This is a genomic window from Streptomyces sp. NPDC030021, assembly GCF_055574035.1.
Genome location: NZ_JBVIAH010000028.1, coordinates 1 through 54,522 on the forward strand (window position 1 = coordinate 1; position 54,522 = coordinate 54,522).

Here is a 54,522-nt window from a genome sequence, read left to right on the forward strand (position 1 = left end):
ACCACCTTTTCGATCATCTCGACTGGGGGCTCAAGTCATACCGGGGCCGAAGGCCGGGAGCCTCATTGCGAGGCCACGAAGACGGTAACGGGGCCCGGCCAACGAGCCCGGCGACCATGCCCTCGGCCGGTCCCGCGGCGGTCTGACGACCAAGATCCACCTGGCCGTCGACGGCCGCTGCCGCCCACTGTGCTTCGTCCTCACACCCGGGCAGGCCGACGACGCACCCGACTTCGAACACGTCATGGCCAAGGTCCGGGTGCCACGGCCCATCCCGTCGACCGGATGCTGGCTGCCCAGCAGCACGCCGCCGACCAGTTCGGCCTGCGCGCCACCGGCCGCCGGGTGTGGGGGTACCGAGGCCGCACCCTCTCCTCGGCCGCCGGCCCGCACTGGCTTCGCGTGGTCTGCGCCGAGGCCGGCACCGAGGGCGGCAAGCTGTGGAACGGCCCTTCCACCTCCCGCACCCTCCCCGCCTCGGTGCCGCGCCCCGACCTGTTCCGCATCCGGGACTGGACCACCGACGGCTACGCCTACCGGGCCGAGCTGTACGCCGTCGCACCCGACCCGATCGTCTCCCCACGCCCCGTCCTCGACGAGAACCCGGGCCTGCCCGAAACGTGGTGGGAGGAGATGCTGGCGGCCCTGGACGTACTCGCCGACGTCCCGCCGCCGACGGACCGCGAGGCCGTACGGGAGGAGTACCTGCGCCGCGTCATCCCCCGAGTACACCGGCCACCAGGTCGAGGACGTCGCCTGGAGCACCGCCCACGGAGACCTCCACTACGGCAACGTCACCCGCGGCCCCCACATCCTGGACTGGGAAGGATGGGGCCGCGCGCCGTACGGATACGACGCGGCTACCCTGACGGCATCGGCAGCACCGCCTGGCAAGGCACTGACCGCCGGGACCGGTCCGGCGTACAGCGCAGCCGGACCGACGGCTGCCGCATCCACGTCCGTCCCGACGAACGGCCTGAGCGCACCAGATGACGCGCCTCGCTGGTGGGATCCGGCGGGCAGGGCGCACGAGCCAGGGGAAGGCGCCTTCGCCCGCTCAGCGTGGCGGGGTGGTCAGCCAGGACTTGATGACTTCGGCCGGCACCGGCACCGGTACGTACGGGGTGAGGGCCTCGGTGATGGCTGCCGCAAGTTCGTCGACGGTGCGGACCTGGTACCTGGGCGGGGTGATCCAGATGCGGGGCGCGGCATCGGGGTCGTCTTGGTTCGCGAAGAGCTGGGCGTACAGGCAGTCCAGTCCTTCGTCGTAGCCCCAGGTGCTGTAGTGGTCCCAGCCCGGCATCCAGAATGCCTGCGGACCGGCCCGGAACGCGTCCGGGGTCACCGGCTGGGGCCGGGGCGGCTGGGTGTACGTCGGCCCGTAGACGATCTCCCACAGGCCGTCGGAGTGCTCGAGGACGTCCATCCGCACATGCTGCTTGAGCGTGCGCAGCTGGCGGCGGAAGTCGTCCGCGTCGAGGCCGGCCCGCTGGGCGAGCACGGGGATGTCGGCGTCCCACAGGTTCAGGCCGAGGATGTCGCCCTCCCCCTTGCTCTGCTCGGCCACGGCCAGGAACACCCGCCGGGCCGTCTCGTCGGCGATGTTCCTGCTGTGTACGTACGCGATGGCGTGCTGGCTCACGTGGACGTTCCTTTCTGTCAGCGTTCGACGATGCGGTCAGCGGGAAGAGAACCGGCGTCGGAACTGCGCCACACGGGGGTGGTGCGGGTGGCTGTCCGGTGTTGTGCAACGTGAGCCGGGTTGGGCCCCGCAGGTAGGACAGGCGATGCCCGTGACACGCGGGGACGGCGAACTTGTCTGCGATCGCCGCGAACGCCCCTCCGGCCGTTCGGCGCGTTTGTTCTCTGCGGCTCGGGAGTTCCGCTCGCTGATGATGAGCCGAAGTCGCTCGTCATGGGGGATCTGCCACGGGCCCTTGTTTCTCGCGGCATCGTCGTTGAGGCACTTCATGCCCCTGGCGGCGTCGCAGACGGGGCAGGGTTTGCTGAGCCACAGGCCGCGGCTCAGTTGCTCGTGCAGCGGCACGTTCTGCTTTGGCCGGGGTGTACGCGGAGCCGGCACCGGTGTCGCCCGAGCGCTCTGGACCGGCGGCTTGCCGGCGTCCGCCTTAGTCTTCCAGTAGTCGATCTTCCACAGCTGGGCGGCGTCAATCCGATCACCGGCCACGGCCGCCGCGTGTACGAGCTCGTTCACCAGCCTGCGCCTTGTCTGCCGCGACTGGTTGGCCTCATTCTGCTGCAGATCGGCCAGCAGTTTCCGTACCCGCTCCGCGGCTTTCTGAGCCTGAAGGCCCTCCTGCTCGGCCCTCACGGCTGCCGCGTCGGCCTGCCGCTGCTGCGCCAGGGCCGCCAGGAATACGGCCGCCGCGTCCGCAACGGCATTCTCGGCCGCGCTGCGGTCATGACCCGCCACGGCGTTTACACGCACCAGGAACTGGCCTGCCTCCTCCGGGTTCCGTGAGGCAACGGCCCCCTCCAGACGGGCGAACAACTCCCTCCTCACCGCTGTCTGACCTGCAAGCCAACGCTCAGCATCCGTGACCGCAGCCGTCAGCTGACTTCGGATCTCACCCGCAACGTCGGTCATCGCCGATATCTCACGGGCCACCTGGGTAACGAGGACCACGGACTCCACCCTGCGGGCGTCGGCCAGCTTACGAAGCAGCAGCTGCGCACGCGCCTGCCCGCCCGGGACCTTCCGGCCGCTCCTTCCCGCCGCCCATGTAGAGCTGGGGCGGGTACCGCGGGAACGAACGATCCGCTCCACCGCTGGCGTGGACAGCCCGCGCTCGGTCATCTCGCACTCGTCCAGCGCGAACCACTCGACGTCCCGCGCGAACGCCTCGGTGCCGATACGGACCCGACGGCTGGTGCCTTCGCTGTCCAGACGGATCCGGTGGACGTACCAGCGGCTGATCAGCGTGTCCTGATCCACCGGCACCGATGCCCCCAGCACCGGCTCACTGCCGTCCTCATCCCACACGGGTGCCACCGTCCCATCCAGGTGCACACGCAGCCCCCTGGACTTGAACCGGATGTCCAGAACCGAACCGATCGGCCGGGCGAAATCGAAGTCGGCCTGCACGCCACGGCCGCGCAGCCAAGCAGCGGCCGCGGACTTCACATACAGGTGGTCGGCGCTGGCCACGCCCCGGGCGCTGCGCCCGCAGTGCGGCATTCCGTCCGGACCGGGGCGGTGAGCGAAGTGGCAGACCCTGTCGGTGTAGAGCTTCGTCGTCAGCTGGACGCCGCAGCCGCCGAGCAGCAGCCCGCACCAGAACGTGTCGTTCTCGTGCCGCTGACGGAACGCGTCCAGCTCGATCGCCTCCAGCGGCAGCATCAGCGGCTCCTCCGAATCCGCACCGCCCAGCACCGCCGTCTGAATCTGCCGCCTGTCACCCCGCACGAACCCCCACCTTTCGTCCCAACTCATCGTGCCACCAGCAACGTTGGTGCCGCAGGCCATCGCATGATCAAGCCGTCGTCCGGAGCGGTGCAGTCCGAGGCACCAGGACTGCCGCTCCGGAGCGCTGGGCACGCTCGGCGGCCCCGGCGGAGGGCGGCGGCCTCGATGGTCGCGGCCTGGAGTCGCCGCTGCACGCGGGCGTCCTCGATCGGCGACGGCAAGTACGGCAAGTACGGCAAGTGTGAATGCCACGGCAGCCGACGGGGTCCTGCGGGCTGCTGCCGTAAGCACAGTGCGGCCAGGCAGGCGGAGTCGGGAGGGGTGCGGGATTCGGCTGCGGCATACCCCGGAGGACGACCAGGTACAGCTGGACGGTTGCCAGCCGGGTGAGCGTCGCGGGAGCTGGACTTGGAGCGGGTCGGCGGCGCCCCGACCCAGGAGACCGTTCGCGGTGCGCTCGCCGCGGACCTGGTCGTCGGCCCGGACGCCGACGAGATCACCCTCTGCCCCAGCTGGGGCCGGATCACCCGCCGGGCGCACAGGCTGCTGGAGCCGGACGCCGCGGTAATCGTGGACATGATTATGCGGGCAGATGCCTGTCTCACCAGCAGGTCCGTTCACCGAGAGCTCTCGGCAGAGGTTCACTCTGTCGAGCACCGCCGGGCGTCGTCCTCCCCACCCTGCGGCCCAGTTCGTCATACCCGTATGTCAGCGTCCGGCCGTTGACCATCTCGGACCGCAGGCGACCGTAGCGGTCCCGAATGCGTTCCAGTCCGGCGTCCGGGCCGGCAGCCACCACGAGTTCGTCGAAGATGTCGTACTCGAAGGTCGTGACGCCTTTGCCTTCGACTTGTTTTCGGATCACCTGACCGAGGGAGTTGTAGGCGAAGTCGATCTGCTCACCCAGGCCGTTCACCCGGGACGCCAGACGGCCCGACCGATCGTAGTCGTAGCTCAGCAAGCGGCCGTCGAAGTCCGTCTCCGCGATCAGCCGGCCTGCCGGGTCGTAGGCATAGTCCCAGGTCATGCCCTGCGGGTTGGTCACCCGCGTCAGCCACAGGTTGGGTCGCGAACCGGGGCAGGGTCGCGGGGAGCTCCGCGCGGGCTGCGTCCTGGGCGGCGACAGCCGTGGTCTCGTCGCCGAGCCGGGCGGCGAGCAGGGCAGGGCATGGCATGGACGTCGGTGAGCCGGTGCCCGGTGGAGCGCTACCGCAAGGGCACCCGGAAGACCCCCGGCCATGGCTGTGACGGGACGCGGCTTCCGGATCGCCCGGCAGCCTGTGGCCGGACGCCCGCCGCCGGACCGTCTCAGGCGAGGACGTTCACGGCCCTGGCGACGACGAGTCCGAGGATCATGAGGGAGAGGATGGACTGGAGGGTCATGACGCTCTTGGCCCAGGGGGCGAGCGGCATGACGTCGGTGGGGCTCAGCGCGGTGGAATTGGTGAACCCGAGGTAGAGGTAGTCGACGTAGTGGGGGCGCCAGTGCGAGGCGTTCAGTTCGGGGCTGAGATGTTGGGGAAAGGCGAGCGCCGGAGTGGGGGGCATGTGGTGGGCCCGGGCGGCCGGCCCGCCGCTGTCGAGTTCGAAGTAGAGCAGGGAGAAGGCGAGAACGGTGGAGGACCAGACGCTGCCGCCGGCCAGCAGGAGGGCGTTGGCGGAGTTGGTCTCGTGCCCGCCGTGGATGAGATCGTCGATTAGTTGGACGGTCGACCAGACGGCGCTGCCCACGAGCACGACGACCAGGGCGATCGCCACCGAGCGCAGGACGGTGGAGCGGCGGCTGATCCGCCCGGGGTCTCCCGAGATCAGCGCCACCAGCAGGAGGCCTTCGGCAAGGGGAAGCGCCCATCGGGGTCCGAGACGCAGGTCGTCGGGCAGAAGCAGGGTGAGCACCGCCGAAGCGATGACCGCTGCGGCCATCGGCCAGCGGCTCTCCGTGCGGACAGCAGATCTCGGCTCCGGCTCACGCGGGCTCCTACGGTCCGTGTCGGACGGGTTCGGTCCGGTCACGGCCGATTACCTCCCGGGCCCCGTGGCAGCTCAGATCGCATGTGCCGCCGAGCTCATACGGCGTGGGCGTTGCGGATGCTGCCGGTCGTCCTTGGTGTCGGATTCATGTGCCGCTCCTCGCAGGTGAAGGCGAACGGGGCGGCTGCCCCGACGGCCTCGACGATCGCGCCCGGGACGCTCGCTCGGGATGACGCGGCGCCGGACCTCGGATCCACCGTAGACCGGGGTGATCAAGGTCCGCGGGCCGACACGCTCCGCATTCACACGCCTGCCGAGCCGCAGGCCGGCAGAGCACGGCGACGAGCCGCATGATCAGTCGGCGGCTTCGCCTGCTGCAACAGACCAGAGACCTCCGCGTTCTCTTCTACGACCTTCACCCCATCCCACGCCCCACTCCTGGCAACAAGGCGGACGCTGGGGTGCGTGCTGTTGGCTGTCCTGCGCGGTCAGGAGCAGGACCAGGGCCTTGGCGCGGGTGGTCCCGAGCGCGGTGGCAACCGCTTCGGCCGGCATACCGTCGTCGCACAGGCTACAAGCGGCCTGACGGCCCACCCGGGCGGCGATCCGCTCCAGCACACCCGCGGCGCGCAGCGCGGCCAACGGCGCGTCCGCGGCCGTGGTGGTCAGCTGCTCGGCCATCTCGACCAGGAGCGCGGCCAGCCGTTCGGGCAGCGGCACGGCGGCATCGCGGATGACGGACAGGTGCGCGGTCCAGTCCGCGAGCGCTCCGGTGAGGTCGACGTCCGCTTCGTAGAGGGGCCGGTCGCCGACCGTCGCCCAGTCCACGGGGTACTGAGCCGCGCTGCGCCATCCGCACGCGCACACCGCGAAGACCTCGGCGCGCGGGCAACGAGCCCGGCCGCATGAGCACCGGACAAAATGGGAGCTCTACTTCAGCACCTCGTCGGCGCGCATCCAGTGCCCGTCGGTGCTCCACCCGAGCAGTCGGCGGGCGCGGCCGCGCTCGCCCGTGCCGTCCGCTCCGAAGGAGGCGCCCCCCGCCACCAGGCGCAGCCCGGCGAGGGCCGGGGCCAGCCGGGCCTGGACGAGCGGTGGCCGGCGCGCGATGTCCGCATCGATCCACGCCAGTACGGCCGCCCGCTCCGCCTCCTCGCACAGGGAGAGGTGGAACAGCATCTGTCGCCATGCGTAGGCGGTGTCCTTGATGGTGGACAGCATCGGGTTGCCCGCCATCCGGTTCACCAGGCGGCACACCGTGTCGAAGCAGTCCCGGGCCAGTGCCGCCCAGCCCGCCGGCGGGGCGATCCTTACCCGGGCGGCCAGGGTGGCCAGGTTGTGGGTCGTGAGGATCTGGGCCTGCTCGATCACCTTGCCGTTCACGGCCGGCCGCCAGCTCAGCCCGTTGGTCCCGGCACGCTCGGCGCACAGCTCCGCGAACGCCTCGGCGCTGCGGGCCGGCCGGCCGCGGTGCGCGGTGTCGGCGGCCTGCGCGACCGCCATCCGGCGCAGCCGCGCGTAGTCGATGTCGTAGTACCGCTCGTACAGGCTCCCTTCAAGGAGGTCGGCGGCGATCCGTGCGGCCACGAGGAACTTCGGGCTGAAGGTCCCCATGAAGATGTCGGCGGCGAGCTCCTCCACGAACGGCGTGCCCAGCTCGGCCTGTCGGCCCAGCTGTGACAGCTCCCGGACCAGCGGATTGGGCAGCACGGTCGCAGGAAAGGCGGACACGGCCAGCTCGCCGAGCCGGCGCAGTGCCTCCTCGGCCTGCTCGTGGGCGCCCGCGTCGGCGTTCCGGTGCGCTGAGACCGCCCGCAGCCACGGGAGTTCCTCGATCCGGACCTGGTGCTGGAGGTTCAGCAGCAGCAGGGAGCGTCGACTCCGGAAGGCACGATAGGTGCCCGCCATCAGGTTCCGCAGCGGCTTGTCGGCGTACTGGTCGGCGGTGACGGCGGCGACGAGCTGCGGCACGAGCTCCGCGAGTACCTCGGCGGACGGCACCACTCCGCGCGCCACCAGCTCCTCCAGCGGGGCGCTGAGCGCGGCGCGGATGGAGTTCCCGATCGCCGGTGGCACGGCCGCGCCCACCGGCAAGCCGGTCTCCAGGGCCTCCCTCTCGCTCACCGGGGCCAGCGGCGTGTCCACGTCGGCCGTTCCAGTGGCCTGGTCGAGCCTGGAGATGCGGCGCAGCACCAGCACGGCCAGCGCGTGGTGCGAGGGCAAGGCCGCCTGATCGGCCTGGATCCGGCGCAACCGGGTGTGCCCGGGAGAGCCGGGCCCGCCGCGCTTGGCGACCATCGAGGTGACGGCCACCCGCAGCAGTCCGGCGAGCCGGGGCGCCAGGATGCGGCCCGCGAGCTCCTCTTCCAGGGCCCGGCGCAGGATGGCGGCGTTCGACTTCGGGTCCAGGTGCTTGGTGCAGCGGGTGTGCGCGGCGGCGAGGGACCCGTAGCGTGCCAGCAGGGCGGCGCCATCCGCCTGCCAGCGCGGGCCGGGCGTACCCGAACCGGCCTCCAGCCGGTGGGCGAGCAGGTCGTCCTCGAAGGGCGCCCAGACGGTGAGGGCCTCCCGCTGGGTCTCCACGGCCGCGTTGGGCCGACGGCGGGCGAGCGCGGCGCCGGCCTCGCCGACGGTCCGCCGGTGCACGGCGCCCGCCCCGGGCTGCGGCCGAGCGGTGGGGCGCGGCAGGAAGCGCAACCGGTCGGCGAACGGCCGCAGTACGGTGACGAGTTCGGCGGCGGCGTCGAAGTCCCCGGCGCGCACCAGCCAGGCAACGGTGGCCAGCGCGGCCTCCTCCGGCACGCGGACCTCGTAGTGCCCGCTGTCCAGCAGGGACCACAGGCGGACCAGGCCGTCCTCGGTGAGGAAGTGGTCGAAGAGCTCCGACCGGGTCGCCGGTACGCCGGCCAGCCGGGCGGCCTCTTCTTCGTACGGCAGCAGCGGTCCGCCGGCCGTCGCGGAGCCGGTGGCGAAGCCGCCGGTGACCACCTCCGGGGTCACCCAGGCGGGCAGGGCCGCCACCGGGGTGCGCGATCCGATGGTGAGGGAACCCGAGCTGATGCCGGACAGGACCTGGCGCCACTGCTGGGCCCGGGAGCGGGCTCGCTCGCGCGTGGCGGTGTCCTCGTGGAGGACGGAGGTCCGCAGGGCCTGGGCCAGCCGGCCCGCGGCGTAGGAGGGGGACACGGACACCGGTACGGCCTCAGGCACGGGTTCGGCCGTGGCCTTCGAAGCGGACCGGTTCGGGAGCTGCTGGTCAGCGTCTGTGTTCATGGCCGACGTGGCAGGTTCTGCCCCTGCGCCCTCCGGGTAGGAAGCCCGGCGCTCTGCTACTGAGCTACACGTCGTGGTCGTGGTGTGAACCTATGCGTTGGATCGGCGCCTGTACAAAGGTTTTGCGGTGTGGCCCGCCGTGGGCTGGCGCCGCTGACCCGGCCGGAGCGGCCGATCTGGCGGCCCGACATCCGCGCCGCGGTCATTGCCAAGGCCCGGGTCAATATGCACCGCAAGATGGCCAACACCTCCAAGGCCACCGGCCAGTACCCGCTCGGCGTCCTCTCCGACTGCGTCGTCTACGCCAGCCCCGGGCCCTCCCCGCTCGACTTCCTGCCCTACACCACCTCCGGCAAGCCGCTCCCCGGCTCCTTCCGCCTCGGGACGACGCCGGGCCTCGCGAAGGTCGAAGGGGTCCAGGAAATGGCGTGGGCCGTCGACCTCATGGAGAAGGGCCTGATCCCGGCCCGCCACATCAAGGGCGGCGACGCCGTCACGGACGAAGGAGAATAGAAGCCGTGGGGGACATCGACGACGCTCTGGAGCGCGCGGGCCGCGAGACGTTCACACGGGAGCCACCCGAGACCCTGAAAGGGCGCATCAACTTCCTGATGGGCAAGCTGAAGACCACCAACGCCGTGGCCGCCGAGCTCGGCGTCAGCCAGCGCTCCATCGAGCGCTACCGCACCGGGGAACGCAAAACCCCGCCCAAGGCGATCACCGACCGCATCGACGCCGCCGTGTGCGCACGCTGGCAGCCCCAGGTCCGCGACCGCCGCCGCAAGGAAGCCGCCACCGAGCACAAGGCCCACTGCTCAACTCATTCTGAAACGATCAGTAAGCCGCCGCAGACAGCAGAAAATCGGCGAAGAGCTCGGTCAGTGGCTGGCCGGTTAGTGGTTCCAGGAACAGGAACTGGCCCTGTGGGTTCACTTCAAGCCATACCGGCTCGCCCTCCGGTGTGAGTTTCAGATCCACCACACCCATGCGAAGCCCCAGGCGGCGCAACACTTCTTCGACCTGCCTGCTCACGTACTCGGGAACGGGCCAAGCCGAAATGGGTACATTGAGGTCGGGGCGCCAGTCAAGCGCTTCTGTCGCGATGAGCGCCCCGTACATGTGGTCACCGAAACAGTTGAGCCTGACGTGTCGATTGCCCTCGATGTACTCCTGGTAGGTGGCGGGGCAGACCTCGAACGACCCTTCAGGGATCGACTCCGGTCCATCAACCCAGCTTGTGTAGAGCGAAGGTCCACGGGCGCCGACCACGGGTTTGACAATGGCTCGTCCGACTTCCTGGGTAAAGGCGATGACATCCTCACGTGACTGCGAGACCAGGGTCTGCGGCACCCGGAACCCTGCCTCCCTTGCTACCTCCAGTTGATACACCTTGTCCGAGGACCGGTCGGTTGCTTCAGGGGATGAAATCCAATCCCCGTGGAAGGCGGCGGCGAGGACGCCGGCGAGCGCGCCACGGCAGTCGTTGTTGATCAGACTGCGCTGGTGGGCACTGCTCACCCTCTCGCTGATCTCCTGATCGGCCCTGGCTCGCCGCCACCACAGACGGCTCGCCTCCTCCGGATCCACGGTCGCCCCCTCGGACGTCACCAGGGTCGCCCTTCCCGGGGCATGGCTCTTCCCGGCTCCGTGCGAATGCCACGAGAGAGCCGCTCGTCCACCGATGGTGTCGCACTCCACGATGTGAAAGTCATGACCTCGGCTGCGCACCGCATGCTGTACCGCGACCGCATGCAAGTCCTCACGGTAGGAGACGGCCAGAATCATGCCAAGTCACACATATCGCTGCGAGATGTGAGGTTGACTTCGCAGCCAGATTCGCAGACGTGGCCTGCGAGACTGTCGGCAACTATCTCAAGGCCCGTGGTCAGGCGCACTGCCTCTTCCCACGCCCGGAGTTCCTCGGGGCTCTTCAGCCGAACGTAACCGGTCGGCTGGGTCTTGAAGACCACAGGGGGTGGAATGTTGACGAATTCCGTGCTCTCATCGATTCGATCGCCCAGCCTGAATTCAGACATCGCCCGACCTCCTCGGCTTGCGGTATGTGGATACAGGTTTCCCCTGATTCCACTGAACCACCGATACCCCGTTGGTGCAGCCGGGCCGCGGCGATGGCGACGTGATGAGGGAGCCGCTGTCGTGGCTCCCCACGCCTTCCGGCTCTCAACGTCACGCCGATCCGGGCTTCACGCCGAGGGCCCGCACACGCCTCGTGCCGAGCGGTGAGAGCCGGACTCAGCGACTCGGCCGCGACCGCTGGACCATCGAACGCACCATGACCTGGCTCGCCGGCTGCCGCCTCCACCGCCGCTACGAGCGCAAAGCCGAGCATTTCCTCGCCCTCACCAGCATCGCCTGCACCCTCATCTGCTACCGCAGACTCGCCAAATGCGATGACCTCTCAGGGGCCCCACCAGAGCCCGGCCGCTCCCCTTCCGTACGCCGGGTGGGCGTTCACCAGGTGGTCTTGGCTATCGCCTCGATTGCAGGGTTGCGGATCGTGACACTGCCGTGGTCCTGGAAATGTTCGGCACGCCAGGCGGTGAATGCCGTGGCCAGCCGCTCTGCTTTCTCCTTGTCCGGGGAGTCCGGGCCACGAAGCTCACGGTCCAGCCCGGTGACGATCTGTACGTCCAATGTGGAGTCGGAGCCCTGCACGACCACATCGAAGAAGATTGTCGTGAGATCTTTGGTGGCCTCGTTCCCCAGCAGGAATGTGTGAAATTCCTTCGTGCTTTGATTGGGTTCCTTTCCCTGCAGGGCGCGGGGCGTCTCCAGGTAGGACGCCGAAGGCGTGCCGCCCGGTTCGCCTCAGGCGGCGTCGCAGCCGAGCAGAGCCGTGAAGAAGAGGACGACGACGGCCGGCGTCGCCCCCTTCCGGCGTCGGCGGCCGAGACGAGCCGGCTGTCCGCCTCCGGCCGAGGGAGTGGCGTACGGGGCGGCGGTGTTCATGGGGTTTCCTTTCGTCGACGGCTGCTATCAGGGGACCGCAGGCGCCCTCAGGGGGTTCCGAGCGAGTTCCGTCTGACGCTCGGCGCGCTCCCGCACGACCTGCCACACGCCTCAGTACCTGACGTCAACTCACACCGGCTATGCGACAGGCGATTTCGGGCCACGGGGTCACCATATTTCGAAGCGGGACCCAGAATGCGCCGCTACGATTCGATCATGGGACCCCTGAAACCGAATCTCATCGAGCTCATAGTCGGCCTCATCACCTTCTTCGCCGTCTTCGCCGTTCTAGCCAAGGTCCTCCTTCCGAGGATCGACAAGACCCTCGCCGAGCGGGAAGAGGCCACTGGAGGCACGTTCGAGCGGGCCGAGGCAGTCCAGGTGGAGGCGCAGCGCGTGCGGGCCGAGTACCAGGCGGAGTTGAGCGCCGCTCGTCACGAGGCCGCTCAGATCCGCCAGGCCGCACACGAAGAGGGCCTCGCCCTCGTCGCCGCCGTTCGCTCGGAGGGGCAAAAGGCGCGCGAGGACATGATCGCCGCGGCCACCGTGCAACTGGAGGCCGATCGCGTGATCGCCGAGGCAGAGCTCCGCGAGCACGTCCTCGGGCTGGCGACCGAGCTGGCCGGGCGAATCCTCGGTGAGCCGCTCACCGACATGGACCGTGCCCGCGCCGTCGCCGACGCGTTCTTCGCCGACGCGGAGGCCAATACCACGAGCTGACCTCACGGCGGCTGCCGTGCGGCGGCTGAGGTGGACGCGGGTGGACCCGGGTGGGTGCGGGTGGGTGCGGGTGGGTGCGCGGACGTCCGGGACGGGCGCGTACTCCGTCATACGACCGCTCTAGAGTGGGGTGTCACCGGGCCCCGAACGGAGAGGTCGGCCATGACGAACCGTCATGCGGTGGTGGTCGGAGCCGGAATCGGCGGTCTCACGACCGCCGTCGCCCTGCACCGCCGGGGCTGGCGCGTCACCGTCTGCGAGCGCGCCCCCGAACCCCCCGTCACCGGCGCCGGAATCGGCCTCGCCCCCAACGCCCTGCGCGCGCTCGATGCCGTCGGCGTCGATGTCTCCCGCGCGATCGGCGGCGCCGTACCCGCGACGATGGGCGTGCGCCGTCCCGACGGCCGGTGGCTCACCCGGGCGGGCACCGCGGACATGGCGGCCCGCTACGGCATGGCGCCCCTCGCCGTCCCGCGCCCGGCTCTGACCGCCACCCTCGCCGCCGCTCTGCCGCCATCGGCCCTGCGTTACGGCACCGAGGTGACCGGCGTCGACGATGCCGAGGGCCGCCGTCCGGCCGTCCGCACGGCGGCGGGCCCGGACCTTCCCGCCGATCTGGTCGTCGCTGCCGACGGGATCCACAGTCCGCTGCGCCGCGCGCACTTCCCCGCGCACCCCGGACTGCACTACCTCGGTGAGACGGCCTGGCGGACCATCGTGGACGCCCCGGACCTGCGGATACCGGCCATGAGCGAGACGTGGGGGCGGGGGCAGCGGTTCGGGGTGACCCCGCTCGTGGACGGCCGGTACTACCTCTACGCCACCGCGGTCGTCCCGCCGGACACCCGCTTCGCCGACCCGCGCACCGAACTGCGGCAGCGCTTCGGCGCGTGGCACGACCCCGTTCCGGCCCTGCTGGACCGCGTCGGGCGCCTCGACGCCGCCGATGTCCTGCGGAACGACCTCTACGATCTGGCCGCCCCGCTCCCGTACCTGCACCACGGCCGGATCGCCTGGCTGGGCGACGCGGCCCACGCCATGGCCCCCAACCTCGGCCAGGGCGGCTGCCAGGCCATCGAGGACGCCGTGGTCCTCGCCCATCTGCTGCCCGCCGGAGAGCGCGGCGACAGCGGGGACAGCAACGACGGCGGGGACAGCGGCGACGCCGCCGTTCCGGCCGCCCTCGCCGCGTACACCGCCGCCCGCCGCGACCGCACCGACGCCGTGCGTCTCCGGGCCCGCCGCGCCGGACGTCTGGGCGTCGTGCGCAATCCGGTCGTGGCAGCCGTCCGTGATATCGCGGTCCGTGTCACCCCGGCCCGTCTGACCCTGCGCGGCATGGACGACCTCTTCAGCGGTTTCCGCCTCCCCGCCGCATAGCGGAGAGGCCGGCCGGGACCGGGTGCTACGGAGTGGTGCGGGCCGGGAAGGAGAAGCCGTAGCCCTGCTTCTTGAGCCAGGGCAGGTACTCCTTCAGTGCGGCGACGGTCTCGCTGCGGTCGCCGCCCCCGTCGTGGAAGAGGACCGTGGGCTGCTGGGGGAGCTTGCCCTCCACGGTGGAGAGGATGGCTTCCAGGCCCGGCCTGCTCCAGTCCCTGGGATCGACGCTCCAGCCCAGCGGGCGCATGCCGCTCGCGGCGGCGATGGCGCGGCTGTCAGGGGTGAAGGCTCCGCCCGGCGCGCGGTAGTACGTGACGGGGACCCCGGGAACGGCCTTCTCGATCATGGCCTTGCCGTCGAGGATCTGCTGCCGCTGGTAGGCGACGGGCTTGTGGTCCATCGTGACGTCGTGGTCGACGGAGTGGTCGCACAGCTGGTGCCCGTCGGCGGCGACCGCACGCGCCAGCTCCGGGTACTTCTGCGCCTTGGTTCCGATCATGCAGAAAGTGGCCTTGACGTGGTTCTTCCGCAGCGTCTCCAGGACCTGGGGCGTCCAGCGGGGGTCCGGGCCGTCGTCGATGGTGATCGCGACCTGGCGGCCCGCGCCCTGCGCCAGCCGGGAGATCCCCAGCGGGACCCCGGAGGCGCTCCGGGCGGCACCCTGGGCGGCGCCTGCGGTTCCGGCCGGTGCGGAGTGGCCGCCGGGGGGCGCGTCCGGGGCGCGGCCCGCCGAGCCGTCCGTGGCGGCGTACGCGGGAGTGCCGGCTGCCGCCAGGAGGCCGAGGAGGGCGGCCGCAGCGACGTACCCCGCCCGTCGACGACGTGCGGAAGTGGTGGTGATGCGCATGGACGTGCTCTTCCTTTGCCCTCAGCCCCCGGATCTCGCTGGTCGGTCCAGGCTAGGTCATCCGTTCGGACCCCTCCCTCGACCAAATGGCCCGTTTTGTGTGGTTCAGTGCACACGGGTCCCCCGGCGAGAGGCCGACGACCTCCTAGCGCCAACGGTTGTGGCCGCTTCCGCGGTGCCGCGCCGCCTGTGAGCAGTGTCACGGCCCGCCGACGCCGCGAGGCCGCGACGCCGCGCGGCGGCCCGCAGCGTCGGCCCCCGGCCGGCCGGTCTGCCTACGGTGCCGTCGCGGCTCCGCAGTGCTTCCTGATGAGCGCGTACGAGGCGATGCGGTCGCCGAGGTCGTAGACGGGGGTGGCCAGCATCAGCTCGTCCGCCCCGGTCTCGGCGGCCAGGTGCGCGAGCCGCTGCACGACTGTCCCGGGCGATCCGACGGCCTGCTGAGCGCGGAAGCCCGCCAGCGCCTGCCGCTCCTGCTCCGTGAAGGGGTGGCCGGCCGCCTGCGCCTGGGTCGGGAACGGCGTCTGGCTCTCCCCCTTCAGGAGGCCGGCCTTGACGACGTTCATCGGCCCCGCAAGCCGGACGGCTTCCTCCTCCGTCTCCGCGCACACGGCCTCCACGCACAGCAGCACCCGGGGCCGCTCGCACCAGCGGGACGGGGAGAACGCCGACCGGTAACGCTCCAGAGCCGCAAGGGTGTTGTCCGGCCGGATGTGGTGAGCGACCGCGACCGGCAGGCCGAGTTCCGCGGCGAGCGCGGCCCCTGCGGGGCTGGAGGCCAGCAGCCACGGCTCCGGCAGCGGACCCAGTGCCACCTCGTTCACCAGGAACGACAGGATCGCGGCCACGTCGTCCCGGTACTCGGCATCCGTCGCCGGGCCTGCGCCGCGGCGCAGCGCCCGCGCGGTGGCTTCGTCGAACGTGCCGGGACCACGGCCGATGCCCAGGTCGATGCGGTCCTCGTGCAGGGCGGCCAGCGTGCCGAACTGCTCCGCCAGTGTGATGGGGGCGTGGTTGGGGGCCAGCACGCCGCCCGAACCGAGCCGGATGGCCGAGGTCGACGCGGCCGCGTGCGCCGTCAGTACGACGGGTGGGAACGCGCCGATCGCGGGAGAGTGGTGATGCTCCGCGTACCAGATGCGGTGGTAGCCGAGATTCTCCAGTCCTTGGGCGAAGGCCGTGGTGTCCCGCAGGGTGTCCGCGGCTCGGGTGCCCGTTTGCACCATCGCGACTTCCAGCGCTGAAAGAGGTATGTCGAGCAGCATGGCGTCAGCATAGGGATCGCGGGCGGCGGCGCGGACGAGCGTGATCGTTTTCGCGCCACGCCGCCACGCGGCCCCGCGGCCCCGCCGCCCCGCCGCCACGCGGCCCCGCGGCCCCGCCGCCCCGCCGCCCCGCCGCCCCGCTGCAACCGGCGTCGCGGCAACCGGAGTCGTCGCTGCGGCTCAGTGCCCCTTGAGGAGGGCGCAGACGAAGTTCTCCTGAACGGTGCGCAGTCGGGCCAGCAGCGCGGGCTTGTTGCCCTTGCTGGTCTGGGTGTTGATCGAGAAGGTCAGCGACCGGGTGCCGTCGGGTGTGGTGGCGGCGAGCTGGGTGTATCCGGGGAAGTTCCCGGTGTGGCCGTAAAGCACTCCGCAGCGGGTGGTGTACTGGAAGATCGCCAGTCCGGCGGCGTTGGTGCCGGGGCCGGCCGGCTCCGAGGAGTCGCCGGGACGGAAGGTCAGCTGCTCCTTGCGGGTCTGCGGCGACAGCAGGGCGGGACCGCCGTAGGCGCGGATGAAGGTGCCCAGTTCCCTGGGGGTGGAGACGATGCCTCCGGAGGCCCAGACACCGGAGGCGCCCACAGCCTCGCTGATGTCCTCCGGTTCGGCCGGCGGCTCGACGTCGTAGCCGTGCAGGTACGGCTGCGGGAGCCGGTAGCCCAGGGGCAGGCTGGTGCGGCGCAGCCCCAGCGGGCGGTACACGAGCTCCTTGAGGAGGTCCTCGTAGCGGCGGTCGGTGACGGCCTCGGCCATGAGCGCGACGGCGATGTTGTCCGAGTTGGAGTACTCGTACAGGGAGCCGGGGGCGAAGCGCAGCGGCTCGTCGGCCACGAAGTCGAGGAGGGTGCGCGGGTCGAACACGTGGCGCGGGTCGGCGGTGAGGATCTCCAGGAACCCGGGGTCGGCCGAGTAGTCCGGCAGGCCGCTCGTGTGCTGGAGGAGCTGGCGCAGCGTCACCGCGTGCCAGGCCTCGGGCTGGCCGGGCAGGCGCTCGCCGATGGTGTCGTCGAGGGAGAGCAGGCCCTGGTCGACGAGCCGGAGGGCCACGGCTCCGCTGAACGCCTTGGCGATGCTGGCGATGCGCATGTGGTCGTCGGGGTGCGGTGGGCGGCCGGTGGCGATGTCGCCTACGCCGGCCGTGTACACCTCCGTACGGTCGCCCCGGGTGAGCATGGCGATGACCCCGGGAGGGCCGTCCTCCTGGGCGACCAGCCCGTCGAGCTGCAGTTGGAGGCGCTTGTCGTGCTGCGGGCGGCCGTCGCCCGGGCCCGGGTCACCGGCCGCCTGCGCGGGCTGCAGCAGCCCTCCGAGCGCGGCGGCGGTCAGGACGGTGGCGGACAGCCCGGTGCGGAGGCGGCTTCGGCGGGCTCGGGCGCGGGCGCGGGCACTGGTCGGCATGTACGTGGCTCCTGGTGTGCTCGGGAACGGCCGGGACGACCGGGACGGGCGACGCCCGGCCCGGCCCAGCAGTAGCAGCCCGAGCGACCCGCCGGGTCCGCGGCGCGCGCCGCGACCCCCCGGTTGGCCGCGCAAGTCGCCGTCGGATTCAGGTCGCCGCAGAGCCGGGCGGGCATCTGCCGTCCCTACCGCACAGCCTGGTCCGAACAGGTCACCAGGAACGGCGTCGCGGTCGCGCTCCACCTGCCGCACCCCTGGTCCTGGTAGTCACGGGAGCGAGATCCCATCCTTACTGACTTCGGCTCGTCGGGGTGAATCTTGGTGAAGTGCCTGCTGGGCTTGGAGCTGTGGCTGTATCCCGTGGTGTGTGAGGTATGCGGATGGGGGCGGGCTGACCCCTGCAGGGCGTCAGCGCCGTGAATCGGTACGGATACAGGCGGTCGGGCTGTTCGAGCAGAAGGCCAAGCCGTCGGAGGTCGCCCGGCGCCTGCGGGTAAGCCTGAAGTCGGCCTACCAATGGCACCGACTGTGGCGCGACGGCGGGGCTGCGGCACTGGTCTCGTGTGGACCGAGTGGTTCGCGGTGCCGGCTGTCGCCGTACTGCCTCGAGAAGCTGACAAGGTTCCTGGAGGAAGGTCCGGCGGCGCACGGCTGGGTGGAGGACCAGGTGTGGACCGCGTCGAGGGTGGCCACGCTGATCGGCCGGAAGTTCCACGTCTCCTACAGCGTCTCGGGTGCCACCCGGTTGATGCACCGGCTCGGCTTCAGCCCGCAGGTTCCCGCGCGGCGTGTCGCCGAGCGTGACGAGCAGGCCGTCATCGCATGGAAGGAGGCGACCTGGGCGGAGGTAAAAGGGCCCGGGCGGCCTGCAGGGGCTACGTCTGCTTCGAGGACGAAGCGGGCTTCACCCGTCGGCCGCCCCGGGGACGGACCTGGGGCAGGCGAGGCCGCACCCCGGTCGTGACGGTGAGCGGGCGCCGCTCGGGACGGCTGTCGGTGGCCGGCCTGATCGCCATGCGGCCCGGCTCCCGGACCCGGCTGTGCCACCGGCTGCGGACCCACCCCGCAGGCAAGGGCAAGCGCCGCAGCATGGACGAGCGGGACTTCATCGCGCTGGTCGACGGCGTCCATCAGCTGGTCAAGGCGCCGATCGTGCTGATCTGGGACCGGCTGAACACCCATGTCTCGCGCCAGATGCGGGACCTCGGCGCCGAGCGGACGTGGCTGACAGTGTTCCTGCTGCCCGCCTACGCGCCCGACCTGAACCCAGTCGAAGGCGTCTGGGCGCACGTCAAGCGCAGCCTGGCCAACCTCGCCGTCATGGCCCTCGACCGACTCGAAACCCTCGTCCGCAACCGTCTTAAACGGCTTCAATACCGGCCCGACACCCTCGACGGCTTCATAGCAGGCACCGGCCTGACCCTCGACGCCCCGGCATCACCTTGACGAGTCGAAGTCAGTAGCACGGTGATCGGCATGTGGGGCGGGCACGTCATCCAACGGCGCTGGACGCCGCGCGCCGCCGCCGTGCTCGGGCCACCGTCTTCACGACCGGCAGAAGCAGGAACAACACGGCGCCCGCGCCGGTCGAGGCGGCTAGCAAGGTCGCCCCACCGCCCTCCACGTCGGCCGCGGCGGCGACTGTCTGCGGATCGTCCGCCCGGTACCGGACGGTGAGGTGCGCGCCCACGGGGTATTTGCTGCCACTACTGCCTGGGGGCAAGGCCGCCACGACGGTGCGGTCCTGCGCCTCGAAGGCGACCTTGCACTGTCCCAGCGCGCACGTGCCGCGGGTATGCATGGTGGCGTCGGCGCGCACACCGTCGCGGAGCGAGCGCTGATGCTGGGCCTGGGGAATCAGTACCAGGGCCGACAGTGCGCCCAGGAGTAGCGCGAGACCGAGCCACACGAAGACTTCCGTACGGTGCCCGGCGCCTGCACGTACCGTCTCGTCCACCATGTTCCCTACCCCCGTATGCCCTGCTCACGTACGGGGCAACAGTATGTGGGGCTCCGCGGCGGGGTCACCGGCTGCTGGCGGCACCCATGAGCCGGTCCGGTTGCCGGACATCGGCAGGACGGGTGGCCCGAGCGACCCCGTTGCCACGGTCGTCCATACAGCCAGCACCTCAAGCCCATCAGGCACTTCGCCAAGGTTCACCCTGACAAGCCGAAGTCAGTAACCGTCCTGTCAGTGCTCGCATGCATGCTCGTCTCGTGACGCACGCTCCGGTCGAGGCTCTGCATGACCTCGCCCACCGCCGCCTCCCGCCCGATGACGCCACACGGTGCGTCGGCCTGCTCGCCCCAAGCCTGCGCCTGGCCCACGCGGGCGACGGACCGGTGGCCGGGCGGCTCGGCGGGCTCCCGGAACTGCCGCTCGACCTGCCGTGGCCCACGTGGGAGGGGCACGGCCCGCTGTCTCACATCGCCTCGCTCGACTGCGCGGCCCTCGTGGCGGCCGGCAACTGTGGGCTCGCCCTGCCCGACTCCGGGACCCGGCTGTTTCTTCCTCCACGACGGGCGCCCTGACGGCGGCGACTCCCTCGTCCACTCCTCTCACCCCGACACCCGGCCCGGCGCCTGGCAGTGCTGCTGACCCCACCGGCAAGGAGGCGGCGTCCAGGTCGTCGAGCAGCCCTCGAAGGCAGGGTTCAGCGTGCTTCCCCCGCAGGGACCGTCGGCATGGAACTCGCGCTCCCGGCGGCCTGCTCAGGCCGTACGGGCGGCACGGCCCGGAGGTGCTGGGCGGCCTCGGTGGCGGTGTAGGCGGAGGCGAAGGTGAACGCGCGCGGGGACGGCCCGTGGGTCCGCAGGTCGGCCAGCCGCTCCAGGGCCTCGCCGACGGTCGGCAGGTGCCCGGCGGGGACCCACCAGAGCACCAGGTGCGCCTCGACGTGCCGCTCGAACCATTCGCGGCGCCGGCGCATCGCTTCCAGGTGCCCGCTGCGGTAGGCGAAGTCCCATAGGGCCTCCTGGGTCTGCCACACCGACAGGGTGACGATGACGTCCTCCCCCGCCGGGCGCAGGCCGGTGGCGTCGGCCTCCCCCTCCTCCACGAGCCGCCACACGAAGCCGGGCGCGCTGTCGGCGGCGGCGTTGACCGGATCGAGCATCTCGACGAACGGTGCCATGCGTGGGTCGTCGAAGGGGTGGAGGAGTGTGGCGACGTTGAGCTGGGCGAGGTGGGTGGCATGCGCGGATGCGGTCATGGCCTCATCCCAGCACGGCCACCCCTCTATGTCAACGATCATTGTTTTTAGAAGTCTCGATCACCACACAGCACTCCCCCGGCCGGGCATCCATACGGGCGCGAACGGGACCGTCCGCACCGAACAGCCCCTCCAGCAGCGCGAGGTTCATGCCGCAGACGAGCGGCGGGAAGTGTTCGGCGACGGTGTGGAAGGGGCAGTTGCGCATGCGGACGACCCGCTCGGCCGGCCCGGTCACCGCCACGGCACCTTCGGCGTCCTGGACACCCGCCGCACCCTCCGCGCCCGCCGCGCCCTCGCCGCCTTCCAGGTATGGTTCGTAGCCACGGCCGGCCAGCATCTCCATGGCCTCTTCCAGTCCGCCACAGGGCGCCGCCGAGCCTCGCAGCGCCTCACCCCTGCGGCCTGCGGCCGCGCACAGCGCCGCGTCCAGACCCGCCTGCTCGGCGGCCTCGGCAAGCAACTCGGCGGCGGTGAGGTAGTCGCGGGCGGGCAGTGACACCGACCGCTCGGCCCGCGCCCGCGTGTACACCTTGGCCGGACGGCCGGCCCCCGGTCCCGAGCGACCCGTCAGGCGGCGGCTACCGCTCTCCAGCAGCCCGGCCTCGGTCAGCCGGTCCAGGTGGTGCGCAGCGAGCGTGCGCGCCACCCCGGCCGCCTCGGCGGCCTCGTTGCGGCCGACCTCGCGGCCCTGTGCCGCCACGTACTCGTACAGGCGGCGGCGCACCGGATCCTGCAACATCGCGATCGCATCGATATCCTTCACACGCCCATTCTAGGAACAACGCAGGTTGGAGATAGAAAGGCGAAGGCCACCTCCGCCTGGCCGCCCCGCAGGAGATCTCGCATGCGACCCGGCGGAATCACCGGTCGTGGTCCGGCCGGCCCGTGCCGGGTCAACGGCCGACGGTCAGCCGGACCGGCGCCGTCGCCGGCGGCCGCGGCAGGCGCAGGCCCGGACCGCCGGGCGTGATCGAGCCGAGGACGCTCGCGCGCCGGGCGCCCGTACAGGAGGGGACGGTGCCCGGCAGGCCGTGCAGGGTGAGCCAGCCCAGAACGGCGAAGGCGTACGCCTCCTTCGCCCCCGCAGGCAGCCCGAGTTCGTCCGAGGAGCGCACCACGCACCCGCCCGCCGCGCCGGCCGTACCGACCCCGCCGGCCCGGCCGGCCCCGCCCAGTTCCTCCCGCAGCCAGTCCATCAGCACCGGGTTGCGCGTCCCCCCGCCCGATGCGATCACCTCGGTCGCCCCGAAGGGCCGGATCGCGTCGGCGACGGTCCGGGCCGTGAGCCGGGTCAGCGTGGCGACGACGTCCTCGGCGGGCAGCGGCCCGCACGGGCCCAGTGCCGCGCGCAGATAGGGCAGGTGGAAGAGTTCCTTGCCCGTCGTCTTCGGCGCGGGACGGGCGTAGTACGGGTCGTCCAGCAGCCTTCGCAGCAGCGGCGGGTGGACCGCGCCCCGCGCCGCGAGCGCTCCGTCCGCATCCATCGTGTACGCCTCGCCCGACGCGTCGCGCCCCGCCAGTGCGCGCACCGCCGCGTCGATCAGCGCGTTGGCGGGGCCGGTGTCGAAGGCCAGCGGTTCGCCCCCGGTCCCCTCCGCCCCGCCCGGTACGACCGTCACGTTCCCGATCCCGCCCAGGTTGAGTGCGACCGGTACCCCGGGCCGTCCCCGCAGCCACATCACGTCGACGATGCTGACCAGCGGCGCCCCCTGTCCCCCGGCCGCCACGTCGCGGGTCCGGAAGCCGGAGACGACGGGCCGGCCGGTCGCCTCGGCGATCCAGGCCGCCTCGCCGATCTGGAGCGTGCCGCGCACCCGGCCGTCCTCGGCCCAGTGGAAGACCGTCTGGCCGTGCGACGCCACCAGGTCGGCCCGGCCGTCGCACAGCTCCTCGTCCGCCCGGACCGCCGCCGCGGCGAAGGCCCGTCCGATGCGGGTGTCGAGCCGGCACACCGTGGCGAGGTCCGTCCCGGCGGGCGGCAGGGCCCCGGCCAGGTCCGCCCGCAGATCGTCGTCGTAGGACGTGCTGACCATCCCCAGGGGCGTGAGCACCAGCGTGTCGCCGTCGAGGGAGAGGTCGGCGGCGGCCGCGTCGATCGCGTCGTGCGACGTGCCGGACATCAGCCCGACCACGCGCAGGGCGCTCACCGCAGCGCCCGCTCGTGGTCGTCGCCGCGCAGTGTCAGGAGCGCGGCGACGCTCACCGCGCAGGTCGCCGCCGCGTAGTACCCGGGGACGTCGAGATTCCCGGTCCGCTCGACCACCTCGGTGATGATCAGTCCCGCACAGCCCGAGAACACGGCGTTGGACAGCGCGTACGCCAGCCCGAGCCCGGTGCAGCGCACCCTGGCCGGGAACATCTCGGCCAGCATCGCGGGCCCAGGACCCGCCATCAGGCCGACGCCGGCCCCCGCGGCGAACAGCGCCGCTCCCTTCGCGTACGCCGGCCCGCCGGGGTCCTGCACCAGGTGCAGCAGCGGGAGCGCGAGCACGGCCAGCAGCAGGGCCCCCGCCACCATCACCGTCCGCCGCCCGATCCGGTCGCTCAGCCTGCCGGCGGGCAGGATCGACGCGGCGAAGCCCAGGTTGGCCAGGACGGTGCCGAGCAGTGCCCGCTGGAAGGTGGTGCCGAGCGTGCTCTGCAGGTAGGAGGGCATGACCACCAGGAAGGTGTAGCCGGCCGCCGACCAGCCCATCATCCGGCCGACGCCCAGCACCACGGCCCGGACCGTCTCCCCGGGACGCGGCCGGGGCCCGCCTCGGGTCCCGGCGCCGCCCGGCGCGCAACCGTCCGGCGCGACGGCGGGTGGCTCGTCCGGGGGCAGCCGCAACCGCAGCCGCAGCGCGACGAGCCCCAGCGGCAGGGTCAGCAGGAACGGCACCCGCCAGCCCCACCCGTGCAGCTGCGACGCGGTCAGTACGCTCGCCAGGGCCACCGCCACGGAGGCGCCCGCGAGCAGGCCCAGCGCGACCGTGAACGACTGCCAGGCCCCGTACAGGCCCCTCCGGCCCGGTGGCGCGCATTCCGTCATGACCGAGACCGCCCCGCCGAACTCCCCGCCCGCCGACAGTCCTTGCAGGATCCGCAGCAGGGTCAGGAGCCACGGCGCGGCCGCGCCGACCGAGGCGTACGTGGGCAGCAGGCCGATCATGGCCGTGGCACCGGTCATCAAGCAGACGACCAGGACCAGCGCGGGCCGCCGGCCCACCCGGTCACCGAACCGCCCGAACACCGCGGCCCCGACCGGCCGGAAGAAGAACGCCAGGGCGAACGACGCGTACGCCTTGACGAGCCCCTCCACCTCGCTGCCGCCCGCCGGAGTGAAGAACTGCGCCGCGATGACGGTGGCGAAGTAGCCGTAGATCCCGAACTCGTACCACTCGATGAAGTTGCCGACGGATCCCGCCACCAGCGCCCGGCGCGCGTCGTCCGGCCGGACCGTCGCAGGAGGCCGCACCGGACCGGGGACGGGTGTGGTCATGGATCAAGCGTGCTGACCCTCGGGCGGCTCCACAAGTGCCGTCCGCCATCTGCCGTACGCCGCCCCCGTCGGGGAGTCAGGCGCGCCGGGCGCCCACCAGCCGGAAGGCGGCGTACAGGGCGACACCGGCCAGGGCCAGGACCAGCGAGCTCTCGAGGAGCTGCGTCGGCCAGTAGTGCGAGACCGGGTGGAACTCCGCGTACCAGCCGGTGACGTCCAAGTCCGCCGGGCAGTTGCTCAGGTTGTGGGTCCGCTCGAAACAGGCGTACTCGGGCAGGCGTTCACCCGTGGAGGTGAGCAGCCCCGTGTCCATCATCAGAGAGTCGCCCGGGATCAGCTTCGCGAGATTCCCCTGCAGCGGCGTCGTGCCCGTCTCCACGGGGAGGAGCGACCATCGCAGCGCGCCGAGGCACAGCAGCACCAGGCCGGTGAGCATCCCGGTGAGCGCCATGGCCACCAGCGTCCGCCGGACCAGCTGGCCGACCAGCACGCCGAGGGCCACGCCGAGCAGGCAGTAGGCGGCGAGCACCGGGCCGGAGGCCTCGTACGTCCCGCGGTCCGCCCAGTGGAGCTGGTGGGTGCCGGTCACCCGCGCCCAGCCGAGACGGTAGACCCCGGTGAGAGCGACCGAGCCGAGCACCGACACGACTGCCGCCACCAGGACCTTCGAGCCGAGCCAGGACCTCGGGGTGGTCGACTGGGTGAGGGCGAGCCGCCAGGTGCCGCTCTCCAGCTCGCGGGCCGTCATCGGGCCGGCCACGAAGGCCCCCACCAGCAACGGCAGGAGGAACAGGCCCGTACCCGCGTGCCCCATGAGGAGGCGCAGCAGCTCGTAGCTGTTTCTCGGCCACGGTTCGCCCGACAGGTCGGAGTTCGGGCCCTCGGCCCAGCAGCGGAGGGCGACCACGGCGACGAGAGCGGCGGCCACGACGGCCGGCACCGCCCAGAGCGCGCGCCGGTGCTGGCGGGCGGCGACCCAGTACGGGCCCTTCAGCGTCAGGCCGCTCATGCCCGCACCCCCGTCGTGGCGAGCGGGTCCTGGGTGGTGAAGGACGGGGCATCGGGGGAACGCAGATGGGCGAGCAGGATTTCCTCCAAGGTCGGGTGCGCCGACTGCCAGACCCGGTGGTCGACCGGCCCTCGCAGTCGCACGAGGGCGGAGAGCTGACGGCCGGCCGTACGGGCCTCGACGACGGTGTGGCCGGCCAGTCCGGCGGAGGCGGAGGCGGGACCGGTGAGCAGCCGGTGAGCCGCGACGACCTCGTCGATGGGACCGCACAGGCGGATCCGGCCGCCGTCGACGACCAGGAGGTGGTCGCAGGCGCCCTCCAGCTCGGTGAGGATGTGCGAGGACATCACCACGGACGTGCCGTTGTCGGCGGCATCGGCCATCAGGGTGCCCATGAGCTCGCGCCGGGCGAGCGGGTCGAGGTCGGCCATCGGCTCGTCGAGGAGCAGCAGGCCGGGGCGTTTGCCGAGGGCCAGGGCCAGGGCGACGCGGGTGCGCTGCCCGCCGGAGAGCGTACGGACCCTGGCCTGCGGGTCGAGTTCCCCGGCCTCGACGATCCGCTCCGCCGTCGCCGCGTCCCAGCGCCCCGGGTTGAGCTCGCGGCCCATCCGCAGGGTCTCGCCGACGGTGAGCTGCGGGTAGAGGGGCTTGTCTTGCCCGACGTACGCGAGCGTCTCGCGCGGCACGGTGCGCAGGGTGCCTTCCGTGGGGAGCGCGAGCCCTGCGGCCAGGCTCAACAGGGTCGACTTCCCAGCGCCGTTGGGCCCGACGAGCGCACAGACCCGGCCTTCGGCGAGACGGAAGGAGCAGTCGCGCAGCGCCCAGCCTCCCCGGCGTCCGTGGCGCAGCCCGAGGCCCTCCGCCTCCAACACGGTTTCCGTCATGCTTCGCCGTCCCCCTCGAAGTGTTGTTCCAGTACGGATGTGAAGAGCGCGGCCACGTCGTCGCGCTCCAGGCCGGCCTCCCGGGCCCGCCGGGCCCAGTCGGCGAGTTCGTCGTGCAGCGGAGAATCGGCCGCGGCGCTGCCCAGGGACTTCCGGATGAAGGTGCCCAGCCCCCGCTTCGCCTCGACGAGGCCTTCGCGTTCCAGTTCGCGGTAGGCCTTGAGGACGGTGTTCGGGTTGATCGCGGTGGCCTCCACGACCTCCCGCGCCGTCGGCAGTTTGTCGCCCGGCTCCAGCAGGCCCAGGCGCAGGGCCTGTTTGGTCTGCTGGACGATCTGCACGTACGTGGCGATGCCGCTGCGCCGGTCGATGCGGTATTCCAGCACGCCTGCACCACCCTTTCACTAAGGAAGTAGTGAAAGGGTGGTGCAGGGGTGGGTCGGTTGTCAACTCACGCTGGAATCAAGGGGATGACGTACGGGATCGCCGAGCCTCGGTCAGCCGGCCTCCGTGCCCTCCCCCGGCCGTTCGGCGGGCCTGTCCGTGGGCTTGTCCGTGGGCCTGTTCGTGGGCGTGTTCGTGGGCTCGTCCCTCAGCCACAGCGGGTGCTCCCGCTCCGCCCAGGGGCGCTCGACGGACCCGGTGCGCATCCCCCTCCGTGCCTCCGGGTCGGCGAGCGCCATCCTGATGTGCCCGGCCAGCACCACCCCTATGGCCAGGGCCAGCCAGTCGTGCACGAAGGTGGCACTGGTGCGCCACACCAGCGGTGTCAGGTGGGTGAACCACATCAGCAGACCGGTCGCCAGCATCACCAGGACAGCGCCCGCGATCCACGACGCATAGATCTTCTGGCCGGCGTTGAACTTCCCCGCGGGCCGTGACGCGCGGCGGCGGTCGCGTCGCCGCGCCGCGCGCAGCCACCTCCTGTCGTGCGGTCCGAAGCGGTTCAACCTGCGCAGATCGGCCCGGAAGGCAGCAGAGGCGAGACCGGCCAGGAACGGCGCGGGCAGCAGGATCCCGGCCCATTCGTGGACGGTCACCACGAGGTCCCTGCGGCCGACCAGTTCGGCGAGCTGCGGCACGTACAGAGCGGCCGCGGTCGCCACGCACAGCAGGGTCAGTGCGGCGGTCAGGCGGTGGACCCAGCGCTCGGCACGGGTGAACCTGGCGACCCGTCGGGTCGGTTCAGACGGTGGGGGTGTCACTGCGCCCGTTGGACCCGCCGACCCAGGCGTCGACGTCATAGCCCCGCTCCTCCCAGTAGCCGGGTCGCACCTCGGACGTGACGGTGATCCCGGAGAGCCATTTCGCCGACTTGTAGAAGTACATCGGTGCGACGTAGAGCCGGACCGGGCCGCCGTGCGAGTGGCTGACCGGCTCGTCCCGCATCTGCAGACAGACCAGCACGTCGTCCCGTCGGGCCTGCGGAAGCGTGAGGCTCTCGCTGTACGTGCCGTCGAAGCAGGTGAAGCGGATGGCCCTGGCCTCGGGGCTGACACCGGCGGCGTCCAGCAACAGGGACAGCCTGACGCCCGCGAAGGGGGTCTCGGGCACCCGCCAGCCCGTGACGCACTGCACGTCCCTCACGACACGGTTCTGCGGCAGCGCGCGCAGGGCGTCGAGGGTGTACGTCGCAGGGCGCTCGACCAGGCCGTCCACGGTGAGCCGGTAGTTCTGCTCGTCCTTCCGCGGTACGGAGGTGGCGACGGAGTAGTAGCGGAAGCCGCCCCCGTTGGGAAGCAGCCCGGTGAGCCCGGTCGGGTCCTTGTCCGAGGCGGCCCCGAGGAAGGCCTCGATCCCGCGCTGCACGTACGGAGCGGCAACGAGGCCCCCGGCGCCGAGCCCGAGCATGCCGAGCACGAGACGGCGACCGACGGGGGTTCCCTCGAAGTCGGGGTGGTCTGTCGTCACCCCTTGATTCCAGCACCCCGGGGTGCCGGACACCAGGGAGACCGGCGCGACGTCAGACTTCCGTCACAGATCCTCCCGGTCTCCCGACAGGCGCCCTACCGGGCCGGGCGGGTTTCGGGCAGGATGACCCGGCGCACCGGACGTCACCCGCAGTGTGACCCCGGCCCGGTCCCGCCCGCGATCCGGAGGTCCCAGTGGCTCGGCACGACGACCAGGCGCGGCGTGACGAGCTGTACCGCGACCCTTATCCGCTCTACGAGCGTGCCCGCCGGGCCGAGGGTCTGACGTACGTACCCGAGTTCGACGCGTGGCTGGTGGCGCGCGACCGGGACGTACGGGAGGTGCTGCTGCGCGCGGAGGACTTCTCCTCGGCCCATGCGCTGCTGCCGGACGTACCGCTCTCGGAAGCGGCGCTCGGCGTCCTGCCGCGGGGGTTCGGACCCCGGCCCACCGTCGTGTCCAGCGACGGCGCGGCCCACCGGCGGCACCGGGCACCGCTGAACCGGGGGCTGTCCGCCGCCCGGGTGGCAGCGCTGCTGCCGTACGCCCGGACGTGCGCGAGCGGGCTGGTGGACGGCTTCGCGGCGGACGGAGCCGCAGAGCTGGTGGAGGCGTACGCCCGGCGGTTGCCCGGGATGGTGGTCGGACGGCTGATCGGCCTGGACCCCGCCGACGTGCCCGCGGCCGTGCACGGGGGCTACCGGGCCGAGGAGCTGCTGTTCCGCCCGCTGTCGCCGGAGGGGCAGGTGGCCGCCGCCGAGGACGTGGTCGCGCTCCAGCACCTGCTGGACGGGTACGTCCGCGACCGGCGCGAGCGGCCCCGGGACGACATGTGCTCGACCATGGTGGCCGCCCTGGCCCCCGGTGACGCCGAGCTCACCCTCGAACAGCGCCACGAACTGGTGACCAGCCTGCAGAACCTGCTGATCGCCGGATTCCTCACCACGAGCGCCCTCATCGGCACCATGCTGCTGCACCTGCTCGGCGACCGGCGGCAGTGGCGGATGCTCCGCGCCGATCCGTCCCTGATCCCGGCGGCGGTGGAGGAGGCCGTCCGCCACGACACCGCCATCCAGGCCTTCCGGCGGACCACCACCCGGCCGGTGACGCTCGCCGGGGTGAAGCTGCCCGTGGGGGCCACGGTGCTGGTGGCGTACGGCTCGGCCAACCGCGATGAGCAACGGTACGAGCGAGCCGGGGAGTTCGACATCACCCGGCCCGCGAACCGGCAGCACCTCGCCTTCGGGTACGGGACCCACGGCTGCCCCGGTTCGCAACTGGCGCGCGATCAGCTCCGCCTGACCCTCGATCTGTTCATCCGCCGCATGCCGGAGCTGCGACTGGACCCGGACCGTCCACGGCCGCAGATGCGGCCCACGCTGATCCACCGCTCACCGAAGGCCCTGTACGTCACCTGGTGACACGGCGGCCGTTCACTCGTCCGAGTTGCGCGGGGGCGCGGGGCGCGAGCCCTGGTGCGGGTGCGGGCATGAGGGCGGGTGTGGGCGCCGGCGCGGGTGCGGCGCCGACCGGGCCGTGGCCTGCCCGCCCCTTGTCTCCTGCCGCTCGTCTCCTGCTTGCCCGCCGCCGTTCGTTGCCGGTTGTTGCCGGTTGTTGCCGGCATGTGGCGGTCCCGTGGCAGGGCTCGCCGGCCTCTGGCCGGGCCGTCCCCCGCTCCCTAACATCCCCGGCATGGCAACGGCGTCGCTCGCCGCGCCGAACCCCTCCCCCTCTGCCAAGGACCAGGTCCGCCATGAGTGTTCCCACCCTCCTCGACGTCAGCCAGGCGCACCCGCGGCTGTCCGAGCTGACCGTCGTCGACGTCCGAACTCCGGGCGAGTTCGCGTCCGGACACCTGCCGGACGCCGTCAACGTTCCCCTCGACCGGCTCACACGGAGCCTGCCGGAGCTGCGGCGGGCCGCCGAAAGCAGGCCCCTGCTCGTGGTGTGCGCCTCCGGTGCCCGTTCGGAGAACGCCGCCGGCACCCTGGCCTCCCACGGCATCCTCGCGTCGAGCCTCACGGGCGGCACCCAGGCCTGGACCGCCGAGGGCCACGGCCTTCAGTATCCCGACTACTCCCGGAAGCGGGCCGTCTGGGCGATGGAACGCCAGGTCCGCTTCACCGCGGGCGTCTGCGTACTGCTCGGCCTGGCCCTCGGACTGCTCCTCCACCCCGCCCTCGCGCTGCTGTCCGCGGCGATCGGGGGCGGGCTGGTCTTCTCCGCGCTCACCAACACCTGCGGGATGGCGGTCGTGCTCGGCAGGCTCCCCTTCAACCGCCGCGGGGCCGGGATTCATCCGTGAGCACCCCCGGCCCCGCCGAAACCGACACCGGCGGGGCAACCCCGCAGGGATCCACGACGTCCTCACGTGCAGGACGCGCCGCCCGCGGGGCGGTGCGTGTACCGCTGAGAGGACCACGCGATGAGTGAGAAGGCCCGGCGCCTGTTCGACGCCCTCGACCTCGACCAGGACGGCACGCTGACCCGCGCCGAGGTCATCGGCGCCCTGCGCTCCAAGGGTCCGACCCTCGCGGCACAGGGAGCCATCCCCGTCTGGGGTGTCGGGGACACCGACGACTCCTCGGCGCTCTTCGACGCGGCCGACCAGAACGGCGACCGCGTGCTGACGTTCGAGGAGTTCGCAGCCGTGGTGGACCGGCGCTTCGGCTGGTAGCGGCGGAACCGCCGAGCAGGCCTCCGCCGTTCGACGACCGCGTCCCGCGCCGCCAACTCCCGGAGTCGGCGCGACGGTCCGGGACGGGGGGCGGGGCCGGTCCGGGCATTGGGTACGCTCTCGGTTGACTTCGGGGCGCCGGCAGGTGCTGGATCGCCGCAATCAGAGATGGGTCCCCATGGGCAGCACACCTTCCGCCGACTTCTTCCAGCCGCTCAAGGCGGACGACCCGGCCGTCGTGGGCGGCTACCGCCTGGCGGCGGTGCTGGGCGCGGGCGGCATGGGCAAGGTCTACCTCTCCTACACGCCGGGCGGCCGGCCCATCGCCATCAAGGTGATCCGGCCCGAGTTCAGCGAGGACCCCGAGTTCCGGCGGCGCTTCCAGCAGGAGGTGCGCGCCGCGGAGCGGGTCCAGGGGCTCTACACCGCACCGGTCATCGACTCGGACACCGAGGGCGCCCAGCCCTGGCTGGCCACGGCCTACGTGCCGGGCCCCTCGCTCGCCCACGCCGTGGCCCGGCACGGCGCGCTGCCGGTGCGCAGCGTGCTGCTGCTGACCGTCGGGGTCGCCGAGGCCCTCCACGTCATCCACGGCGCGGGCATCGTCCATCGGGACCTGAAGCCCGCCAACGTGCTGCTCGCCTCCGACGGCCCGCGCGTCATCGACTTCGGCATCGCCCGGGCCGCCGACTCCACCGCTCTGACGAGTACCGGCGTCAGCGTCGGCACCCCGGCGTTCATGGCGCCCGAACAGGCCTCGGCCGGGACGGTCACCCCGGCCACCGACGTCTTCGCACTCGGGCAGATCGCGGCCTTCACGGCGATCGGGTCGTCCGTCTTCGGCGACGGGCCCTCGCACGCGGTGCTGTACCGGATCGTGCACGAGGACCCCGACCTCAGCGCCCTGCCCGAGGAGCTGCGGCCGGTGGTGACCCGCTGCCTCAGCCGCGACCCGGCCGACCGGCCGACCCTGACCGAGATCATCGAGCTGTGCAACGCGGCCTCGGAGGCCCCGCTGCGCCAGGGCGAGGACTGGCTGCCGCAGGCCGTCGCCGGTTCCATCACCGAGCGGCTGCGGCTGCCCGCTCCGGCGCCGACTCCGGCACCGGCATCGGCTCCGACTCCGACCGAGGTCTCGGCACCGCAGTCCCCGGCCCCGGCGGTACCCGCCGCGCCCGGGTACACGCCGACCGATGTGGCCGCCGCGGCGCCGACGCAGACGGCTCCCGCGCCGGGGGCTCCCGGGGCCGTGCCGCCGGGATACCGGACGCCGCCCCCGTACGCGCAGCCTTCGTACCCACAGCCTTCCTACCCACAGCCGCAGCCGCAGCAACCCCCGTACACGCAGCCCTCGTACGCCCCGGGCCACAGCACACCGCCGCCGTTCCACCCCCAGGGCTTCGTTCCCGGTCCGCCCGCTCCGCCGCGCCCCAAGCGGACGGGGCTGATCGTCACCGGGGCGGTCGCGGCGGCGGTCATCGGGCTCGTGATCCTCGGGTCCCTGCTGCCCGACGGCTCCGAGAAGGGCGGTGGCGACAAGGCGTCCGGCGGCGGCGCCTCTTCGGGTGCCGCGCAGAAGCGGCCCGACCCGCAGCCGGTCTCGTACCAGGGCATCGAGGTGCCCCAGAACCACCAGTTGATGTTCGCCGACAACCCGCCGCGCCCGGCCGAGGAACCGACCGGCGCCGGGGTGCTCTACGGGCACGGGGACCTCTTCTACTACCGGGACACCCTGTTCGGGGACGAGAAGTTCGGTACCGCGAACGGCAAGCTCGTCCTGCTGAACAACTCCGAGAAGGGCTCCCTGGAGACCTGCCGCGCCGTGACCCGCTTCACCGAGAAGATCGGCCTCGACCAGCTCACGGACGGGTCGCAGGTCTGCGTGCTCAGCAAGGCCGGCCACATCACGCTGGCGACCTTCCGCGGCAGGTCGGGCGTGAAGGAAGAAACCAGGTTCATCACCGTCGACCTGACGGTCTGGCGCAATGCCGAGGCCGCGGCGAAGGACTAGGCCGTCTCTTCCGGCCGTTCATGGGGTCGGCCGGTCGGGCATGATGCCCGGGTGAGCACCATCGTCAAGTTCTTCGTGGCACCGGACGACACCACGGCAGCTCTGGTCCTGCAGACCGGCCCGGGACGGGCATTCAAGTCGCTCTCCTTCGGCAACTTCGACCCCGAGGAGGCCGTCGTCGGGTGGGAATGCCTTCTCACCGGCGCCGGCTTCGAGGAACTCGTCGAAGCCGGCGAGCCGCGTATCGTCGCCGGCCTGGACAACGGCGGATGCGTCGTCTTCGCCATCTCGCCTGGCCTGTCCGTCGCACTCGCGGACGCCGGACCGTCCGGGCTGCGTGACGTCGCCGCCTCGTGGGTTCAGCTCCGAGCGGAGGACGGCGAGATCATCGACACGGAGATCGCCGACTCGATCGTGGGCGACGTGGCGGCGCTCGTCAGGAGTGCCCGTCGTCAGGGCCAGGGCGTCTACTGCTGGGTCGCATAGGAGTTCACCGCAGCCGGCCGCGCACAGCAGGCCGCCGCATCGGAGAGGACTGCTCCTTGAAGATCGGCGACGAGGGCGGCAGGTCTCTGCCGGCCTGGTCCGACGCGCAATCACTTGTCGTGCTGGCGTCGGCCGGCGATTCTGGGTCGATGCCAGGACAGGGGAAGCGGAAACGGCGGCAAGAGGCTGGGAGGCAGCGGCTGGCTGCTCGCACTGCGCCGGGCGCAGGACAGTGGGAAGTGGTCCTTGAGACAAGGTACCAGGCGGAGCTGCGCGCGCATTTGCGCCGTCTTCGGGAGGCGGGGACCGACGAATCGCTCGTCCGGATCGACACGCTGTGTCGGCGCCCTGTGGAACAGAGCGCCTACCGGCTGAGCCGGTTCGTGGCAGACACGGCGCGCGAGTCGGACCGTGAGCCTTCTGGCCATTGATCCTGTGACGGGTCGACGCGATCACTCGGTCCGCCGGTCTCAGGTCCTCCCAGACGGGACCGCGGTGCGGGCCTGTCGTCCAGGCCGTGCCGGGCAGCGCCCGGATCCACGGCCTCGCCCTCGCCGGATCCACGGCCGACCCTGCGAGGAAGCATGCGGATCATCTACGGGACAGCCGTCAGGCGTGGCGGACGGCCGCCACGGGGGCCGGGAGGACGGCGGGGCGGTCGAGGAACGCGAGCACGGCCCGCTTCTCCGGGAGGTACACCTCGGGCAGGTCGATCTCCGGGAGGGTGATCTCGCCCTGCCGGACGAAGCCGAGCCGGTTCAGCAGGGCGAGCGCCTTGTCGTTGGAGGCGTCGGGCTCGGCCACCGCGCGCAGGACGGCCGGGTCGCGGAAGGTGAACCGGATGAGCGACCCGATCAGGGTCCTGCTGAATCCGGGCCGGGGCCGGCCGGTCACCGGGGCCAGCATCAGATGGACGCCGATGTCGCCCTCCCGCACCGCGTAGCAGTCGCCGACCCGGTCCTCGGTGGGCTCGTACGTCTGGAAGAGCGCCACGGGCTCGTCGTTCAGCCGGACCATGAACGCGTGGTGCGTGTCGCGGCGGTCCACGTCCTCGTAGATCTCCTGGACCAGTTCCCGGCTGACGCCGTTCATACCCCAGAACCGCGCCCGCTCCTCGACGACCCAGGCATGCAGCACGGCGGAGTCCGCCGCGGGGTCGACCGGGGTGAAACGGACCGAGCCGAAGCCTTCGACGGTCTCCGTCAGGACGTCCGCGCGCGGGGAGACGAGGGGAGTGGACTCGGGTCTCATACGGGTTCCGTTTCTGCTCGGTCGGCAAGGACCGGCGAGGGCGGGGAGCGCTCGCACGACCCTAAAGTTAGGCTGCCCTAACTATAGACACCTCCAGAAGGAGCTCCGGAGGGGGCTCAGGACGGCGCGCTCCGCCCCGGGTCGTGCGGGGTCCCGGTCCCGGAGAGCAGGCCGTGGAGGGCGTCGGCGCCCTGGACGAGGAGGAGCTGATCATCATTTAAGATTCAAGGCGGCCGTTGGGCTGCGGCTCGTCGCTCTGCGCGGCGACTGCGGAACGGTCAGGCCGACCGGTCGAGGAAAGCAGCCTGAGTCAGGGCCCTGGTCCGGACGGCGACCACATGACGCTGATCATGAAGATCCCGGGGAATCGCGTGACCGCCGGCGTGCGTCTCAGTGGTGTGGGGCGCACGGCCCACCCGCCCACGAACAGAAGACCCCCAGGGAGAAGTGAGGTATGCCAGTGATCTGCGTCGGAGGCATGATCGGCATCGGCAAGACGAGTGTGGCCGAGCTGCTCGCCAAGGAGCTGGGCAGCGACGTCTTCTACGAGAGCGTGGACGACAATCCGATCCTTCCGCTCTTCTACACGGCGAGCCCCGAAGAGATCCAGGCGAAGCGCTACCCCTTCCTGCTGCAGCTCTACTTCCTGCAGACCCGTTTCGCCTCGATCAAGGAGGCGTACAAGCAGGGGGACAACGTCCTCGACCGGTCCATCTACGAGGACTGGTACTTCGCCAAGGTCAATCACGACCTGGGCCGGATCAGCTCCCTCGAGATGCAGGTGTACGAGGGGCTGCTCAACGAGATGATGCGCGAGATCGACGGCCTGCCGTACCGCAAGGCGCCCGACCTCATGGTCTACCTCAAGGCGGACTTCGAGACGGTGCTGCACCGTATCGGGCTGCGGGGCCGCGGTTTCGAACAGGACGAGAGCCTCGTCGAGTACTACCGGACGCTGTGGTCCGGCTACGACGACTGGGTGCACAAGCACTACTCGGCCAGCGAGGTCCTCGTCATCGACATGAACCGCACGGACGTGGTGAACAACCCCGAGGACGCGGCCCGCGTGGTGCAGGAAGTCAAGGACGCACTGGCGACGGTCGCGCACCGGGTCTGAGCTTCCCCGGTTCCTGACCCAGCCGGCCAGGGTCGCTGCGGCCCGAGGCCGTGCCCGGACGGGCGGGTCACCGTCCGGGCGCAGGCCCTGCGGCGGCCCCGGGCTGCGGCCTCCGGGCGAGCGGTTCGTACAAGACCGGTGCCACCCGGGCGCCGGACACTGCCGTCATGACCCTGTCCAGCGAAACCGCCGATCCTCGCCGTCAGCCCTCCGTGCCCTCCGCAGCCGCCGTGCTCTCCGGGTCCCGGCCCCGCGACACCGCGCACCCTGCCCGAGCGTTCACACCCGCCGCGGGCCGCTTCGCCCCCACCAGCCTCTACGACCCCGTGGCCGCCCTGGTGCGCGAGCGGCTCTGGCGCGGCCTGCTGGCCATGCAGGTGGCTCCGCGCCCGGAAGAGGTGATCGTCGACGTCGGCTGCGGCACCGGCTCCCAGGCCCTGCTCCTGCACCGCATCGAACCCGCCGCCCACGTCATCGGCATCGACCCGGATCCCCGCATCCTGACCGTCGCCCGCCGCAAGGCCGAGGGGGCGGGCGCAGCCATCGACTGGCGCCAGGGCATGGGCGACGAGCTGGCGGACACGCTCGGGGCGGGCAGCGCGGACACCGCCGTCTCCAGCCTCGTCCTCCACCAGTGCCCCCTCCCGATGAAACGGGCGATCCTGGCCGCCCTGCACACCGTGCTGCGGCCCGGCGGCCGGCTGGTCCTGGCCGACTACGGCCTCCAGCGCACCCGCCTGATGCGCACCGCGTTCCGCGTCGTCCAGCTCGCCGACGGCCGGGCCGACACCCAGCCCAACGCCGACGGCATCCTGCCCTCCCTCATCGCCGAGGCCGGATTCGACCGGGTCCGCGAGGCCGAGGTCGTCTCAACCGTCACCGGGTCCATTTCGGTGTACGTCGCCCGGCGCGCTGGCGGCTGACGCCGGCAGCACCTGCATCACCCGCAACACGGCCGCCGGAGTCATCCCGGTCATCTCCCGCATCCGGCGGGTGAGGTGGGCCTGATCGGCGAAGCCTCCGGCGGCTGCGGCCTCGGCCGGGCTGCGCCCCTCCCCCAGAGCCTCCGCGCTCCGGCGCAGCTTCAGCCAGATACGCCGCCGCGCCAGCGGCATACCCAGCTGCTGCCGGGCCAGGGCCCGCAGCCGCTGCGGTGACAGACCCACCCGGGCCGCGACCAGGTCCATCGGGACCCGCTCCTCCAGCCCCTCCGGCCCCTCCAGCAGGGCCGACGCGGCGAGCAGCCGCGGGTCCAGCCCGGCCGAGGGAAGGGCCGCCGCCCGGCCGAGTTCACCCTCGTCGAGCCGGCGCAGCTCGGGCACCGCCACGATCCCCGAACCGGAACCGCACCGCCCGCGCAACCGGTCGGCCAAGGCCGAATGCGGCTCCACGAAGATGGTGAGCAGATCGCCCGCCGACAGCATCCGGTGCGCGGTCATGGGCGGGACGAGCAACGCCGCGCCCCGCACGACGCCGCCGTCCGCCCCGACGAGCGCCGCCTCGCCCCGGGGCGCCAGGACGAGCTGGAAGGCAGCGTGCCGGTGAACGGACCCTCCGGGCGACACCCCCCGGTACCAGGCGTACCCCTCCCCCACCCCGAATCCCGGCCTCAACTCCCGCCCCACACCACTCGCCTGATCGTCGCCCGTCCCCATGCGCCCAGACTGCCAGAGTCCCTGCCCTCGGCCGGGGTCCGCTGACGGGCGCACGTACGGTGTGGGCGCGCCCGCTGCCTCCAAGTCCTTGCCGGGGCGGTCGAACTCGTCGACGATGCTTCCAAGCCACGGCCTTCCGGATCCCACCGGGCCCGGCCGGGGCAGGGGAGAACAGGGGAAACAGTGACAACGAACAGCAATCCGAAGAAGCGCCCGATGGCCGCAGCGGCACTCATCCCGCTCTTCGTGCTCGCAGGGCTGCTTCTGGGCCCTGCGGCAACCGCCTCGGCGGCCGCTCCGGCGGCCCGGCAGGCTCCTGCCGCCGCAGCGCTTCCGCACAGTGGCCTGCTCGCCGGCGCCGGCGTGGCAACCGGTGTCCACGCACCGACGTCGTCCCAGGTCCGGGCCACCACCGGGAGCAAGAAGGGCAAGAAGACCAAGAAGAAGAGCGGGCTGTTCAAGAAGCTCTTGATCGTCGTGGTCGTCGTCATCGTGCTGCTCGTCGTCCTGTACGTGGTCCGCCGGGCTCTGCGCCGCAGGTCCGCCTAGAAACCGGCTCCGGCTGCCCGAAGGGTCCGGCCCCGGACGAGACCGTCCCGTGCGGGTGTCGGGAGTCACGCGTGGGCGGGGGCGGGGGCGGCCCTACGGCAGCGCGAGCAACCCGTCGATCCGTGCACGGATCTCCTCGTCCTGGAGGACCGCCCGGTAGTCGCCGTACTCCGAGAATCGGCGGTCCGCGGCCCCCAGTGCCGTGAGGGCTTCCCGGACCGGTGGGGTGAGGGTTCCGTGGTGCGTGAGCGCGTCGAGGGCAGTGGGGAACGTCCAGTGCCACTGCCCGTCGGCGGCGCATGCCAGCACCGCCGCCTCTGCCTGCGCCGGTTCCGGCAACGGCGGTTCCCACGGCTGTGGGTACGGCGTGGGCTCACCGGGCAGCAGCGGATTCTCCCCCCACGCGTGGAGCACCTTTCGCAGGTCCTCGACCAGCCACCCCGCGCGGGAGACCTCGTCCCGGAGGGCTTCTCGTACCGCGGGCAGAAGCACTCCGGCGTGTGCGCGCAGCGGCCGGAGGACGTCGGCGACGTCCGGCTGCCGCGGTTCACCCGGGAAGAAGCCGTGGCCCTGCACGTCCCGGTAGGGCGCGACGAGCCGCTCGACGAGCCCGGGCAGTGCGCGAGGGTCCCCGATCCGGGTAAGGGCCCACCGCGCGTGGTCTCCGACGGTGCCCTCGAAGAACTTCGATTCCCCGGGGTCGTCGAGGAGCGCCGCGAGCCGGTCGGCGTGCGGTGCCGCCCTGTGGCCGAGCACCGCCATCAGATGCGCGGCCTGGTGGCGCACGTCGTCGTCCGGGTCGGCCAGCAGCCCGGCCGCCAGCGGCAGCACGGCCGCTGCCACGGAGGGCCGGGCCACCAGCAGTCGCCACGCCTCGTCCAGCGCGCACCGGCGCAGCTCCGGATCGCCGATCCGGCTCCCGGTCTCGGCCAGCGCGGTCACGAACGAGGTCGCCACCGTCATGTCGAGCTCCAGCAGTTCCACGACGCAGGCGGCGACGTCATTGCGCTCGTACGGGATTTCGCGGTCCAGGGTGTACCAGACCTTGCCGAACTCCGGGGCGAGCACGGGATCGGCGAGGACCTCCAGCAGCATGGGGTGGGTACGCAGCGCCGCCCGCGGATCCAGAGGTGCTGCGGCGATCACGGCCGCCACCCGCAGCACCGGATTCTCGCCGTGCAGGAGACGGTCCAGCACGGCTCGTACCTCGGCGTTCGTCGGCTCCGTGGGGTCCTCGTCGGCCGCGGCCCGGCCCAGCGTCAGCAGCAGGGCCACCCGGACCGAGAGGTCCCTCTCCTCGTGCCACCGCTCCAGCAGGGGTCCGGTCCGGTCGGCGATCAGCCGCAGCGCGGTCCGCCGCACCACAGGATCCCCGTCGTCGAGCAGCCTCCGGATGCGGGGCCACTGCCGCCTCCAGGCAGCCGCCGGTGCGGAGTCGGCCTCCCCGCCCCCGTCCTCACCGTCGCAGACCAGGCACGTCAGCAGATCGACCAGGTCCGGCCGTCGGAGCGTTTCCGGGTCGAGGGCGAGATCCACCAGGAACGGCAGCGCGGCCGTGCCCACGTCGGTGAACCGCCCGGGGCTCCACAGGAGGTCCTGCAGGTCGCCGTACGCCCGCTCCACGGCCTCCGGCCTGGTGGTGGCGTCCGCCCGGGCGATGCGGCGCAGCACTTTCGGTACGGCGGTGGCCGGATGGTCGGGTCCCACCGCGTCCAGCGCCCGCCAGTCCACCGCGTCCAGCGCCTCCCACATGCCCCGCGCCCCGCTCCCGATCGTCCGTCCCCCGTCCGGGGAATCCTGCCATTGCAGGAGAAGGCGCAGCCAGGCGATTCCTCAGGCCGGCGGGTCGGCGGGCGGGCTGTGGCAGGGCTCGCCTCGCGCGTCAGTTGTCGACAGGGCCGGGCAGCCGACGGAGTTCGAGCAGAACCATCGCGATCTTCACTGCGGTGGAAATCGTCAGGGCCTGGAGGAACGGCATACCCGTCAGCCACAGGGCCACCATCATGACCGTGAGCACCAGGAACGCCGGGAGCAGGTTGGTCCGCCTGATCGCGGTCCGCAGGTGTCCGGCTCGGCTCGGATGCTGGTCCACCGTACCGATCGGGCGCGCGGCGACACCCTCTTCTTTGGCGTGCGGCATGGACTGCTGCCCCTTCCTCGTGTTCCTCGTGCTCGTCCCCGGGAACGAGCCTCGGGTCCGCCCCGGCGGGCTGCCACTGCTGCCACCCGCCCCGCCGCCATCCGACGTACAGGTTCACCTCACCGGCCCAGGTCCGCGGCGCCCCGCCCCCGGCCGACCGGGGCCCTTGGTCAGGAGGCGGCGCGCGCCGAGTAGCCTTGGCGGTCATGATCGCGAATCAGTGCCGTGCGGCGACGAAGAAGGGCGAGCGGTGCCGGGTCGACGCGCGACCGTCGGGTTTGTGCCACACGCATGACCCGGTGGTGCGGTGCCGGGTAGCGAACGCCAAGGGCAAGCCGTGCGTGATCGCGACGGGTGGCGGCCCGTGCCACCGGCACGAGGGACAGCAGCAGGCCTCCGTCGAGGCGGCGATGAAGCTGGTCAGGCTCTACGAACTGGCCGGAACCGATCCCCTCTTCGCGGTCGAGCGGCCCGCGGTCGAGGAGTACTGCTCGCCTCCCGAAGCCGCGACCGCCGCAGAACCGGGTGGCACTCCGCTGTCGCTGGCCTTCGTGGCCCGCACCCTCAACCTCGGCTGAACGAGCGGCCCTTGACGATGTCCCGGTCGGTCATGCCCCTCCGGTGGACGTTCCGCGGAGCGGCGTAGGGTCGTTGACGAGGGTGTGTGTGACGTTCCGACCCGTCAGGCCACCGGCCGCACGAGGTCGCCGGTCACCTGCCGCAGCGCCGCGGCCAGTCGGTCGCGGGCCTCGGTCTGGGCAGCGATGCGTTCGTCGAGGACCGCGAGCCGCTCCACCGCGACTCGGAGACCCGCGACCGAGGGCGCCGCCGCCGCTACGTCTCCGTCCAGACACGGGGCGAACACCCGTACGTCTTCCAGCGTGAGCCCTGCGGCCAGCAGGTAGCGGATGTTACGGACGCGCACGGCCGCCCGTTCGTCGTAGACCCGGTAGCCGTTGGCCGCCCGCTCCGAGGAGATCAGCCCCGCCTGTTCGTAGTGCCGCAACGCACGGGCCGTCGTCCCGGTCACCTTCGCCAACTCGCCTATCCGCACCTCGGCCACCTCCGGTGGCCACTCCTATCACGCCACCACAGCTCCGCCGTCGACCGGGAGTACCACTCCGGTGACGAACGACGCCCCAGGCGCGGCAAGCCGGGTGATCGCCCAGGCGACCTCCTCCGGTCGGCCGATCCGGCCCATCGGGGTGTGCGCCAGCTGCCAGGTGCGCACCGCTGCGATCTGCTCCGGTGCCAGGCCCTGATGCTCGCCGATCGGGGTGTCGACCGCGCCGGGCGCGACCGCTACCACCCGTATCCCCCGGGGCGCCAGCTCCACCGCCCAGCTCCGGGTCAGCAGCTCCAGAGCGGTCTTGGTCGCCGCATAGACCGAACTGCCCGGCCAGGCCCGCTGGCCCACCGAGGTGCTGACGTTGACGATCACGCCCCCGGTGGTCTCCAGAGCGGGCAGTACGGCTTGCGTCAGCAGGATGGGCGCGACCAGATTGGTGGCGATCTGAGGCGCGATCGTTTCGGGCGTGAGTGCGCCGAGGGCGCCGCTTCGTACGATGCCCGCGTTGTTGACCAGCACGTCCAACCGGCCGTGCGTCTCCAGCACCCTCCGGACGATCCGCTCGGGCTCGCCCTCCCCCGTGATGTCGGCGGCCAGCGGGGTGATCCGGGCCCGGTCGGCCGCGGCGGTCTCGCCGAGCGGTTCGGCCCGACGTCCGACCGCGATCACGTGGGCGCCCTCGGCTGCGAAGGCGCGGGCGGTGGCCCGGCCGATCCCGGTGCCGGCCCCGGTGACGACGACGATCCTGTTGTGCTGCCGTTCGGCGTTCTTGTCCATGCCGGTCATCGTTCAACGTTGCCGCCAGTGGCAAGGTCAAACCGCCGGTCAAGAAGGCCGTGAGCGGCCGCCGGGCGGCCAACGCCCCACGGCAGCTGACATGATGGCCGGATGCCCACTTCGCCCTCTGCCCTGACAGATCTGTGGTTGCGCGGGGTCGCGGCCAACGCGGGAGCCCCGGCCGGCGTCCTGCTGCGGCTGCTGGACCCGGCCGCCGGGGAGGCCCGGCAGATCCTGTGCGAGAAGCGCCCGCTTCCCCAGGAGGTCATGGACGCGGCGGTCACGCACCCGGAGCACAAGGTACGCCGGGCCTTCGCCCGCAACCCCCACGTCCCACCGGCCCAGCGCGCCCGTCTGATCAAGGACCCCCACTCCTTCGTCCGCGCGGATGTCGCCTCAGGACCCCGCCCGCGCCCGCGGCAACTCCGACCGCTGCCCGACGACGCCCTCATATCCCTGCTGACCGCCGAGGACGGCGGCGACTCCGGGCTGCTCACGGCGAACGAGATCGCGTCCGAGCTCGTGGCCTCGTACCAGATACCCGCTTCCTTCCGGCACAGGATGCTCCGGCACGAACATCACGCACTTCGGATCTTCGCGTCGGCGCCGTGGTCCTGGCTCACCTCCGAGCAGCGAAAGGCCCTGCTGACCGACCCCCACCCGGACGTCCGGGCGTCCGCCGAACGCAGCGCGCGGACGGAGGATCCCGCGGCCATGGAGGCGGAACTCCCGGAAGAGGCCTGCCACCACCGGTGGATGATCCTCGTCAACTACGCGCTGTCGGATGCCGTCGTCGAGGCGTGCCTGGCCGATCCGGAGTGCCGGTGGGCCCTCGCCGGCAACCCGTACACACCCCGCGACGCCTGCGCCCGGCTCGCCCGTGACGTCGACCCCGGGGTCCGCGAACGCGTCGCCGGCCGGGCCGACCTCGATGCCGCGCTGTGGGCGGAGCTCGCCGAGGACCCAGACGAGCGGGTGCGTACCCGGGCCCGGGTACAGCCGCTCCCCCGCACCCGGGCACAGTGCCTGGCCGTCGACCACGAGATGAGCGAGGACGCGTACGACTGCACCTGCCTGATCCTGGAGCCGTACGAGGAGCCGGACCTGGACTGGTACCGCGCGTGCGCGGTGTCCGAGGAAGTGATGCTGCGCCGGGCGGCCGCCAGATGCGCCACGCTGCCCGCCGACGTGGTGCGACGGCTGGCGGAGGACCCGGACGAGGAAGTACGTCACCGGCTGGCCTCCTGGCACCCCCTGGCCCCGGCGGCGATCGTCCTCGCGGCCTTCCTCGCCCGCCCCCGGCAACGCCCCCACCTGCTCATGCAGTCCCGGTTGCCCCGGACCGGCCTGGCCCACCTGCTCGGGCACGAGGACCCGGAGGTACGGGCGCTGGCGGCCGCCGACCCGACCGGGCGGGCCCCCGTGGAACTGCTGACGGACCCGGACGAGCACGTTCGCCGGGCGGCCGCTGCCAACCCGCTCTTCTCCCGGGACACCGTGGAGACCCTGCTCCAGGACCCGGCAACGGCCGAAGGAGCGGCGGCCAACCCCGGGCTGCCGGCCGTACGGCTGCACGCCTTGCTGGACTCCGCCCGCCTGCCGCGCTGACCGGCACGAGGGCGGTAGGCGGCGGGGCGGAGCCGGGGACGGGAACAGGAGCGGGACGGTGGGGCGCAGGAGAAGCTGCTGCCCCGTGGGTGCACCGTGTCCGCCTTGTTCGTCCGTCCGTTCGTCCGTTCGTCCGCCGTCAGGACGGCGCCGGCCCCTGGGCGGGCGCGCCGAGAGCCGCCACGGCGGCGACCATGCGGTCCCAGAACCGGCCGGTCTGCAAGGTCACGGCCACGCGCGCGTTGTCCGGGAGGCCCATGTACCGGTGCAGGTCCACCACGGTGGCGCCGCGCGTGTACCGGCCGTACAGCTCCACGGCGACGTGGGCGTCCACGCAGTGCACCAGCCCGGGATCGATGACCCGGGCCACCGCCACGGGGTCGTGCAGGGGTGGGCTGGGGAAGCCCCACAGCTCACGGTACGTGGACCCGAAGAAGGTCAGCAGGTCGGCGCAGGTCCGCCCGAGGGGCGTGCCCAGGGCCACGAAGCGGGCCACCACTTCGGGGGTGGCCAGTGCCTGGTGCGTGACGTTGAGCCCGCACATGGTGACCGGCACCCCCGAGCGGAGGACGATGTCGGCGGCCTCCGGGTCGGTGAGGATGTTGAACTCGGCGGCCGGGGTCCGGTTGCCGCGCTCCGTCGAACCGCCCATCAGGACGATCTCGCGGATGCGGGAGGCGTCCTGCGGGTACCGCTTCAGCAGCAGGGCGATGTTGGTCAGCGGCGCGGTCGGGACGAGGGTGACGGGCTCGGGATGCTCGTCCAGCAGCCGGTGGATGAGGTCCACGGCGTGCTCCGGGACCACGTCCACCGTGGGAGGCGGGAACAGCGGCCCGTCCAGTCCGGTGACCCCGTGCACGTCTGCGGCCACGCCGAGCGGCTGGACGAGCGGCCGGTCGCAACCGGCCGCGATGGGGACGTCCGTGATCCCGGCGACCGTGCAGACCCGGCGGGCGTTGAGCGTGGTCTTGTCGAGGGTCTGGTTGCCCGCGACCGTGGTGACGGCCAGCAGGTCCACCGCCGGGTCCCCGGCGGCCAGCATGATCGCGAGGGCGTCGTCATGGCCGGGATCGCAGTCGATGATGATCGGGACGGGCACGTCACTCCTGGCGCTGCGGGGCGTGGAACTCCAGTGTGCCGTCGGGCCGGTGCCCTGACCACACCGCCTCGCCCGGACCGCACGCGGCCGGTCGACCGCGTGCCCAACGGACGGCGAGCCGGACACCCCTCATGCCCTCGGACCGGCCTTCGGCGGTCAGATCTCGAAGGGCGCAGGTTCTTGGGGCGCGGCGGGGGAAGCTGCGGGTGGCTGAGGCTTCGTCGCCTCCGGAGCCGAGGGTGCGAGACCGCTGCGGCGAACCCACAGGAGGGATCCCGCCAGCAGTGCGGCGCCTCCCAGCAGCCAGGACACCGGGCCTGGCTGGAGGACCCCGACGACCAGGCCGGTGAGGGCTCCCACCAGTTGCAGGGCGAGGGACTGGACGGACAGCGCGGTGGCCCGGCCCGCACTGGTGACGCGGCGGTGCAGGATGTCGTTCTGATTGGGTCCCGCCGCGCCGAGTCCGAGGTAGAGCAGGCCGTAGCCGGTGGCCGAGAGCGCCAGGGCGCCCGCTCCGGTGGACGCCGCGGTGGCGCCGAGCAGAAGCAGCCCGCTCGCGCCGGCGCCGAGGCTCACCATGACCGCACGTTCGCCGCTGCCCGCCAGTCGGGCGGTCAGCGGCGCGAGGTGGCTGCCGAAGCCGGAGCAGATGAATCCGGTGCAGGCCAGTACGGCGAAGAGCACCGCCCCCGACTCCGACGCTCCGGTGACGGCCGCAGCGCGTCCCGGCATGAGCAGTTCGATCGTGACCAGCGCGCTGCCGGCCGCACCCGCGCTGAGGAACACCCGGCGGACCGGCGTGTCCCGACCGCCCAGACGCAGTCCGCCCACGACGGTGGCCGGGATGCCCCGGAGTACGTCGCGCAGGGCGGCGGCCGGCCGGGGCGGCTCGGGCAGAGCGGTCACGACGTACAGCACGAAGGCGATCTCGACCGCGGCGCCCAGCAACAGCGGGACGGACAGGGGCAGTACCAGCCCGGAGGAGGCTTCGCGCAGCCGGGCGCCGAGGTCCGGGCCGGCTCCGAGCAGCCAGGGAAGGGCGCCGCCGAGCAGGGTTCCCGCGGCGAGCGCGGCGGAGGTCGCGGAGGAGCCGCCGGCCAGGCCGGGGCGCAGATCGGCGCCGGGCCCTGTGTCCGCCTGGACGGTGTCGACGTACCAGGCTTCGGCCGGCCCGCTGGACAGGGCACGGCCCGCGCCCATCAGCACCATGCCCAGGCCGAGCAGCCAGGGAGCGGAGCCCAGGCCTACGAGGACCAGGGCGGTGAGGTTCAGCAGGCCGGCGGCGATCAGGACGGCGCGGCGCCCCAGGACGTCGGCCAGTCCTCCGGTGGGCAGTTCCAGTGCTGCGGCCGTCAGCGAGTGCGCGGCGAACAGGCCCGCGATCGTCGCCGTGGTCATGCCGCGCTCGGTGAGCAGCAAGATCAGCGGGGCGAGGCTCAGGCCCAGCGGCAGCCAGAAGAGCGCGCAGACCGTGATGTAGCGGCGGCGTGTGGTGGATATGTCCAGCGGCCTGGTCATGACGCGTTTTCGGCGTCCGTCGCCGGGCCCGAGACGTCCGGCTCTGCGGCGGGGTCGCGTGGCGCGAGGGGCAGTCCTGCAGTGAGGAGTACGACCTGCGCCGCGCGAGGATCCCCTGCATCACGGGCGGTCAGTTCCCCGAGCTTCCGGGCGAACACCTCCCGGAGTTCGGTGAGCGATTCGGGCGTCAGACGGGGCATCAAGTCGCTGATCCCGGAAGGCTCCACCCACTCCGGCGGCAGCCGGCCGTCGGCGATGTCGGCCTCGTGCCGGACGAGAGAAGCCTCCAGGTGCTCGATCTGGGCCCTGCGGGACAGGCTGAGCAAGGCGCGGCTGCCCGGTGAGGATTCCATCGACTTGTTGCTCCAGGCGGTCACGGAGTGCACCGCCTGCCACCGTCGCTCCCGGCCGTCCCGGTGCTCGGCCTCGGCGACGAACGCGTACTTCGCCAGGACGCGCAGGTGATAGCTGGTGGAAGCGGACGACTCCCCGGTCCTGACCCCGAGCTCGCTCGCGGTGGCCGGGCCGTCCTGCCGCAGCAGCCCGAGCAGCCGGATGCGCAACGGGTGGGTGAGGGCCTTCAGGGCTGCGGCGTCCCGCTCAGGATCGAGTACGCGTCTCTGTTCTTCGCTGCCCATGCAGGGAGGCTAGAGCCCTCGAAGACTTTCCAAAAGTATTTTTGCAAAACTTCTTTGGGGAAAAGGCTGCTCGACCGCAGTCGCAGACGCCCCGGCGGAAGAAGGGGACGCCACCCCGCCTGGGAGGTGGCGGCCCCTCACCCCGGTCCGTACGGGTTCGCGGGACGCTACTTGCCCATGATGTTGCCGGTCCACTGACCGGCGGCACGCTGCATCAGGGCCTCGTTGCTCAGGATCTGGGTCCCGGGTACGGCCGCCATGCCGACGTCACCGGCCGGCGCCGTGCCGTTGTGGGAGCCGACCGTGTTGTCGTGGCCGGCGTTGAACACGTCGTCGCCGGCCACCTGGCTCAGGTCACCGAAGACGATCGAGTACGTGTTGCTGACCGGTGCGTAGACGGTGAATGCGTCGTCGGCGGAGGCGGCGGACGCGCCCGCCAGGAGGATGCCACCGGCGGCGAGAGCGGTCAGGGCGCAACGGATCGATCGCACGAGTACAGCCTTTCGTGGAGGGGCGGTCGAGCAGTGCGAAGGTAGGCCGCGCTGCGCGGCCAGGCCCCGTACCGGCCGCCGTACGGCCCGAGTCCATCCGTACGGCGCAGCCACCAGGGCGTCGAGGGCCAGGCCGCGCGGGCCGGCGGACAGCCGGCCGCCTCGCGCCGACGCCCCCGGACCGCGCCCCGCAGCACATTCCCGTCCGTCCGGCGGAAGGCGGGGCGGCCGTTGCCGTTCCGCCGGCGCCCGCAGGGGCGAACCCGGTGCCGGACGCGGGCGGCGCCGAGTGCCCGGACGACAGCGGGCCCGAGGTGTGGCTGACCGCCGTCACGTTTTGCACCTACGCCGGCGGTCCCCAGGCGGTGATCGACCGCTACTGGGCCGCGGCTCCGGCCGGGGGCGGGAAGGCCACCCGGCCGCAGCCGAAGATCGCTCCCGGTCGCGTACTCGGCGCAGAACGAGTACTCCGTGTCCGTGAACGCAGTTCTCGACGGATCCCGTCCGGACTGCTGAGCCGGCCTCATCCTCGCGAGGCGGAGGGAACCGCATCTCTCGTCGCAGTTCGTGCGTACCGGCGCATCGTCGGCCGGGCCCTTGGCGGGTCTTCAGTACAGCAGGATGCGGGTCACGATCACCTGCGGTGGGGCCGCTTCCTTGGCGATCACGTACTCGATGATGCCCAGCGCCCCGTCCTCACCGAGCGGCAGAAGTCGGCACTCCGGCCAGTCTTCCGCCGCTGTGCTGCCGGCGACGAGTCCCCGGGTCTCGCCGATCTCCACCATCGCGGCCACGATCGGGCCCATCGCCCAGGGCGGCAGCGCGGGGTCGATCATGAAGGCGGTGACGTCCTCGGACAGCACGCACGGCAAGCCCTCGGAACCGTCGTCGAAGGTCTCACTCAACGGGCAGTCCCGCCGCCCGTCGCCGGTCGAGCATGTCCTGCACGGCGATCGTCGGTGTCGTTCCCGCAAGCGCGGCCTCGACCCGGCACTGCCGGCCCGGATCGGATTCGAGCATCGCGCGGCCCCACCAGCGCAGCAGTACGCCCTTCGCCTCTTCTGGCTGGGCGGCCAGGAGTTCGACGTAGAACTCCTTCGCGGCCTCCGGCGTCAGCGCGTCGGCGATGCCCCTCGCATTGCGCGGAACCCGCTCCGGCTCGTGCCGGTGAATCGGCTGTGCGGTCATCGCCCGCCCCTTTCCTTCTGCTCAGAGTCTGCCCTGCCGGCACCCTCACGGTCGACCGCCTGGGCCGGATCGGGGCCTTCCGGCAGGTCCGGGTCACCGACGGCCCGGCGCGGCCGGCCGGCCCGCACCACGGCGCCGGCACCACACCCTGACCACGGAGATGTATGTGGTCCACCGGCACCGCCTCCGTATGATCCTCCGCATGTCCTGGATACGCCGCCGCCTGCGCCGCACCGAGCCCCGCGCGGGCCGACTGCCCGATCTCGACTTCCTCGCCCTGGTCCGCGACGCCTTGGAGGAGGTCTCCCCCGGCTGTACGGCGGGCGCCGAGCTCAAGGGCAACTCACTTCTCAGCCCGCAGGGTTGGGCCGTCGGCGTCGGACCGGCGGGGCACGGGGACGACCGGCACTACGACCTGATCGCCTTCCCGGACGTGAGCATCCAACCCGACGTGCCCTGCTTCGTGGACTGCGTTGTGGTGGTCACCACTCCGCGCGACGCGGCCGGCCTCTGGGCCCGTTCCGCCGGTGCCTGCATGCTTGAGCTGCTCAACGGGCGCGAGGAGCTCGCCGAGCACTGGGGCGCCGATGACGAACACGGTGTGCCGGGCTGGCGGTCCATCACCTCGGGGCGTGCTGGCCTACGGGCTCTCCGACCAGGAGAACCTCCGTCTCCAGAACGCACTGGTGGAGGCGGACGTACTCCGCGAGATCGCTCATACCTTCACGGCCGACCTGGAGTCGCCCTGGTTCAACGGTGTGCGGGTCTTCTACGGCGGTGCCCCGGGCGCCGTGGAGGCCGAGGTCCGGGTCAACGGCGAGCGGCACGAGGCGGCCTCCGCCGCGCTGGCCGCGCTCGGGCTGCCCGAGCCGACCGTCTTCACCGTCGCCCGGTCCTTCACCCTGGTGCTGCCCGTCGGCTCCGGCCAGGAGGGGCACGGCCACGGGGCCGGCGGGTGCGGGTGCGACTGCGGTGGCACCTTGGACCCGGAGCATCCCGGCTTCGCCCACCCCCTCCCCCACCTGATCGGCGAACTCTCCCCGGCCGAGCGGGCGGAGCGGGTCACCGCCGACACCGGCGCGGTGATGGTCGCCGGAGGTGTCGGCAACTTCCTCAAGGTCCGGCTGCCGATCCGCCTCGACGACGGCCGCACCGTGGTCCACCTGGCCTGGGTGCGCCTGGCCGCCGAGGTGATCGAGGACTACACCCGCCGGGTGCACGAAGGCACCTTGGAGGGTCACCGCTTCGAGGGCCTGTTCGGCAACGCCATCGAGCCGTGGGGCGAGGAGCTGCTCCAGGCACCCGTCCTTCTCGGCGGGCAGCGGGAAGCGGCGGACGGCTCGATCCGGCCCAGCGAGGTTCTCGACTCCGAGCACCCGCTGCTGGCCCGGATCCTGCGCGAGAGCTGGCCCGCCGAGTTCGTACTCGGCGACCGCGACCCCAGGCCGGCCCGCTCCTGACCATCCACCAGGTGCGCACTCATTGCCCCGTGGTGCCCTCCACCCCGCCGCGCAGCAGTCGGACCAGGCCGGCAGGGCAGCACTGAACCGCCCCCAGCCCGCTGCGGGGCGTATCGCGTCCGACGAGGAGGGGATGCCGGGCGGAGGGCTTGCGGGACGTCGGCCGTCGGGGCCGGTCTCGGCCGGCGCCAGTCGAACGGCCTTGGGCCACCCGGCGCCCGCCGAAGCGGCAACGCCGCAGCCCTCCGGCCCCGCCCCGACTCGGCCCGTCCGGCTCGGCGAGTGCGTGCGCCGACCAGGCGTCGCGTCGCGGACGTTCGTCCACAGAGACCGGCGGGAAGGCCGGGTCCGGCGTACGGTCGACCGAGTGGCCGAGCCTCACGCGGCGGGGCCGGTCCTCCTCGACGTCCGACCCGAACGGGAGCCCGCCGATGCGCCTCTACGCACAGACTCCAGCACGTCGGAACCGCCAGATCCTCGCGGACCTGATCGCGGTGGTCCTGATGGCCGCGGCCGTGAGGTTCGCCCTGGCCGTCCACGAAGCCATCATGTTGCTGGCCGAGCCGGGCCGGAGGGTCGAAAGCTCGGGCGACAGCCTCGCCACCGAGCTCGGCAACGCCGGCGACGCGGCCTCGAATGTGCCGTTCGTCGGCGACCTCCTGAAGAAGCCGCTCCAGTCCGCTGCCGACGCCAGTACGGGGATCGCCGACGCCGGACAGTCGCTCCAGGACGCCGTCAGCCAGGTGGCCACCCTGACCACACTGGCTCTGATCGTCGTCCCCGTGGCCGTCGTACTGCTGCTGTGGCTCCCCGCACGCCTGCGCTGGATCCGGCGCAGCATCACCATGCGGCGCCTCCTCGACGCACCCGGAGGCGCCGACCTGCTCGCCCTGCGCGCCCTCACCGGCCGGCTGGGCGACCTTGCGGCGCTCCCCACGCCTCCAGGCGGTCTCGCTGACGCTTGGCGGCGCGGGGACCGGCAAGTCATCGCCGGCCTCTCCGAGATCGCACTCAGGCGGGCCGGCTTGCGGCCCTGACGGACGAAGAAGCCGAACGTCAGGCGCGGGCGTGGCCGGAGAGGGAGTGGAGGCGGCGGTGTTCAAGGGCTGCGGCGAGGGCATAGGCCCCGCCGCCCGCGACAGCGAGGACCCAGTAGAGGCCGGGGGCGGTGAGCGAGAGTGCCGCGGTGGAGGTCAGGGCGAGCCAGATGCCGAGGCCGTAGTGCAGCAGGTTGCGGCGTACGGCGCCCTCGGCGAGGTAGAGCAGACCGACGATCAGACCGGAGCCGGCGGGCCAGAGGACGGACTGGAGTTCCGGCTGGTCGAGCGCGGATGTGAGGCCGGTGACGGCGAGGAACAGGGCGGTGAAGGCGGCGATCCAGGCGGCGCCGAGCAGTTTGCCGGACAGGATCTCCGGTGGGGTGGCACCTCGTTGCGCCCGCAGGGCGGCGGTGGTGGTCAGGACGATGCCGGCCGCGACCCCGCCTCCGAGGAGCGTCATGGGCAGCCAGTCGGGGAGGTCGAGCAAGGGGGCGGCGCCCTGGGAAGCTGCGGCGGCGCCGTGGCCGAGTACGTAGGCGAGTCCGAAGCTGAGGTACGCCGCGCGGTTGTCGACCTCGCGCGGGCGACCGGTGGGGTGGGCACGGGCGACGGGCGGCGACACGGTTGCGGGGCTGGACAAGGTGGAGACCTCCATATGGGACGGCGGCCCGACGGGTGGGCGGACCGGCGGGTGGGAAGGGCCGCACGGCGACGGGCGGCGGGGAAGGAGAGCTTTCGGCGGGCCGGCGAGCGACTGGCCGCTGAGCGAGCAGCCGTCGGTGCGGGACGGACGGTCCGGCGCTACCGCGGCCTCAGGTGGGCTGCTCGGCGCGTGCCGTGAGGAAGTCGAGCCGGCTCCGGAGGGATCGGTCACCGTCATGAGGCTGACGATGACGGGGGCCGGGCCGTCGGGTTCTGGATCAGGCGGTGGGTGCGCGGTTGGCCGTCTGTCCCTGTGGGGGCGATGCCGCGGGGGCGGTGCTGCGGGGGCGGCGCGAGCGGCGGGACGCACAGGTGAGGAACAGTGCGAGGAGTGCGGTGGTGGCGAGGACGGCGGCGGAGACGGTGAAGGCGGCGCGGTATCCGGCGGTGAGGGCTTCGAGAGGAGGCTGGCCGGTGGATGCGTGGGTGGTGACGGAGCCGGCGAGGGTGGCGAGGGCGGCGAGTCCGATGGCGCCGCCGACCTGCCGGGTGGTGTTCACCAGTCCGCCGGCCAGTCCCGCGTCCTGCCGGGGTACGCCGTCCACGGCGAGCGCGGTGAGCTGGACGAAGGCGATGCTCAGGCCCAGTCCGACCAGGATGCTCGGACCGAGGACATCGACGAGGTAGCTCCCGTCCGCCCGCATCCACGACAGCCACAGCAGACCGGCCGCCTCGGTCAGCAGGGCCGCGGTGAGGGTCGCCGTGGCCCCGATGCGGCCCGCGATACGGGGTGCCACGACCGCGCCGAGCATGTTCGCCACGGCCAGCGGGAGTTGGCCCGCCCCAGTGGCCAGCGGGCTCATCCCGAGGACCTGTTGCTGGTAGAGCGGCATGAAGAAGAACAGGGCGATCCATACGGAACCCAGCAGCGCCATCAGCAGATTGCCCGCGGCGACCCGGCCGGTCGTGAACAGTCTGGGCGGGATCAGGGCGTCCGGCCGGCGGCGTTCGACCCGGGCGAAGAGCACGAGCAGCACGGCGGCCCCCAGGAGGGCAGTCAGCACCCCGGCGTCGGTCCAGCCGGCGCCGCGTGCGGTGGTCAGCCCCCACACCAGGCAGGTCAGGGCGAGGGTGACGGTCGCGGTACCCAGCAGATCGAACCGCCCGGATCCTCGGTCGGCGGCCCGGGGCACGAGCGTCGCCACGGCGAGGACGACCAGTGTCGTCCCGAGCGCGACGGCGTGGAAGACCCAGGGCCAGCCCCACGCCTGGGTGAGCACACCGCCCAGCAGCACGCCACCCGCTCCCCCGGCGCCGGAGACGGCGCCCCACACGCCCAGGGCTCTGCCCCGGCCGGGGCCGGGAGGGAACAGGTTCATCGTGAGGGCGAGCGTGGCGGGGGCGATGGCTGCGGCGCCGGCGCCCTGCAGGGCGCGGGCGGCGATCAGCAGGCCCGGAGAGCCGGCCAGCCCCGCCGCCAGCGAGGCCCCCGCGAACACCGCGAGGCCGGCGAGCAGCACCCGGCGACGGCCGAGCAGGTCACCTGCCCGGCCCCCGGCCAGCAGCAGCGCGCCGAATGCCAGGCCGTAGGCGTTGACCACCCAGGTGGTCCCGCCGTCCGAGAGGCCCACTCCGGAACGGATCTGCGGGAGCGCCACGTTCACGATCGAGGTGGCCAGCATGACGGTGAACTGCGCTGCGGCCAGGGCCGCGAGTGCGGCCCCCTGGCGGGGTGGGGCGTCGGACCCGTCCTTCGTGCGTCCAAGGTTCATGGCGCACAGACTTGATGCGGACGGTGTCCACTATCCAGGCCCGGCGGGGGCGATCACGGTTCAGTGCTGTCCGCCCCTGTCCACTCGGCCGAACTCCGCCTCGGGCGCGGTGGAATCGGCCGCCAGTGCTACGGCGGGGACGGCATGCACCGTGCCCCGCCGTAGCCTCTGCGGCCCGAACGGGCTCCGGTCGCTCAGCCCACGCGTTCGATGCGTGCCCGCCGGATCAGGTTCTTGCCCGGCTCCCGCACTGTGTCGAACGCGGCGTTGTTCAGGAGGACACAACTGCCCGACGGGCCGTTCACCGTCACGGTCGTCGACTGACCGTTGTCCAGATTGGTCACCTTCAGCTTCGTGCCCACCGGGAACGTCCCACTCGACGCCGCAGGCGCACCACCCTCACCCGACAACGTCACCGTCGACCCCGGACACACGACCTCACCGGTCGCCGGCGGCACCTGCGCACCCGCCGCACCGGACGCACCCGCCGCAGGAGCCGCGGGAGTCGCAGGAGCCGCCGCGTCACCGCCACCACCCACCCGCTCGATACGCGCCCGCCGGATCAGGTTCTTACCCGGCTCCCGCACCTTCTCGAACGCCGCATTGTTCAGCAGCACACAACTACCCGACGGACCGTTCACCGCCACCGTCGTCGACTGACCATTGTCCAGATTCGTCACCTTCAACTTCGTCCCCACCGGGAACGTCCCACTCGACGCCGCAGGCGCACCACCCTCACCCGACAACGTCACCGTCGACCCCTGGCATACGACGTCGGGGACAGCGGCATTGCCGATCGCCACCGTGGCGGCGACCCCGCCGATCACCATGGCTCCCGCGACAGCAGAGAGCACGAGCTTCTTCTTGAGACTCATGGTCCGTTTCCTGGACACCTGACACTCCTCGATCCGATGGACGTTGCCCCCCTGACGTCCTGCATACGGCCGACTTCCCGAGCGAGTTCAGTCCTGTTGCCTTTTTACGAATCAGGCTGCGAGGAGGTTTGGGGCGCTGTGAGGCGATCCGCCACAGGGCTCGTGACTTACGGGCATACATGCGAAGAAGCAGGTCAGGGCCCCAAGGCCCATGGGGGTCGACAGGTGTGCCGCACGCGTACCGACGGTCTTGATCGACGCGGGCCGAGGAGACCACAGGCACCTTTAAGGTTCAGTTGATCTACCCTTAACCATTCCCGGGCGCCGCTGAACTCAGGGCTCGTGCCGTGCGGGCGTGTGGCCACCGCCCTGGTGAGGCACCCCCACCACGGCAACCCGAACCGGCCCACCGCACCCGCCGAACCGCTGCGACGGTGCTCGATCTCACGCAGAGTAATCAGCCACGCCGCACGCAAGGCCCGCAGGGGCTCCTCCTCGCAGCCTGGGCCGCGCCTCGCACACTTGGGGATAATTGGGCGATATGGGCCTTACGTTCTTCGATGACAGGCGTCTGGCGTGTGACCTCTATGCCGCAGCGAGCCAGAACGCCGGCCCCGAACAGGTCGGAGCAGGAATCTCGCGCGTGCTCGCCCCCATCGTGGCCCACGACGCGCTGAGCCTGGTGGGAACCGACCCGGCAACCGGTCCTGG

55 protein-coding genes, 1 tRNA gene and 4 pseudogenes are annotated in these 54,522 nt (G+C 72.1%); 21 read left to right on the plus strand and 39 right to left on the minus strand.

The window, feature by feature from the left end:
* Nucleotides 1–106: 106 nt before the first annotated feature.
* Together ACZ4YL_RS36455 and ACZ4YL_RS36460 are read left to right on the plus strand one after the other, a co-directional pair.
* Nucleotides 107–229 (plus strand): annotated as a pseudogene (locus tag ACZ4YL_RS36455) (IS5/IS1182 family transposase); the annotation flags it as partial.
* 56 nt (nt 230–285) lie between these two features.
* A complete protein-coding gene (locus tag ACZ4YL_RS36460; protein WP_468122344.1) occupies nt 286–993 on the plus strand; it encodes a hypothetical protein in 708 nt (235 codons plus the stop codon).
* Nucleotides 994–1,057: 64 nt separating this feature from the next.
* Here ACZ4YL_RS36460 and ACZ4YL_RS36465 read toward each other — a convergent pair whose 3' ends face one another.
* The 7 genes from ACZ4YL_RS36465 to ACZ4YL_RS36495 form a co-directional block, all read right to left on the minus strand.
* On the minus strand, nt 1,058–1,642 hold the full coding sequence (locus tag ACZ4YL_RS36465) for a hypothetical protein (RefSeq protein WP_468122345.1): 585 nt from the start codon (nt 1,640–1,642) through the stop codon (nt 1,058–1,060).
* Nucleotides 1,643–1,678: 36 nt separating this feature from the next.
* Entirely contained in the window at nt 1,679–3,487 is a 1,809-nt protein-coding gene (locus ACZ4YL_RS36470; RefSeq protein ID WP_468122347.1) for a zinc finger domain-containing protein, read from the minus strand.
* 541 nt (nt 3,488–4,028) lie between these two features.
* Nucleotides 4,029–4,472 (minus strand): hypothetical protein, encoded by a 444-nt coding sequence (locus ACZ4YL_RS36475; RefSeq protein WP_468122348.1) that lies wholly within the window; start codon nt 4,470–4,472, stop codon nt 4,029–4,031.
* A gap of 263 nt (nt 4,473–4,735) precedes the next feature.
* Complete coding sequence (locus tag ACZ4YL_RS36480; protein ID WP_468122349.1) at nt 4,736–5,350, minus strand: hypothetical protein; 615 nt, start codon at nt 5,348–5,350, stop codon at nt 4,736–4,738.
* Nucleotides 5,351–5,752: 402 nt separating this feature from the next.
* Nucleotides 5,753–6,226, minus strand: a complete 474-nt coding sequence (locus tag ACZ4YL_RS36485; RefSeq protein WP_468122350.1) for a hypothetical protein — start codon at nt 6,224–6,226, stop codon at nt 5,753–5,755.
* 102 nt (nt 6,227–6,328) lie between these two features.
* Nucleotides 6,329–8,671 (minus strand): hypothetical protein, encoded by a 2,343-nt coding sequence (locus ACZ4YL_RS36490; RefSeq protein ID WP_468122352.1) that lies wholly within the window; start codon nt 8,669–8,671, stop codon nt 6,329–6,331.
* Nucleotides 8,671–8,745, minus strand: a tRNA-Gly gene (locus tag ACZ4YL_RS36495). The genes ACZ4YL_RS36490 and ACZ4YL_RS36495 overlap by 1 nt, the downstream gene beginning before the upstream one ends.
* A gap of 91 nt (nt 8,746–8,836) precedes the next feature.
* On the opposite strand from ACZ4YL_RS36495, the pseudogene ACZ4YL_RS36500 reads away from it, so the two are divergent.
* Together ACZ4YL_RS36500 and tpg are read left to right on the plus strand one after the other, a co-directional pair.
* Nucleotides 8,837–9,184, plus strand: a pseudogene (locus tag ACZ4YL_RS36500) (telomere-associated protein Tap); the annotation flags it as partial.
* 5 nt (nt 9,185–9,189) lie between these two features.
* Nucleotides 9,190–9,501 (plus strand): annotated as a pseudogene (gene tpg / locus ACZ4YL_RS36505) (telomere-protecting terminal protein Tpg); the annotation flags it as partial.
* Between the two features lie 4 nt (nt 9,502–9,505).
* Here tpg and ACZ4YL_RS36510 read toward each other — a convergent pair.
* Nucleotides 9,506–10,258, minus strand: a complete 753-nt coding sequence (locus ACZ4YL_RS36510; RefSeq protein WP_468122510.1) for an ATP-grasp domain-containing protein — start codon at nt 10,256–10,258, stop codon at nt 9,506–9,508.
* Between the two features lie 194 nt (nt 10,259–10,452).
* The gene (locus ACZ4YL_RS36515; RefSeq protein ID WP_468122354.1) at nt 10,453–10,707 is read right to left on the minus strand and encodes a hypothetical protein; all 255 of its coding nucleotides are present in this window, start codon (nt 10,705–10,707) and stop codon (nt 10,453–10,455) included.
* Nucleotides 10,708–10,928: 221 nt separating this feature from the next.
* Here ACZ4YL_RS36515 and ACZ4YL_RS36520 point away from each other — a divergent pair.
* Nucleotides 10,929–11,072 (plus strand): annotated as a pseudogene (locus ACZ4YL_RS36520) (IS5/IS1182 family transposase); the annotation flags it as partial.
* A 71-nt stretch (nt 11,073–11,143) separates the two neighbouring features.
* On the opposite strand, the gene ACZ4YL_RS36525 reads toward ACZ4YL_RS36520, so the two are convergent.
* Both ACZ4YL_RS36525 and ACZ4YL_RS36530 read right to left on the minus strand, forming a co-directional pair.
* Nucleotides 11,144–11,347, minus strand: coding sequence for a hypothetical protein (locus tag ACZ4YL_RS36525; RefSeq protein ID WP_468122524.1), 204 nt, complete (start codon nt 11,345–11,347; stop codon nt 11,144–11,146).
* Between the two features lie 153 nt (nt 11,348–11,500).
* Nucleotides 11,501–11,641 carry a hypothetical protein gene (locus ACZ4YL_RS36530; RefSeq protein ID WP_468122355.1) on the minus strand — a complete coding sequence of 47 codons (141 nt, stop codon included), beginning with the start codon at nt 11,639–11,641 and terminating at the stop codon, nt 11,501–11,503.
* A 216-nt stretch (nt 11,642–11,857) separates the two neighbouring features.
* On the opposite strand from ACZ4YL_RS36530, the gene ACZ4YL_RS36535 reads away from it, so the two are divergent.
* Both ACZ4YL_RS36535 and ACZ4YL_RS36540 read left to right on the plus strand, forming a co-directional pair.
* Complete coding sequence (locus ACZ4YL_RS36535) at nt 11,858–12,361, plus strand: F0F1 ATP synthase subunit B family protein (protein WP_468122357.1); 504 nt, start codon at nt 11,858–11,860, stop codon at nt 12,359–12,361.
* A 162-nt stretch (nt 12,362–12,523) separates the two neighbouring features.
* Nucleotides 12,524–13,741, plus strand: coding sequence for an FAD-dependent oxidoreductase (locus tag ACZ4YL_RS36540; RefSeq protein ID WP_468122359.1), 1,218 nt, complete (start codon nt 12,524–12,526; stop codon nt 13,739–13,741).
* A 25-nt stretch (nt 13,742–13,766) separates the two neighbouring features.
* Here ACZ4YL_RS36540 and ACZ4YL_RS36545 read toward each other — a convergent pair whose 3' ends face one another.
* From ACZ4YL_RS36545 to ACZ4YL_RS36555, 3 genes are all read right to left on the minus strand, one after another.
* Nucleotides 13,767–14,588, minus strand: a complete 822-nt coding sequence (locus ACZ4YL_RS36545; protein WP_468122360.1) for a polysaccharide deacetylase family protein — start codon at nt 14,586–14,588, stop codon at nt 13,767–13,769.
* 275 nt (nt 14,589–14,863) lie between these two features.
* Nucleotides 14,864–15,850, minus strand: coding sequence for an MsnO8 family LLM class oxidoreductase (locus tag ACZ4YL_RS36550; protein ID WP_468122512.1), 987 nt, complete (start codon nt 15,848–15,850; stop codon nt 14,864–14,866).
* Between the two features lie 183 nt (nt 15,851–16,033).
* Nucleotides 16,034–17,248: a serine hydrolase domain-containing protein gene (locus ACZ4YL_RS36555; protein WP_468122361.1), complete on the minus strand. Its 1,215-nt coding sequence runs from the start codon at nt 17,246–17,248 to the stop codon at nt 16,034–16,036.
* Nucleotides 17,249–17,615: 367 nt separating this feature from the next.
* On the opposite strand from ACZ4YL_RS36555, the gene ACZ4YL_RS36560 reads away from it, so the two are divergent.
* Nucleotides 17,616–18,694, plus strand: a protein-coding gene (locus ACZ4YL_RS36560; protein WP_468122362.1) for an IS630 family transposase whose coding sequence is annotated in 2 segments (ribosomal slippage) — nt 17,616–18,102 and nt 18,102–18,694 — 1,080 coding nt in all. Because the reading frame shifts where the segments join, the coding sequence is not laid out codon by codon here.
* 46 nt (nt 18,695–18,740) lie between these two features.
* Here the strand turns inward: ACZ4YL_RS36560 and ACZ4YL_RS36565 are convergent.
* The gene (locus ACZ4YL_RS36565) at nt 18,741–19,208 is read right to left on the minus strand and encodes a hypothetical protein (protein ID WP_468122364.1); all 468 of its coding nucleotides are present in this window, start codon (nt 19,206–19,208) and stop codon (nt 18,741–18,743) included.
* A 257-nt stretch (nt 19,209–19,465) separates the two neighbouring features.
* Between ACZ4YL_RS36565 and ACZ4YL_RS36570 the strand changes: the two genes are divergently transcribed.
* The gene (locus tag ACZ4YL_RS36570; protein WP_468122366.1) at nt 19,466–19,780 is read left to right on the plus strand and encodes a DUF1963 domain-containing protein; all 315 of its coding nucleotides are present in this window, start codon (nt 19,466–19,468) and stop codon (nt 19,778–19,780) included.
* Between the two features lie 122 nt (nt 19,781–19,902).
* Here ACZ4YL_RS36570 and ACZ4YL_RS36575 read toward each other — a convergent pair whose 3' ends face one another.
* The 9 genes from ACZ4YL_RS36575 to ACZ4YL_RS36615 form a co-directional block, all read right to left on the minus strand.
* On the minus strand, nt 19,903–20,460 hold the full coding sequence (locus ACZ4YL_RS36575) for a DUF3291 domain-containing protein (RefSeq protein WP_468122367.1): 558 nt from the start codon (nt 20,458–20,460) through the stop codon (nt 19,903–19,905).
* Nucleotides 20,461–20,491: 31 nt separating this feature from the next.
* On the minus strand, nt 20,492–21,226 hold the full coding sequence (locus ACZ4YL_RS36580) for a helix-turn-helix transcriptional regulator (protein WP_468122368.1): 735 nt from the start codon (nt 21,224–21,226) through the stop codon (nt 20,492–20,494).
* Between the two features lie 130 nt (nt 21,227–21,356).
* Nucleotides 21,357–22,601 (minus strand): anhydro-N-acetylmuramic acid kinase, encoded by a 1,245-nt coding sequence (locus tag ACZ4YL_RS36585; protein ID WP_468122514.1) that lies wholly within the window; start codon nt 22,599–22,601, stop codon nt 21,357–21,359.
* Between the two features lie 5 nt (nt 22,602–22,606).
* Nucleotides 22,607–23,944 carry an MFS transporter gene (locus ACZ4YL_RS36590; protein ID WP_468122369.1) on the minus strand — a complete coding sequence of 446 codons (1,338 nt, stop codon included), beginning with the start codon at nt 23,942–23,944 and terminating at the stop codon, nt 22,607–22,609.
* 76 nt (nt 23,945–24,020) lie between these two features.
* Nucleotides 24,021–24,953 carry an ABC transporter permease gene (locus ACZ4YL_RS36595; RefSeq protein WP_468122372.1) on the minus strand — a complete coding sequence of 311 codons (933 nt, stop codon included), beginning with the start codon at nt 24,951–24,953 and terminating at the stop codon, nt 24,021–24,023.
* Nucleotides 24,950–25,837 carry an ABC transporter ATP-binding protein gene (locus ACZ4YL_RS36600; RefSeq protein WP_468122373.1) on the minus strand — a complete coding sequence of 296 codons (888 nt, stop codon included), beginning with the start codon at nt 25,835–25,837 and terminating at the stop codon, nt 24,950–24,952. The genes ACZ4YL_RS36595 and ACZ4YL_RS36600 overlap by 4 nt, the downstream gene beginning before the upstream one ends.
* The gene (locus ACZ4YL_RS36605; protein ID WP_468122375.1) at nt 25,834–26,223 is read right to left on the minus strand and encodes a GntR family transcriptional regulator; all 390 of its coding nucleotides are present in this window, start codon (nt 26,221–26,223) and stop codon (nt 25,834–25,836) included. Before ACZ4YL_RS36605 ends, ACZ4YL_RS36600 begins: the two co-directional genes overlap by 4 nt.
* A gap of 111 nt (nt 26,224–26,334) precedes the next feature.
* A complete protein-coding gene (locus tag ACZ4YL_RS36610) occupies nt 26,335–27,081 on the minus strand; it encodes a cytochrome b/b6 domain-containing protein (RefSeq protein WP_468122377.1) in 747 nt (248 codons plus the stop codon).
* Complete coding sequence (locus tag ACZ4YL_RS36615) at nt 27,023–27,688, minus strand: molybdopterin-dependent oxidoreductase (protein ID WP_468122516.1); 666 nt, start codon at nt 27,686–27,688, stop codon at nt 27,023–27,025. The genes ACZ4YL_RS36610 and ACZ4YL_RS36615 overlap by 59 nt, the downstream gene beginning before the upstream one ends.
* Before the next feature lie 254 nt (nt 27,689–27,942).
* Between ACZ4YL_RS36615 and ACZ4YL_RS36620 the strand changes: the two genes are divergently transcribed.
* The 5 genes from ACZ4YL_RS36620 (at nt 27,943) to ACZ4YL_RS36640 (ending at nt 32,922) form a co-directional block, all read left to right on the plus strand.
* The gene (locus tag ACZ4YL_RS36620) at nt 27,943–29,169 is read left to right on the plus strand and encodes a cytochrome P450 (protein ID WP_468122379.1); all 1,227 of its coding nucleotides are present in this window, start codon (nt 27,943–27,945) and stop codon (nt 29,167–29,169) included.
* A 332-nt stretch (nt 29,170–29,501) separates the two neighbouring features.
* Nucleotides 29,502–30,053 (plus strand): rhodanese-like domain-containing protein, encoded by a 552-nt coding sequence (locus tag ACZ4YL_RS36625; protein WP_468122381.1) that lies wholly within the window; start codon nt 29,502–29,504, stop codon nt 30,051–30,053.
* Between the two features lie 120 nt (nt 30,054–30,173).
* A complete protein-coding gene (locus ACZ4YL_RS36630; RefSeq protein WP_189746794.1) occupies nt 30,174–30,425 on the plus strand; it encodes an EF-hand domain-containing protein in 252 nt (83 codons plus the stop codon).
* A 178-nt stretch (nt 30,426–30,603) separates the two neighbouring features.
* Nucleotides 30,604–32,436, plus strand: coding sequence for a serine/threonine-protein kinase (locus ACZ4YL_RS36635; RefSeq protein ID WP_468122383.1), 1,833 nt, complete (start codon nt 30,604–30,606; stop codon nt 32,434–32,436).
* 51 nt (nt 32,437–32,487) lie between these two features.
* The gene (locus ACZ4YL_RS36640) at nt 32,488–32,922 is read left to right on the plus strand and encodes a hypothetical protein (protein ID WP_468122384.1); all 435 of its coding nucleotides are present in this window, start codon (nt 32,488–32,490) and stop codon (nt 32,920–32,922) included.
* A 609-nt stretch (nt 32,923–33,531) separates the two neighbouring features.
* Here ACZ4YL_RS36640 and ACZ4YL_RS36645 read toward each other — a convergent pair.
* Entirely contained in the window at nt 33,532–34,173 is a 642-nt protein-coding gene (locus ACZ4YL_RS36645; protein ID WP_468122386.1) for a GNAT family N-acetyltransferase, read from the minus strand.
* A 454-nt stretch (nt 34,174–34,627) separates the two neighbouring features.
* Here ACZ4YL_RS36645 and ACZ4YL_RS36650 point away from each other — a divergent pair, with 454 nt between their 5' ends.
* A complete protein-coding gene (locus ACZ4YL_RS36650) occupies nt 34,628–35,290 on the plus strand; it encodes a deoxynucleoside kinase (RefSeq protein ID WP_468122387.1) in 663 nt (220 codons plus the stop codon).
* Nucleotides 35,291–35,457: 167 nt separating this feature from the next.
* The gene (locus tag ACZ4YL_RS36655) at nt 35,458–36,213 is read left to right on the plus strand and encodes a class I SAM-dependent methyltransferase (protein ID WP_468122389.1); all 756 of its coding nucleotides are present in this window, start codon (nt 35,458–35,460) and stop codon (nt 36,211–36,213) included.
* On the opposite strand, the gene ACZ4YL_RS36660 is transcribed toward ACZ4YL_RS36655, so the two are convergent.
* Entirely contained in the window at nt 36,160–36,945 is a 786-nt protein-coding gene (locus ACZ4YL_RS36660) for a helix-turn-helix domain-containing protein (protein WP_468122391.1), read from the minus strand. The genes ACZ4YL_RS36655 and ACZ4YL_RS36660 overlap by 54 nt on opposite strands.
* 216 nt (nt 36,946–37,161) lie before the next feature.
* Here ACZ4YL_RS36660 and ACZ4YL_RS36665 point away from each other — a divergent pair, with 216 nt between their 5' ends.
* Nucleotides 37,162–37,494 carry a hypothetical protein gene (locus ACZ4YL_RS36665; RefSeq protein ID WP_468122392.1) on the plus strand — a complete coding sequence of 111 codons (333 nt, stop codon included), beginning with the start codon at nt 37,162–37,164 and terminating at the stop codon, nt 37,492–37,494.
* 93 nt (nt 37,495–37,587) lie between these two features.
* Here the strand turns inward: ACZ4YL_RS36665 and ACZ4YL_RS36670 are convergent, their stop codons facing one another.
* The gene (locus ACZ4YL_RS36670; RefSeq protein WP_468122394.1) at nt 37,588–39,246 is read right to left on the minus strand and encodes a HEAT repeat domain-containing protein; all 1,659 of its coding nucleotides are present in this window, start codon (nt 39,244–39,246) and stop codon (nt 37,588–37,590) included.
* Nucleotides 39,247–39,376: 130 nt separating this feature from the next.
* A complete protein-coding gene (locus ACZ4YL_RS36675) occupies nt 39,377–39,634 on the minus strand; it encodes a hypothetical protein (protein WP_468122396.1) in 258 nt (85 codons plus the stop codon).
* A 206-nt stretch (nt 39,635–39,840) separates the two neighbouring features.
* Here ACZ4YL_RS36675 and ACZ4YL_RS36680 point away from each other — a divergent pair, with 206 nt between their 5' ends.
* Complete coding sequence (locus ACZ4YL_RS36680) at nt 39,841–40,212, plus strand: hypothetical protein (RefSeq protein WP_468122398.1); 372 nt, start codon at nt 39,841–39,843, stop codon at nt 40,210–40,212.
* Between the two features lie 104 nt (nt 40,213–40,316).
* Here ACZ4YL_RS36680 and ACZ4YL_RS36685 read toward each other — a convergent pair whose 3' ends face one another.
* Nucleotides 40,317–40,688, minus strand: coding sequence for a MerR family transcriptional regulator (locus ACZ4YL_RS36685; protein ID WP_468122518.1), 372 nt, complete (start codon nt 40,686–40,688; stop codon nt 40,317–40,319).
* 27 nt (nt 40,689–40,715) lie between these two features.
* Entirely contained in the window at nt 40,716–41,489 is a 774-nt protein-coding gene (locus ACZ4YL_RS36690; protein ID WP_468122400.1) for an SDR family NAD(P)-dependent oxidoreductase, read from the minus strand.
* Nucleotides 41,490–41,591: 102 nt separating this feature from the next.
* Between ACZ4YL_RS36690 and ACZ4YL_RS36695 the strand changes: the two genes are divergently transcribed.
* Nucleotides 41,592–43,088, plus strand: coding sequence for a hypothetical protein (locus ACZ4YL_RS36695; RefSeq protein WP_468122402.1), 1,497 nt, complete (start codon nt 41,592–41,594; stop codon nt 43,086–43,088).
* A 139-nt stretch (nt 43,089–43,227) separates the two neighbouring features.
* Here ACZ4YL_RS36695 and ACZ4YL_RS36700 read toward each other — a convergent pair whose 3' ends face one another.
* From ACZ4YL_RS36700 to ACZ4YL_RS36725, 6 genes are all read right to left on the minus strand, one after another.
* Nucleotides 43,228–44,187, minus strand: a complete 960-nt coding sequence (locus tag ACZ4YL_RS36700) for a nucleoside hydrolase (RefSeq protein WP_468122404.1) — start codon at nt 44,185–44,187, stop codon at nt 43,228–43,230.
* Between the two features lie 156 nt (nt 44,188–44,343).
* A complete protein-coding gene (locus ACZ4YL_RS36705) occupies nt 44,344–45,705 on the minus strand; it encodes an MFS transporter (RefSeq protein WP_468122406.1) in 1,362 nt (453 codons plus the stop codon).
* Nucleotides 45,702–46,343 carry a helix-turn-helix domain-containing protein gene (locus tag ACZ4YL_RS36710; RefSeq protein WP_468122408.1) on the minus strand — a complete coding sequence of 214 codons (642 nt, stop codon included), beginning with the start codon at nt 46,341–46,343 and terminating at the stop codon, nt 45,702–45,704. The genes ACZ4YL_RS36705 and ACZ4YL_RS36710 overlap by 4 nt, the downstream gene beginning before the upstream one ends.
* Nucleotides 46,344–46,510: 167 nt before the next feature.
* Nucleotides 46,511–46,834: a hypothetical protein gene (locus tag ACZ4YL_RS36715; protein ID WP_468122410.1), complete on the minus strand. Its 324-nt coding sequence runs from the start codon at nt 46,832–46,834 to the stop codon at nt 46,511–46,513.
* 608 nt (nt 46,835–47,442) lie between these two features.
* Nucleotides 47,443–47,739: a hypothetical protein gene (locus ACZ4YL_RS36720; RefSeq protein ID WP_468122412.1), complete on the minus strand. Its 297-nt coding sequence runs from the start codon at nt 47,737–47,739 to the stop codon at nt 47,443–47,445.
* Nucleotides 47,732–48,022, minus strand: coding sequence for a hypothetical protein (locus ACZ4YL_RS36725; RefSeq protein WP_468122414.1), 291 nt, complete (start codon nt 48,020–48,022; stop codon nt 47,732–47,734). The genes ACZ4YL_RS36720 and ACZ4YL_RS36725 overlap by 8 nt, the downstream gene beginning before the upstream one ends.
* 632 nt (nt 48,023–48,654) lie before the next feature.
* Between ACZ4YL_RS36725 and ACZ4YL_RS36730 the strand changes: the two genes are divergently transcribed.
* Together ACZ4YL_RS36730 and ACZ4YL_RS36735 are read left to right on the plus strand one after the other, a co-directional pair.
* Entirely contained in the window at nt 48,655–49,482 is an 828-nt protein-coding gene (locus ACZ4YL_RS36730) for a DUF6348 family protein (RefSeq protein ID WP_468122416.1), read from the plus strand.
* 431 nt (nt 49,483–49,913) lie between these two features.
* Entirely contained in the window at nt 49,914–50,519 is a 606-nt protein-coding gene (locus ACZ4YL_RS36735) for a hypothetical protein (protein ID WP_468122418.1), read from the plus strand.
* A gap of 19 nt (nt 50,520–50,538) precedes the next feature.
* On the opposite strand, the gene ACZ4YL_RS36740 is transcribed toward ACZ4YL_RS36735, so the two are convergent.
* The 3 genes from ACZ4YL_RS36740 to ACZ4YL_RS36750 form a co-directional block, all read right to left on the minus strand.
* Complete coding sequence (locus tag ACZ4YL_RS36740; protein ID WP_468122420.1) at nt 50,539–51,162, minus strand: ABC transporter permease; 624 nt, start codon at nt 51,160–51,162, stop codon at nt 50,539–50,541.
* Nucleotides 51,163–51,442: 280 nt separating this feature from the next.
* Nucleotides 51,443–52,936 carry an MFS transporter gene (locus ACZ4YL_RS36745; RefSeq protein ID WP_468122422.1) on the minus strand — a complete coding sequence of 498 codons (1,494 nt, stop codon included), beginning with the start codon at nt 52,934–52,936 and terminating at the stop codon, nt 51,443–51,445.
* Between the two features lie 194 nt (nt 52,937–53,130).
* Nucleotides 53,131–53,811, minus strand: coding sequence for an RlpA-like double-psi beta-barrel domain-containing protein (locus ACZ4YL_RS36750; protein WP_468122424.1), 681 nt, complete (start codon nt 53,809–53,811; stop codon nt 53,131–53,133).
* Nucleotides 53,812–54,522 lie beyond the last annotated feature (711 nt).

Excerpts from the sequence above, each read along its gene's own strand:
- ACZ4YL_RS36690 (WP_468122400.1), bottom strand. The coding sequence starts at position 41,489 with ATGACCGGCATGGACAAGAACGCCGAACGGCAGCACAACAGGATCGTC.
- ACZ4YL_RS36675 (WP_468122396.1), bottom strand. The coding sequence starts at position 39,634 with ATGCCGCACGCCAAAGAAGAGGGTGTCGCCGCGCGCCCGATCGGTACG.
- ACZ4YL_RS36655 (WP_468122389.1), top strand. The coding sequence starts at position 35,458 with ATGACCCTGTCCAGCGAAACCGCCGATCCTCGCCGTCAGCCCTCCGTG.
- ACZ4YL_RS36575 (WP_468122367.1), bottom strand. The coding sequence starts at position 20,460 with ATGACCGCATCCGCGCATGCCACCCACCTCGCCCAGCTCAACGTCGCC.
- ACZ4YL_RS36565 (WP_468122364.1), bottom strand. The coding sequence starts at position 19,208 with ATGGTGGACGAGACGGTACGTGCAGGCGCCGGGCACCGTACGGAAGTC.
- ACZ4YL_RS36540 (WP_468122359.1), top strand. The coding sequence starts at position 12,524 with ATGACGAACCGTCATGCGGTGGTGGTCGGAGCCGGAATCGGCGGTCTC.
- ACZ4YL_RS36750 (WP_468122424.1), bottom strand. The coding sequence starts at position 53,811 with ATGAGTCTCAAGAAGAAGCTCGTGCTCTCTGCTGTCGCGGGAGCCATG.
- ACZ4YL_RS36590 (WP_468122369.1), bottom strand. The coding sequence starts at position 23,944 with ATGACCACACCCGTCCCCGGTCCGGTGCGGCCTCCTGCGACGGTCCGG.
- ACZ4YL_RS36725 (WP_468122414.1), bottom strand. The coding sequence starts at position 48,022 with ATGACCGCACAGCCGATTCACCGGCACGAGCCGGAGCGGGTTCCGCGC.
- ACZ4YL_RS36660 (WP_468122391.1), bottom strand. The coding sequence starts at position 36,945 with ATGGGGACGGGCGACGATCAGGCGAGTGGTGTGGGGCGGGAGTTGAGG.
- ACZ4YL_RS36470 (WP_468122347.1), bottom strand. The coding sequence starts at position 3,487 with ATGGCCTGCGGCACCAACGTTGCTGGTGGCACGATGAGTTGGGACGAA.
- ACZ4YL_RS36610 (WP_468122377.1), bottom strand. The coding sequence starts at position 27,081 with ATGACGTCGACGCCTGGGTCGGCGGGTCCAACGGGCGCAGTGACACCC.
- ACZ4YL_RS36735 (WP_468122418.1), top strand. The coding sequence starts at position 49,914 with ATGCGCCTCTACGCACAGACTCCAGCACGTCGGAACCGCCAGATCCTC.
- ACZ4YL_RS36545 (WP_468122360.1), bottom strand. The coding sequence starts at position 14,588 with ATGCGCATCACCACCACTTCCGCACGTCGTCGACGGGCGGGGTACGTC.
- ACZ4YL_RS36645 (WP_468122386.1), bottom strand. The coding sequence starts at position 34,173 with ATGAGACCCGAGTCCACTCCCCTCGTCTCCCCGCGCGCGGACGTCCTG.
- ACZ4YL_RS36600 (WP_468122373.1), bottom strand. The coding sequence starts at position 25,837 with ATGACGGAAACCGTGTTGGAGGCGGAGGGCCTCGGGCTGCGCCACGGA.
- ACZ4YL_RS36635 (WP_468122383.1), top strand. The coding sequence starts at position 30,604 with ATGGGCAGCACACCTTCCGCCGACTTCTTCCAGCCGCTCAAGGCGGAC.
- ACZ4YL_RS36670 (WP_468122394.1), bottom strand. The coding sequence starts at position 39,246 with ATGTGGGAGGCGCTGGACGCGGTGGACTGGCGGGCGCTGGACGCGGTG.
- ACZ4YL_RS36490 (WP_468122352.1), bottom strand. The coding sequence starts at position 8,671 with ATGAACACAGACGCTGACCAGCAGCTCCCGAACCGGTCCGCTTCGAAG.
- ACZ4YL_RS36460 (WP_468122344.1), top strand. The coding sequence starts at position 286 with ATGCTGGCTGCCCAGCAGCACGCCGCCGACCAGTTCGGCCTGCGCGCC.
- ACZ4YL_RS36595 (WP_468122372.1), bottom strand. The coding sequence starts at position 24,953 with ATGAGCGGCCTGACGCTGAAGGGCCCGTACTGGGTCGCCGCCCGCCAG.
- ACZ4YL_RS36705 (WP_468122406.1), bottom strand. The coding sequence starts at position 45,705 with ATGACCAGGCCGCTGGACATATCCACCACACGCCGCCGCTACATCACG.
- ACZ4YL_RS36710 (WP_468122408.1), bottom strand. The coding sequence starts at position 46,343 with ATGGGCAGCGAAGAACAGAGACGCGTACTCGATCCTGAGCGGGACGCC.
- ACZ4YL_RS36555 (WP_468122361.1), bottom strand. The coding sequence starts at position 17,248 with ATGCCGACCAGTGCCCGCGCCCGCGCCCGAGCCCGCCGAAGCCGCCTC.
- ACZ4YL_RS36680 (WP_468122398.1), top strand. The coding sequence starts at position 39,841 with ATGATCGCGAATCAGTGCCGTGCGGCGACGAAGAAGGGCGAGCGGTGC.
- ACZ4YL_RS36695 (WP_468122402.1), top strand. The coding sequence starts at position 41,592 with ATGCCCACTTCGCCCTCTGCCCTGACAGATCTGTGGTTGCGCGGGGTC.
- ACZ4YL_RS36480 (WP_468122349.1), bottom strand. The coding sequence starts at position 5,350 with ATGGCCGCAGCGGTCATCGCTTCGGCGGTGCTCACCCTGCTTCTGCCC.
- ACZ4YL_RS36535 (WP_468122357.1), top strand. The coding sequence starts at position 11,858 with ATGGGACCCCTGAAACCGAATCTCATCGAGCTCATAGTCGGCCTCATC.
- ACZ4YL_RS36615 (WP_468122516.1), bottom strand. The coding sequence starts at position 27,688 with ATGCTCGGGCTCGGCGCCGGGGGCCTCGTTGCCGCTCCGTACGTGCAG.
- ACZ4YL_RS36530 (WP_468122355.1), bottom strand. The coding sequence starts at position 11,641 with ATGAACACCGCCGCCCCGTACGCCACTCCCTCGGCCGGAGGCGGACAG.
- ACZ4YL_RS36625 (WP_468122381.1), top strand. The coding sequence starts at position 29,502 with ATGAGTGTTCCCACCCTCCTCGACGTCAGCCAGGCGCACCCGCGGCTG.
- ACZ4YL_RS36745 (WP_468122422.1), bottom strand. The coding sequence starts at position 52,936 with ATGAACCTTGGACGCACGAAGGACGGGTCCGACGCCCCACCCCGCCAG.
- ACZ4YL_RS36665 (WP_468122392.1), top strand. The coding sequence starts at position 37,162 with ATGGCCGCAGCGGCACTCATCCCGCTCTTCGTGCTCGCAGGGCTGCTT.
- ACZ4YL_RS36630 (WP_189746794.1), top strand. The coding sequence starts at position 30,174 with ATGAGTGAGAAGGCCCGGCGCCTGTTCGACGCCCTCGACCTCGACCAG.
- ACZ4YL_RS36650 (WP_468122387.1), top strand. The coding sequence starts at position 34,628 with ATGCCAGTGATCTGCGTCGGAGGCATGATCGGCATCGGCAAGACGAGT.
- ACZ4YL_RS36515 (WP_468122354.1), bottom strand. The coding sequence starts at position 10,707 with ATGTCTGAATTCAGGCTGGGCGATCGAATCGATGAGAGCACGGAATTC.